General features: G+C 67.7%; 40 protein-coding genes and 3 pseudogenes. 27 read left to right on the forward strand and 16 right to left on the reverse strand.

Annotation, left to right across the window (positions count from 1 at the left end):
* Positions 1-216 precede the first annotated feature (216 nt).
* Positions 217-564: an arsenate reductase (glutaredoxin) gene (gene arsC, locus AC1D1G_RS16520; protein WP_477952930.1), complete on the reverse strand. Its 348-nt coding sequence runs from the start codon at positions 562-564 to the stop codon at positions 217-219.
* 95 nt (positions 565-659) lie between these two features.
* On the opposite strand from arsC, the gene AC1D1G_RS16525 reads away from it, so the two are divergent.
* From AC1D1G_RS16525 to AC1D1G_RS16540, 4 genes are all read left to right on the forward strand, one after another.
* A complete protein-coding gene (locus tag AC1D1G_RS16525; RefSeq protein ID WP_477952931.1) occupies positions 660-1,343 on the forward strand; it encodes an NAD(P)H-binding protein in 684 nt (227 codons plus the stop codon).
* A gap of 63 nt (positions 1,344-1,406) precedes the next feature.
* Positions 1,407-1,769, forward strand: a complete 363-nt coding sequence (locus AC1D1G_RS16530; RefSeq protein WP_009478913.1) for a GntR family transcriptional regulator — start codon at positions 1,407-1,409, stop codon at positions 1,767-1,769.
* 50 nt (positions 1,770-1,819) lie between these two features.
* Positions 1,820-2,251, forward strand: a complete 432-nt coding sequence (locus AC1D1G_RS16535; RefSeq protein ID WP_280781372.1) for a DoxX family protein — start codon at positions 1,820-1,822, stop codon at positions 2,249-2,251.
* 90 nt (positions 2,252-2,341) lie between these two features.
* Positions 2,342-3,973, forward strand: coding sequence for a BCCT family transporter (locus AC1D1G_RS16540; protein ID WP_411194575.1), 1,632 nt, complete (start codon positions 2,342-2,344; stop codon positions 3,971-3,973).
* Between the two features lie 89 nt (positions 3,974-4,062).
* Here AC1D1G_RS16540 and AC1D1G_RS16545 read toward each other — a convergent pair whose 3' ends face one another.
* Positions 4,063-5,571 carry a dolichyl-phosphate-mannose--protein mannosyltransferase gene (locus tag AC1D1G_RS16545; RefSeq protein ID WP_477952958.1) on the reverse strand — a complete coding sequence of 503 codons (1,509 nt, stop codon included), beginning with the start codon at positions 5,569-5,571 and terminating at the stop codon, positions 4,063-4,065.
* Positions 5,572-5,645: 74 nt separating this feature from the next.
* Between AC1D1G_RS16545 and rsmI the strand changes: the two genes are divergently transcribed.
* Positions 5,646-6,476 carry a 16S rRNA (cytidine(1402)-2'-O)-methyltransferase gene (gene rsmI, locus AC1D1G_RS16550; protein ID WP_477952933.1) on the forward strand — a complete coding sequence of 277 codons (831 nt, stop codon included), beginning with the start codon at positions 5,646-5,648 and terminating at the stop codon, positions 6,474-6,476.
* A 14-nt stretch (positions 6,477-6,490) separates the two neighbouring features.
* Here rsmI and AC1D1G_RS16555 read toward each other — a convergent pair whose 3' ends face one another.
* From AC1D1G_RS16555 to AC1D1G_RS16570, 4 genes are all read right to left on the reverse strand, one after another.
* Entirely contained in the window at positions 6,491-7,726 is a 1,236-nt protein-coding gene (locus AC1D1G_RS16555; RefSeq protein WP_477952934.1) for a DUF2786 domain-containing protein, read from the reverse strand.
* Complete coding sequence (locus tag AC1D1G_RS16560; protein ID WP_477952935.1) at positions 7,723-8,112, reverse strand: zinc ribbon domain-containing protein; 390 nt, start codon at positions 8,110-8,112, stop codon at positions 7,723-7,725. The genes AC1D1G_RS16555 and AC1D1G_RS16560 overlap by 4 nt, the downstream gene beginning before the upstream one ends.
* Positions 8,113-8,829: 717 nt before the next feature.
* Positions 8,830-10,389, reverse strand: a complete 1,560-nt coding sequence (metG, locus tag AC1D1G_RS16565; RefSeq protein ID WP_477952936.1) for a methionine--tRNA ligase — start codon at positions 10,387-10,389, stop codon at positions 8,830-8,832.
* A gap of 53 nt (positions 10,390-10,442) precedes the next feature.
* Positions 10,443-11,336: an SDR family oxidoreductase gene (locus AC1D1G_RS16570; protein WP_477952937.1), complete on the reverse strand. Its 894-nt coding sequence runs from the start codon at positions 11,334-11,336 to the stop codon at positions 10,443-10,445.
* A 35-nt stretch (positions 11,337-11,371) separates the two neighbouring features.
* Here AC1D1G_RS16570 and AC1D1G_RS16575 point away from each other — a divergent pair, with 35 nt between their 5' ends.
* Both AC1D1G_RS16575 and AC1D1G_RS16580 read left to right on the forward strand, forming a co-directional pair.
* Positions 11,372-12,214, forward strand: coding sequence for a TatD family hydrolase (locus AC1D1G_RS16575; protein ID WP_477952938.1), 843 nt, complete (start codon positions 11,372-11,374; stop codon positions 12,212-12,214).
* Between the two features lie 138 nt (positions 12,215-12,352).
* Positions 12,353-12,793: a DoxX family protein gene (locus AC1D1G_RS16580; protein ID WP_477952959.1), complete on the forward strand. Its 441-nt coding sequence runs from the start codon at positions 12,353-12,355 to the stop codon at positions 12,791-12,793.
* A 49-nt stretch (positions 12,794-12,842) separates the two neighbouring features.
* Here the strand turns inward: AC1D1G_RS16580 and AC1D1G_RS16585 are convergent, their stop codons facing one another.
* Both AC1D1G_RS16585 and AC1D1G_RS16590 read right to left on the reverse strand, forming a co-directional pair.
* Entirely contained in the window at positions 12,843-13,613 is a 771-nt protein-coding gene (locus AC1D1G_RS16585) for an amino acid ABC transporter ATP-binding protein (RefSeq protein ID WP_202714949.1), read from the reverse strand.
* Positions 13,610-15,079 carry an amino acid ABC transporter substrate-binding protein/permease gene (locus AC1D1G_RS16590; RefSeq protein WP_477952939.1) on the reverse strand — a complete coding sequence of 490 codons (1,470 nt, stop codon included), beginning with the start codon at positions 15,077-15,079 and terminating at the stop codon, positions 13,610-13,612. Before AC1D1G_RS16590 ends, AC1D1G_RS16585 begins: the two co-directional genes overlap by 4 nt.
* Positions 15,080-15,320: 241 nt before the next feature.
* Here AC1D1G_RS16590 and AC1D1G_RS16595 point away from each other — a divergent pair, with 241 nt between their 5' ends.
* The 4 genes from AC1D1G_RS16595 (at position 15,321) to AC1D1G_RS16610 (ending at position 19,176) form a co-directional block, all read left to right on the forward strand.
* Positions 15,321-16,436: a resuscitation-promoting factor gene (locus AC1D1G_RS16595; RefSeq protein WP_280781379.1), complete on the forward strand. Its 1,116-nt coding sequence runs from the start codon at positions 15,321-15,323 to the stop codon at positions 16,434-16,436.
* 22 nt (positions 16,437-16,458) lie between these two features.
* Entirely contained in the window at positions 16,459-17,586 is a 1,128-nt protein-coding gene (locus AC1D1G_RS16600) for a resuscitation-promoting factor (protein WP_283354016.1), read from the forward strand.
* 10 nt (positions 17,587-17,596) lie between these two features.
* Positions 17,597-18,487 (forward strand): 16S rRNA (adenine(1518)-N(6)/adenine(1519)-N(6))-dimethyltransferase RsmA, encoded by an 891-nt coding sequence (gene rsmA / locus AC1D1G_RS16605; protein ID WP_283354017.1) that lies wholly within the window; start codon positions 17,597-17,599, stop codon positions 18,485-18,487.
* A gap of 485 nt (positions 18,488-18,972) precedes the next feature.
* Complete coding sequence (locus AC1D1G_RS16610; protein ID WP_477952941.1) at positions 18,973-19,176, forward strand: cold-shock protein; 204 nt, start codon at positions 18,973-18,975, stop codon at positions 19,174-19,176.
* Positions 19,177-19,265: 89 nt separating this feature from the next.
* Here the strand turns inward: AC1D1G_RS16610 and AC1D1G_RS16615 are convergent, their stop codons facing one another.
* Together AC1D1G_RS16615 and AC1D1G_RS16620 are read right to left on the reverse strand one after the other, a co-directional pair.
* Positions 19,266-19,700, reverse strand: a complete 435-nt coding sequence (locus tag AC1D1G_RS16615) for a hypothetical protein (protein WP_164059208.1) — start codon at positions 19,698-19,700, stop codon at positions 19,266-19,268.
* Positions 19,701-19,806: 106 nt separating this feature from the next.
* Positions 19,807-20,775 carry a helix-turn-helix transcriptional regulator gene (locus AC1D1G_RS16620; protein ID WP_283331602.1) on the reverse strand — a complete coding sequence of 323 codons (969 nt, stop codon included), beginning with the start codon at positions 20,773-20,775 and terminating at the stop codon, positions 19,807-19,809.
* Between the two features lie 227 nt (positions 20,776-21,002).
* Here AC1D1G_RS16620 and AC1D1G_RS16625 point away from each other — a divergent pair, with 227 nt between their 5' ends.
* Positions 21,003-21,845: a YdcF family protein gene (locus AC1D1G_RS16625; RefSeq protein ID WP_477952961.1), complete on the forward strand. Its 843-nt coding sequence runs from the start codon at positions 21,003-21,005 to the stop codon at positions 21,843-21,845.
* Here AC1D1G_RS16625 and AC1D1G_RS16630 read toward each other — a convergent pair.
* Positions 21,839-23,221, reverse strand: a complete 1,383-nt coding sequence (locus AC1D1G_RS16630; RefSeq protein WP_477952942.1) for a cation:dicarboxylate symporter family transporter — start codon at positions 23,219-23,221, stop codon at positions 21,839-21,841. The two genes, AC1D1G_RS16625 and AC1D1G_RS16630, sit on opposite strands and share 7 nt — an antisense overlap.
* Before the next feature lie 138 nt (positions 23,222-23,359).
* Between AC1D1G_RS16630 and AC1D1G_RS16635 the strand changes: the two genes are divergently transcribed.
* From AC1D1G_RS16635 to AC1D1G_RS16670, 8 genes are all read left to right on the forward strand, one after another.
* Positions 23,360-23,662 (forward strand): urease subunit gamma, encoded by a 303-nt coding sequence (locus tag AC1D1G_RS16635; RefSeq protein WP_005238744.1) that lies wholly within the window; start codon positions 23,360-23,362, stop codon positions 23,660-23,662.
* A gap of 8 nt (positions 23,663-23,670) precedes the next feature.
* On the forward strand, positions 23,671-23,985 hold the full coding sequence (locus tag AC1D1G_RS16640; RefSeq protein ID WP_477952943.1) for an urease subunit beta: 315 nt from the start codon (positions 23,671-23,673) through the stop codon (positions 23,983-23,985).
* The gene (locus tag AC1D1G_RS16645; RefSeq protein ID WP_477952945.1) at positions 23,982-25,703 is read left to right on the forward strand and encodes an urease subunit alpha; all 1,722 of its coding nucleotides are present in this window, start codon (positions 23,982-23,984) and stop codon (positions 25,701-25,703) included. The genes AC1D1G_RS16640 and AC1D1G_RS16645 overlap by 4 nt, the downstream gene beginning before the upstream one ends.
* Entirely contained in the window at positions 25,703-26,335 is a 633-nt protein-coding gene (locus AC1D1G_RS16650; protein ID WP_283354022.1) for an urease accessory protein UreF, read from the forward strand. The genes AC1D1G_RS16645 and AC1D1G_RS16650 overlap by 1 nt, the downstream gene beginning before the upstream one ends.
* Before the next feature lie 34 nt (positions 26,336-26,369).
* Complete coding sequence (gene ureG / locus AC1D1G_RS16655; protein WP_280781386.1) at positions 26,370-27,059, forward strand: urease accessory protein UreG; 690 nt, start codon at positions 26,370-26,372, stop codon at positions 27,057-27,059.
* A complete protein-coding gene (locus AC1D1G_RS16660) occupies positions 27,059-27,712 on the forward strand; it encodes an urease accessory protein UreD (protein WP_477952947.1) in 654 nt (217 codons plus the stop codon). Before ureG ends, AC1D1G_RS16660 begins: the two co-directional genes overlap by 1 nt.
* A gap of 72 nt (positions 27,713-27,784) precedes the next feature.
* Complete coding sequence (locus AC1D1G_RS16665) at positions 27,785-28,720, forward strand: 4-(cytidine 5'-diphospho)-2-C-methyl-D-erythritol kinase (RefSeq protein ID WP_105413301.1); 936 nt, start codon at positions 27,785-27,787, stop codon at positions 28,718-28,720.
* Entirely contained in the window at positions 28,720-30,504 is a 1,785-nt protein-coding gene (locus AC1D1G_RS16670; protein ID WP_054247602.1) for an ABC-F family ATP-binding cassette domain-containing protein, read from the forward strand. The genes AC1D1G_RS16665 and AC1D1G_RS16670 overlap by 1 nt, the downstream gene beginning before the upstream one ends.
* 13 nt (positions 30,505-30,517) lie before the next feature.
* On the opposite strand, the gene AC1D1G_RS16675 is transcribed toward AC1D1G_RS16670, so the two are convergent.
* Positions 30,518-32,014, reverse strand: a complete 1,497-nt coding sequence (locus AC1D1G_RS16675; RefSeq protein WP_477952949.1) for an acetyl-CoA acetyltransferase — start codon at positions 32,012-32,014, stop codon at positions 30,518-30,520.
* Positions 32,015-32,399: 385 nt separating this feature from the next.
* On the opposite strand from AC1D1G_RS16675, the gene AC1D1G_RS16680 reads away from it, so the two are divergent.
* The 3 genes from AC1D1G_RS16680 to AC1D1G_RS16690 are packed head-to-tail and all read left to right on the forward strand — an operon-like array spanning position 32,400 to position 34,042.
* Positions 32,400-32,876: a nuclear transport factor 2 family protein gene (locus AC1D1G_RS16680; RefSeq protein WP_378464070.1), complete on the forward strand. Its 477-nt coding sequence runs from the start codon at positions 32,400-32,402 to the stop codon at positions 32,874-32,876.
* Positions 32,877-32,922: 46 nt separating this feature from the next.
* Complete coding sequence (locus tag AC1D1G_RS16685) at positions 32,923-33,336, forward strand: VOC family protein (protein WP_477952950.1); 414 nt, start codon at positions 32,923-32,925, stop codon at positions 33,334-33,336.
* A gap of 28 nt (positions 33,337-33,364) precedes the next feature.
* On the forward strand, positions 33,365-34,042 hold the full coding sequence (locus AC1D1G_RS16690) for a pyridoxine/pyridoxamine 5'-phosphate oxidase (RefSeq protein ID WP_105413298.1): 678 nt from the start codon (positions 33,365-33,367) through the stop codon (positions 34,040-34,042).
* Between the two features lie 19 nt (positions 34,043-34,061).
* Here AC1D1G_RS16690 and AC1D1G_RS16695 read toward each other — a convergent pair whose 3' ends face one another.
* Together AC1D1G_RS16695 and AC1D1G_RS16700 are read right to left on the reverse strand one after the other, a co-directional pair.
* Positions 34,062-34,574, reverse strand: coding sequence for a metal-sensitive transcriptional regulator (locus AC1D1G_RS16695; protein ID WP_477952951.1), 513 nt, complete (start codon positions 34,572-34,574; stop codon positions 34,062-34,064).
* Between the two features lie 181 nt (positions 34,575-34,755).
* A pseudogene (locus AC1D1G_RS16700) lies at positions 34,756-35,258 on the reverse strand (IS110 family transposase); the annotation flags it as partial.
* A 421-nt stretch (positions 35,259-35,679) separates the two neighbouring features.
* On the opposite strand from AC1D1G_RS16700, the gene AC1D1G_RS16705 reads away from it, so the two are divergent.
* The 3 genes and pseudogenes from AC1D1G_RS16705 to AC1D1G_RS16715 form a co-directional block, all read left to right on the forward strand.
* On the forward strand, positions 35,680-36,279 hold the full coding sequence (locus AC1D1G_RS16705; protein WP_477952953.1) for a hypothetical protein: 600 nt from the start codon (positions 35,680-35,682) through the stop codon (positions 36,277-36,279).
* The gene (locus AC1D1G_RS16710; RefSeq protein WP_477952955.1) at positions 36,276-38,081 is read left to right on the forward strand and encodes a zinc ribbon domain-containing protein; all 1,806 of its coding nucleotides are present in this window, start codon (positions 36,276-36,278) and stop codon (positions 38,079-38,081) included. Before AC1D1G_RS16705 ends, AC1D1G_RS16710 begins: the two co-directional genes overlap by 4 nt.
* Positions 38,082-38,118: 37 nt before the next feature.
* Positions 38,119-38,685 (forward strand): annotated as a pseudogene (locus AC1D1G_RS16715) (dihydrodipicolinate synthase family protein); the annotation flags it as partial.
* A gap of 76 nt (positions 38,686-38,761) precedes the next feature.
* Here AC1D1G_RS16715 and AC1D1G_RS16720 read toward each other — a convergent pair.
* Positions 38,762-40,495, reverse strand: coding sequence for a peptide chain release factor 3 (locus AC1D1G_RS16720; RefSeq protein ID WP_317568146.1), 1,734 nt, complete (start codon positions 40,493-40,495; stop codon positions 38,762-38,764).
* Between the two features lie 212 nt (positions 40,496-40,707).
* On the opposite strand from AC1D1G_RS16720, the gene AC1D1G_RS16725 reads away from it, so the two are divergent.
* A complete protein-coding gene (locus AC1D1G_RS16725; protein ID WP_477952957.1) occupies positions 40,708-42,339 on the forward strand; it encodes a fatty acyl-AMP ligase in 1,632 nt (543 codons plus the stop codon).
* A 66-nt stretch (positions 42,340-42,405) separates the two neighbouring features.
* On the opposite strand, the pseudogene AC1D1G_RS16730 reads toward AC1D1G_RS16725, so the two are convergent.
* Positions 42,406-42,481 (reverse strand): annotated as a pseudogene (locus AC1D1G_RS16730) (aminoacyl-tRNA hydrolase); the annotation flags it as partial.

Consider the following 42,481-nt stretch of genomic DNA (forward strand, 5'->3'; position numbering starts at 1 on the left):
CGATCACCGTCTTTTCGACACCCAACACCTGACGCCATATCCTGGCTTCGCGCACGCCGTTCTCCACACATGTAGCCGACTGACCCTAGACAAGCCAGAACGCTACTGGGAGAACGGCGTGCGCCCTCAGCAGGACCGGTATTCACCCACGCTCACAGCAGTAGAGCCCCTTTTTGGTTGCTCCTACTACCAGAAAGGCGCACGAGCGCGCAGCGCCTAGAGGACCTCGCGGACCTTCTCGGCCGGGCGGGCGAGGACGGTGCCCTTGTCCGTCACTACGATGGGCCGCTCGATGAGGATGGGGTTGTCCACCATCGCCTCCAGCAGTTGGTCCTCCGACGCCTCGGCGAGCCCGAGTTCCTTGAAGGCGGTCTCCTTCTTGCGGACCGCCTCACTCGGCTTCAGCCCGGCGTCGTCGAGTAGTTTGCGCAACCCGTCCCGAGAGGGCGGGGTCTCGAGGTACTTCACGACGGTCGGTTCGATGCCCGCGTCCCGGATCAGTCCGAGGACGGTGCGGGACGTGTTGCATCGCTGGTTGTGGTAGATGGTCGCGGTGTTCGCCATACCCGACATTCTGCACCGGGGAACAAACCTGCCCGCAGGGAGCGCTGAACCAGGGTAGTAACTCGTGAATAGTCGACGAAAGAGGGAGATCGATCATGGCCGAGCACAGGGACGCGACTCCGCGGCGCATCGTCATCGCGGGTGGGCACGGGAAGATCGCCCGTCACCTCATCAAGATTCTCACCGCGCGCGGTGACCGCGCGGTCGCGCTGATCCGCAACCCCGATCACGAGCATGAGGTGGCGGCGCTCGGCGCCGAACCGGTGGTGATCGATCTGGAGACGGCGAACGCGGACGACGTCGCGAAGACGCTCGTCGGTGCGGACGCCGCGGTCTTCGCCGCGGGCGCAGGCCCGGGCAGCGGCATCGCCCGCAAGGACACCGTCGATCGCGGGGCCGCGGTTCTCCTCGCGGACGCCGCCGAGAAGGCGGGAACGCGGCGATTCGTCCAGATCAGTTCGTTCGGGGCGGGGGAGCCGATCCCCGAGGGCACCGACGAGGTGTTCGCGGCCTACCTCGTCGCGAAGACGGCCGCCGAGGAAGACCTGCGCGCCCGCACCCACCTCGATTGGACGATTCTCCGCCCGGGCGGTCTGCTCGACGACGACCCGACGGGTCACGTCACGCTCACTGCGCCTCCCCTCGAGCGCGGCACCGTCCCGCGCGCCGACGTCGCCGCAGTGGTCGCGGCGCTCCTCGACCATCCGAACACTGCGAAGAAGACGCTGATGCTGACATCCGGCCCGACACCGATCGAGGAGGCCGTCGCCGCGGTGTAAGCATTGCGGCGCCGCAACCGCGCAACTACGGTCTGATACAACGCGTGGAACAACGGAGGTGGCGTGGACATCGACATCGATCCGGATTCGTCGACCGCCCCGTTCGATCAGTTGCGATTGCAGATCATCGAGCAGGTGCGCAGTGGGCAACTGATCGCGGGAACGAAGATTCCCACGGTCCGCGCGCTCGCCGTCGAGGTGGGTCTGGCCCCGAACACGGTGGCCAAGGCGTACCGGGAACTCGGCGAGCAGGGTGTCATCGAAACCCGGGGCAAGCAGGGCACGTTCATCGCGAGCGGCGGTGACCCCATTCGCGCCGGGGCCGAGAAGGCCGCAACACGGTATGTGCAGGACCTGCGGAAGCTGGGGGTGTCCGACGAGGAGATCCTCGGCTTCGTGCAGTCCGCTCTCCGCGGCGCCGAATGAGGACGGCGCCGCATCCAGAAGGTGTGACCCCAGAAAGGTAGACGCTCGGTATGGCTTCCGCACTCTTCCGCGACCTCGCATTACTGATTGCCCGTATCGGACTCGGCGTCGTCTTCGTCGCGCACGGCTGGCAGAAGTTCTTCGACTACGGAGTGAAGGCCACACAGGCGTCGTTCGCCGACATGGGCGTCCCGCTTCCCGACATTTCGGCTGTTGCGGCCGCCACTATCGAACTCGCGGGTGGATTTGCTCTCATCGTGGGGGTGGCCACACCGATCGCCGGAATCCTGCTGTTTCTCAACATGCTCGGAGCGCTGATTCTGGTACACGCGGACAAGGGCGTCTTCGTCGCGAACGGCGGGTACGAACTCGTCGTCGCACTCGGCGTCGGGTCGCTGCTTCTCGCTGTGATCGGTGCCGGACGCCTCAGCATCGACGGGCTTCTCGGAAGAGGCTCGGGATGGGGAAAAACCGCAGCGTAACGATGCCGTAGGCTGGGTCTCGATTCGGTGTGAAGCGATGGGCTAGCTTGCTTTTACCATCAAAAATGACCAACGTAGTTGTTCATGGCAATGAATACTGATCTGCCTGATCAAGGTTCCGAGACCGCCGACGCGAGCGTCGGCGGAGGGCTCAAACGGGTCGGTGTTCGCACCGACCGCGTCGTGTTCTCCGCCGCTGCCGCCGCGGTCTCGGCAATCGTCGTCTGGGGGCTCGTGGCCCCCGACAATCTCGACTCCACGACCGGCAAGGCACTCGGCTGGCTGGTTACCGACATGGGCTGGTTGTTCGTCCTGTCGGCGTCCGGATTCGTCCTCTTCTCACTGTGGCTCGCGTTCAGCAAGTTCGGTCACATCCCGCTCGGCAAGGACGGCGAGAAGCCCGAGTTCCGGACGGTCAGCTGGATCGCGATGATGTTCAGCGCCGGCATGGGCATCGGACTGATGTTCTTCGGTGTCGCCGAACCGCTCGCGCACTACGTGACACCCCCTCCGGGTTCAAGCGGGGGCATCGGAACTGCGATGGCCACCACCATGTTCCACTGGAGCCTGCACCCCTGGGCGATGTACGCGGTTGTCGGACTGTCGATCGCGTACGGCTCGTATCGCAAGGGTCGCAAGCAGCTGTTCAGCTCCGCCTTCATCCCGCTGCTCGGCCGCCGCGCGGAGGGGCCGATCGGGAAGTTCATCGACGTCCTCGCGATCTTCGCGACGCTGTTCGGCACCGCCGCTTCGCTGGGCCTCGGCGCACTGCAGATCGGGTCCGGTTTCCAGGTCGTCGGGTGGATGTCGGAGGTCAGCACGTTCCTGCTGGTCGCCATTGTCGCCCTGCTGACCCTCGCGTTCGTGGCGTCCGCCGTGTCGGGTGTCGCCAAGGGCATCCAGTGGCTCTCCAACACCAACATGGTGCTCGCCGTCATCTTGGCCCTGTTCGTGTTCGTCGTGGGACCGACGGTCCTGATCCTCAACCTGCTGCCCACGACGATCGGCGCCTACGCCGCGCAGCTTGCGCAGATGTCGGCCCGCACGGGAGCGTCGTCCGATCCGGCGACCGGCGAATGGTTGTCCTCGTGGACCATCTTCTACTGGGCGTGGTGGATCTCCTGGACCCCGTTCGTCGGCATGTTCCTGGCACGCATCAGCCGCGGCCGGACCATCCGCCAGTTCGTGGTCGGCGTGATCGTGGTGCCGAGCGCCGTGAGCCTCGTGTGGTTCGCGATCTTCGGTGGTGCCGGGATCAGCGAGCAGCGTGACGGAATCGACCTCGCAGGGCAGGACACCCAGGAGGGGCAGCTGTTCGGCATGCTCGACCACCTGCCGCTCACCGGCATCACGACCGTCTTGGTGATGATCCTCGTCGGGATCTTCTTCGTCTCCGGCGCCGACGCCGCATCGATGGTGATGGGCACCCTGTCGCAGCGCGGTTCGCTGGAACCGCAGCGCTGGGTGGTCGTGTTCTGGGGTGTGCTCACCGGTGGCGTGGCCGCGCTCATTCTGTGGACCGGCGGCGACACCGCGCTGGACGGACTGCAGACGATGACGATCATCGCCGCGGCGCCGTTCGTCCTCGTGATGATCGGGTTGTGTTTCTCGCTCTACAAGGATCTGTCCCGCGACCAGATGATCGTCGACGGCCGGGAAATGCGGAGAGAGATGCGGAGAGTGGCGGCCAAACGTCGTCGCGACCGGATCTCGTCCCGCTAGAGAAACAGTCTGCGAGCCGCTCGGTGTCCCACGGGACCCGGGCGGCTCGACTCATTCCGGGGTCAGCGCCGGCTGGGATAATTCCGGGGTCAGCGCCAGCTGGGGAGCCACAGTTGGTGCTGCCACGTGTCCGGGGTGATCGGGACGGCCGTGAGGATCGGCCACAACCAGATGAAGTTGGCGACCACGAGCCCCACATAGAGGCAGACGGCGAGCAGGCCCGTGGTGCGCCGTTCGAGCGACGCCTTCGCGCTTCCCAGGATGTCGCCCAGGACCAGCGCGATACCCATCACCATGAACGGCGCCAGCGCCACCGCATAGAAGTAGTACATCTGGCGGTCCAGGGTGGTCAGCCACGGCAGGAACGCGGCGCCGTAGGCGGTGAGGACGGTGGCGTACCGCCAGTCCTTCCGCGCCACGGTCTGCCACAGCGCCCACGCGAGCATCGGCAGTGCCAGCCACCACATCGCGGGCGTCCCGATGAGCATGACGGCCTTGACGCAACTCGACGCGCCGCAGCCGGTGACGTGATCACCTTCGGCGAAGTAGTACAGCATCGGGCGCAGACCCATCGGCCACGTCCACGGCTTCGACTCCCACGGGTGATGATTGCCCGCCGAATTGGTGAGGCCTTCGTGGAACTGCAGGACGTTGCCGCTGTAGTACCACAGCGACCGGAGCGCGCCCGGCACGAACGACCAGGTGCCGCCCGTCCCGATCTCGTTGCCCACGGCATGCCGGTCCACACCCGTCTCGCTGGCGAACCACGCCCAGTAGCTGGCGAGGTACACGAACAGCGGCACGACGACCAGCGCATACAGCGCCGGGCCCACGTCGCGGACGCCGGCACCGAACCACGGTCGCCGCACCCCGTAGGCGCGCCGGGCCGACACGTCGAATGCGACGCTCAGAAGTCCGAAGAACACGATGAAGTAGATGCCCGACCATTTGGTGCCGCACGCCAGACCCAGCATGATCCCCGCGCCGAACCGCCACCAGCGCACCCCGAGTCGCGGACCCCAGTCGCTGTCGCCGATCCGGCCCTCGTCGTACACGCGGGCCATCCGCTCGCGGACCTGGTCGCGGTCCACCACCAGGCAGCCCAGAGCGGCGACCGCGAACACCGCAAGGAAGATGTCGAGCATGCCGAGCCGGGACGAGACGAACGTGACGCCGTCCGCAACCAGCAGGATCCCGGCGAGGCCGCCGATCAGAGTCGATCGGGTGAGCCGGCGGACGATGCGGATCACCAGCAGGACCATGATCGTGCCGGCCACGGCGGAGGCGAAACGCCAGCCCCAGCCGTTGTAGCCGAAGATCGCCTCGCCCATCGCAATCAGCTGTTTGCCGATGGGCGGATGCACCACCAGTCCGTAGCCGGGGTTGTCCTCGAGCCAGCCGCCGGTGAGCACCTGCCAGCCCTGCGGCGCGTAATGCTTCTCGTCGAACACGGGAGTGCCCGCGTCGGTCGGGTAACCGAGCATCGTGAACCGGGTGATCGCCGCGATCGCCGTGACGAACAGAGTGACCACCCAGCCACGGGCGCGGTCGACGGGACCGAAGTCGGGGGGCGGCACGAGCGGCGCCGGTCCGACCATGGACGGCTGTCGTGCGGAGGGCGTCGGTCGCTCGTCCGTCAGCATCGTCACGCCGCAATCGTAGGCTGTGGGTCATGACTGGTCGCCTAGTGCTCGCCGCAACACCGATGGGGGACGTGGGTGACGCCTCGCCGAGGCTGCGTACGGCGCTCGGGACGGCCGACGTCGTCGCCGCCGAGGACACCCGCCGCACCAAAGCGCTCGCCTCCGCTCTCGACGTGACGATCACCGGCAAGGTCGTCAGCTTCTACGACCAGGTCGAGACGGCCCGGCTGCCCGCACTCGTCGCCGACGTCGCATCCGGCAAGACCGTTCTCCTAGTCACCGACGCCGGCATGCCCTCCGTCAGCGACCCCGGGTACCGGCTGGTGTCGGCGTGCGTGGCCGAGGACCTGGCGGTGACGTGCCTGCCCGGACCGTCGGCGGTGACGACGGCGCTCGCGCTGTCCGGGCTGCCCGTCGAACGATTCTGCTTCGACGGCTTCCCGCCCCGGAAGCAGGGCCAGCGCAAGACGTGGTTGCAGGCCCTGATCGCCGAGCAACGCGCGTGCGTGTTCTTCGAGGCACCGCATCGGCTCGCCGACTGCCTGGCGGACGCGGTCGAGGTGCTCGGCGGAACCCGCCGCGCCGCCGTCTGCCGGGAACTGACCAAGACGTACGAGGAGGTCCGCCGCGGCACCCTCGCCGAACTCGCCGAGTGGGCCGCCGACGGTGTCCGCGGCGAGATCACGGTGGTGGTGGAGGGAGCCACCCTCGTCGCGTCCGACCCCGCCGACCTCGTCGACGAGGTGGAGCGACTCGTCGCGGACGGCACCCGGCTCAAGGATGCGTGCGCGCTCGTCGCCACCACCGGCGTGTCGAAGCGGGAACTCTACGAAACGGTGCTGGCCTCCCGGAAGGACTAGGCGGCCTGCGAGCGCTACCGCCGAAGGGCACGCTCCCCGGGAGCCAGCGACGCGTCGTCGGCGGCGGCCTGTCCGGCGTACCAGCCGTTGGCGTCGACGGCCCTGCCCCGTGCCTTTTTGGTACGCGGAAACAGGCGGTCGAACTCGGCGTCGACGGCCTCGGATTTGGTGGCCAGAATCGGCAGCAGATCGTCGACCGGGATCGACGCCTCGTCGGCGGCCTCGGCCGTGGCCCGGCTGTCGGCATCGCGCAACCGCTGCCCGATGCGGCTGGCGAAGCCCGCGAGGAAACCCTTCCGGAACGACGTGGTGCGTGAACCACTGCGACTGTCGGCGTCCGCGAATTGCATTGCGCGCGTCGCCTGCACGAGCAGCGAGGTAAACAGCATGTCGACCTGTTGCAGGTCGAAGGGGGTTCCGACCACGGTTGCGATGGCGAGGGAGCTGAACCACACGGTGCGTACCCGGTTGGAGTCACCGATCTCGGTGAGGAGGTGCACCTTCTCCTTGACGTACGGATTCTCCAGGTGGATGCGGCGACTGTGTACCGCCGTATTGCCCACCCCGTTCTGGGTGTGGAGGAGAGCGGCGTTGATCGCGTAGCGCGTCATCAATTCCTGCGCCTTCGCGGTGAAGATCTCCGCCTCCTCCGCGAACTCGGTGGCCTCGGCCTTCGCGAGCAGCCCGCGGATCCTGTTGAGCACCTTCGCGTCGGCCTCGGTCTCACCCGGCACGGCCACGGCCGGGTCGGCGACCCGCACGACGGGCCACGTCGACGGCGGGGGAGCGAGCACCGTCCAGCCGGGCAGATTCGTCCACGTCAGCGACAGGTCGGTGAGCTGGTAGACGGAGTGGTACGGGTCTTCGAACAGCAGCCCGGCCGCCAGCGCCCGAACGTCGGGACCGTCGACCGGCACCCGCCCCGCCAGGTGCGAGGCGCCCGGGTACTGCTCGCCGATGGTGCGGAGTTGCTCCACCCAGTCCCGCGGCGCCCGGTGCGCGGCCCGCGTGCGCTCCGCCTCGTGCAGCACCAGGGCCGCCGCCAGCGCCGCGTCGGACGGCTCCTTCGATCTCCGCGCCAGATGCACGACGTCGGCCGGCTGCCACCCACGCTCGTACGCGGCCGACAACTCACCCATCAGGGTGTGGACTGCCGTGGCGGCCTGGGGGCTCACTTCGTCGTCGAACACGCGCGCTCCGTTCCCGAATCCACCGTGAGGAGATCGAATGTATGTTCTATTCGGCGTCATGGGGAGAGTGTGCATGCGGGGTCCGACAACAACGGACCGTTCATGCTGAGTGTCGTTGTAGTGCACTCGGCATGAGTGTCCGGGTTACCCCGGCCACGTTCACCTCTGTGTGGTGTTCCCGCAGCGATACCGTCTGCCCGCCGGGCGGCGGGTCTTATGGCTGGTTTCTGTCGGGCGTCTTTTACGTCTCGTCCGCAACTCGCCGAAGACGCACCATCGTCAACAGCCGCTGCGAGTGCAGCGAGGTTGAGGGCGGCGTTGTGATCACGATCCGCGCGGAATCCGCACGCATCGTAGGTGAACACCCGAACCTTCAGGGGCAGTTTGGCTTTCACTGCCTGACAGTTCGAGCAGGTCTTACTCGACGGATACCAACGGTCCGCCACGTGCAGTCCGGTGGTCGACAGTCTCGTCCACCGTCGGGGCAGTGACGGGGGCAACCGGATTGACGAGCGCAGCGGTCGGCGTCACACCAGGACCGCCGCAGCAGCGGGACCGCGGCGTGCACCACGCCGCCCAGGTGCGGTCGACACTTCGGTCATATCGCGCACCACATCACCAAGCCCCCCGTCGTCGGTCAACATGAGCAGGGTACGACAAGGTGCCGACACGAACCCGAACCCGGACCGGACCTGGCGAGGCGGTCCCGATCCGCGACGGGCGATCGTCGACACCCACGGATCAGCCAGCAGCCCGCGAAGTCTCTGGTGCGTTCACGCCGGAAGCGATCGCGGTGAACGTCCTCGACATACACCCCCAGACCACGCTGTCCGCATCCGGTCACCACACGCTTCACCCGCCGTTCCAGATCGGCTACCGGTCAGAGGACGACACCGGCAATACACCACCACCGCACCCACAGAAACCCACCGACGCGGTGCCGACCGCCCGGAACCCGCCAGAATCGTGCCCGACGGCAACTGCCGAGCCTGGACCGGCAACGCCCCCGCGTGGAACCACACCAACGCGGCCCGATACCTCACGCCGCTCGCCGCCACCCAACCCTTCAACAATCACGGCACTAAATAACAATCACGGCACTAAAGAACACTGAACAACATCAAACGGCCAGGTCTCGCGAACTCTACGTAACCCCGCACGGATCAGTCCTCCACGTATCGCGGGAACACGCCCGACGGCGCCGGCAACGGGGTGCCCGCCACGATGCGCGTCGAAAGGTCGCTGAACTGCCGCGCATCGGCCTTCTGGCCCAGTAGGTCGAGGATCTTCTCCGCGGCGTGCGGCATCACCGGCTGCACGAGGATGCCGACGATCCGCACCACTTCGAGCGTCACGTACAACACCGTCGCCATCCGCTCCGGATCCGTCTTCCGCAGAACCCAGGGCTCCTGCTTGGAGAAGTACCGGTTGGTCTCGCCGAGAACCGACCAGATCCCCTCCAGCGCGAGATGCAGTGCCTGGACGTCGTATTCGGCGCGAACCCGCTCGAGCAGCGCATCCGCCTGCGCGAGCATCGCCGTGTCGTCCTCGGTCAGCTCGCCGGGGGTCGGGACCTGGGCGTCGCAGTTCTTCGCGACCATCGACAGCGACCGCTGCGCGAGGTTGCCGAGCTCGTTCGCCAGGTCGGCGTTGATCCGGGTGACGATGGCCTCGTGGCTGTAGCTGCCGTCCTGGCCGTAGGAGATCTCGCGGAGCAGGAAGAAGCGCACGGCGTCGAGGCCGTACTGCTCCACCATGGCGACGGGGTCGACGACGTTGCCGACCGACTTCGACATCTTCTCGCCCTTGTTGTAGAGGAATCCGTGCACGAAGACACGCTTCGGCAATTCGATTCCCGCCGACATCAGGAAGGCCGGCCAGTACACGGTGTGGAACCGGGTGATGTCCTTGCCGATGATGTGCAGGTTCGCCGGCCAGAACTTGCCGAACTGCTCGGAGTCGGTGTCCGGGTATCCGGCGCCGGTCAGGTAGTTGGTGAGCGCGTCCACCCACACGTACATCACGTGCTCGGGATGGTCGGGGACCGGAACGCCCCAGTCGAACGTCGTGCGGGAGATCGACAGGTCCTTCAGTCCGCCCTTGACGAAGCTGACGATCTCGTTGCGCCGCGTCGCGGGCGCGATGAAGTCGGGGTTCTCCTCGTACAGCCGGAGCAGCTTGTCCTGGTACTCGGACAGCTTGAAGAAGTACGTGGACTCCTCCGTCCACTCGACCGGGGTGCCCGTCTCGGTGGACAGGCGTGAACCGTCGTCCTGCAGGGTGGTCTCGGCCTCGGTGTAGAACGCCTCGTCGCGGACCGAGTACCAGCCCGAGTACGTGTCGAGGTAGATGTCGCCGTTGTCGAGCATCCTCCGCCAGATCGCCTTGCTGGCTTCTTCGTGATCGGCATCCGTGGTGCGGATGAACCGGTCGAAGGAGATGTTCAACGTCTTGTCCATGGCCTCGAACACGTCCGAGTTCCGCGCGGCGAGCTCACGGACGTCGATGCCTTCCTTGGCCGCCGTCTGCTGCATCTTCAGGCCGTGCTCGTCGGTTCCCGTCATGAAGTAGACGTCGAACCCGTCCAGACGCTTGAAGCGTGCGAGGGCGTCGGAGGAGATGTACTCGTAGGCGTGGCCGATGTGCGGAACGCCGTTCGGGTACGCGATCGCCGTCGTCAGATAGAAAGGTGGCCGCGAGGCGGTGGAATCAGCAGCATTCATGGTGCGACCACTCTATCTGCGCGCCGCCGTTTCGTGACGCGCAGATTCGGGTTCTAGGCCGGTCCGGCGCCGTCCTCGTCGATGACGGTGCGTGACTCGTACGCCGCGCGGGCCGACTTGTTCGTGGACCTGACCTGGTCGGGGACCATCCGGCGGATCGCGAAGTCGCGGGCGAACTGCGGAAAGACGGTGACGAGGCGCGCCAGCGGACCGACGTATCGGGGGATGGTGACCTCGAACCGGGGGCGGTGGATCACCGCGACGACGGCCTTCGCGACGTCGGCCGGTGTCAGCAGTTCTGCTGCGCCCGTCGCGGTGCCGGCCGCGAGTTCGGTGTCGACGACACCGGGCATGATCACCGAGATCTGCACGCCCGACCCGCGGAGCTCCTCGCGGACACCGGTCAGGTAGCCGAGCACGCCGTGTTTCGTCGCGGCATACGTCGACTCGCCGGGTGGTGCGACCTTCGACGCCAGCGACGCCACCGTGACGATCTGGCCGCGGCCGCGCGCACGCATGGCCGGCGCCGCCAGTCTCACCCCGCGGATGACGCCGTGCAGGTTCACGGCGAGCTGCCGATCCGTCGCGGACTCGGGTTCCTCGTCGAACCTCCCGACCCACATCACGCCCGCGTTGTTGACGAGTACGTCGATCGGGCCCCAGTGATCCTCGACGGCCGTGAGGAATGCCGCGAACGACGCGGTGTCGGTGACGTCCAGTTCGAGACCCTCCACCGTCCCGCCCGCCCGGCCGAGTTCGTCCGCCGTCCTTCGGGCGGCGGCGCCGTCGACGTCGCCGATCGCGACCCGGGCGCCGGCCAGCGCCAGCTGTCGGGCGATCTCCCGCCCGATTCCCCTCGCACCGCCGGTCACCGCGATCACGCGGCCGTTCATCGAGCTCGAAGTCATGGACACGGCTCCCTCCCCGTCGGGGAGAAAGTACCGCATGTGACACGTGCGGCGGCGGCGTCGACAATGTCCGCATGAGCAAAGACCGTCCCGCCCCGGAAGCCCCTGCGCCGCTGTTCCCGCTCGTCGACTCGCACACCCACCTCGACGCGTGTGGTGCCTCGGACGCAACGAGCGTCACGGCGATCGTCGACCGGGCCGCCGCGGTCGGGGTGGAGCGGGTGGTCACGGTGGCCGACGACCTGGCGGCCGCGCAGTTCGCCGTCGACGCGGCGCACTGGGATCCTCGCGTCTACGCGGCCGTGGCCATCCACCCGACCCGGGCGAACGTGCTCGACGACGCGACCCGGGCGGAGATCGAGCGACTGGCCGGTGATCCCCGGGTGGTCGCGGTGGGGGAGACGGGACTCGACTTCTACTGGCCCGGGAAACTCGACGGCTGCGCCACGGTCCCCGAACAGACCGAGGGCTTCCGCTGGCACATCGACCTCGCGAAGCGGCTCGGCAAGACGCTGATGATCCACAACCGGGAGGCCGACCAGGCGCTGCTGCAGGTGCTGCGCGAGGAGGGCGCGCCGGAGACGGTGATCTTCCACTGCTTCTCCTCGGACGCCGAGATGGCGCGCGAGTGCGTCGACGCCGGTTACGTCCTCAGCTTCTCCGGCACCGTCAGCTTCAAGAACGCGAAGGCCTTGCGGGAGGCGGCCCCACTGGTGCCGTCGGATCAGCTGATCGTCGAGACGGATGCGCCGTTCCTCACCCCGCACCCGTTCCGGGGCGCTCCCAACGAGCCGTACTGCCTCCCGTACACGGTCCGGGCGCTCGCCGAGATCCGTGGCGAGGATCCGGACGACCTGGCGAAGGCGTCCACCGCGACCGCCGAGCGCGTGTAYGGCCTCCGGCCCGTGAGTGGTTAGCGAGTCCCTGGAATCGTCGAGCGCGCACGGGGCCGAAGGCCCTATGTTGAAGTTTCAAGTTAGACAATTTAGGATCGTTGCTTGTTCAACTAACGGTCGTCCCGGTCGCGCGGGGACACCACGATGAAAGGCACATCCATGAACAACCCCGCAGTTCGAAGCCTGGGAATCCTCGTCGCCCGCGTGGGCATCGGCATCATCTTCCTCGCCCACGGCTGGCAGAAGGCCTTCACCAACGGACTCGACGCCACGACCGCCGGCTTCGAGGCCATGGGAGTTCCGCTTCCCGGCATCTCGGCGTTCCTCGCGACGTGGATCGAGCTGATCGGCGGAATCGCACTCATCGTCGGGGCGGCCGTCCCGATCTTCGGCATCCTGCTCTTCCTCGACATGGTCGGCGCCTTCTTCCTCGTGCACGTCGACAAGGGAATCTTCGCCAGCGAGGGCGGCTACGAGCTGGTGCTGGCGCTCGGCGTCGGCTCGCTGCTGCTCGCCGTCGTCGGATCGGGCCGGTTCGGCGTCGACGGACTGCTCGGCCACAAGGTGCCGTGGGCGGCGAAGGAACGCGCCACCGTCTGACCCCATGTGAGTGGCGAAGCGTCCCCCGGCACGCTTCGCCACTCACGTGTCAGAGGACCTTGTTCAGGAAGTCCTGCGTACGGGACTGCTGCGGGTCGCCGAAGATCTGCTCCGGAGTTCCCTCCTCCACCACGTAGCCGTCGGCCATGAAGATCACCCGGTCGGACACCTCGCGGGCGAAGCCCATCTCGTGCGTGACCACGACCATCGTCATGCCGCCCTTCGCGAGGTCGCGCAGAACCTGCAGTACCTCGCCCACCATCTCGGGGTCCAGCGCGCTGGTGGCCTCGTCGAACAGCATGATGTCCGGGTTCATCGCCAGGGCCCGCGCGATCGCGACGCGCTGCTTCTGCCCACCGGACAGGTTCGCCGGTTTCGCGTCCGCCTTCTCCGCCAACCCGACCTGCTCGAGCAGCCGGACCGCCGTCGCCCGCGCCTCGTCCTTGGAGGCCCGCTTGGTCTGCACGGGCGCGAGCATCACGTTCTCGATCGCGGTCATGTGCGGGAACAGGTTGAAGTGCTGGAAGACCATACCGATGTGCTGACGCACCCGGTCGATGTCGATCTTCTTGTCGCTCACGTCGAACCCGTCGACCACGACCTTGCCGTCCGTGATGTCCTCGAGCCGGTTGAGGCAGCGCAGGAACGTGCTCTTGCCGGAGCCCGACGGCCCGATCACGCAGACCACTTCACCGCTCGCGATGTCGACGTCGAGGCCCTTGAGGACCTCGTTGTCGCCGAACGACTTCTTCAGGCCCTTCACCCGGATCTTCGGGTCGGCGGTCTCGGCCTTGTTCTCTGTCACCGGTGTCTCGGTCACTTGTTGATCCTCTTCTCGAGCCGGTTCGACAGCTTCGTCAACGCCATGATGATGATGAAATACATCACGCCGATGATCAGCCACATGTTGAAGGACTGGAAGTTGCGGGCGATGATGATCCGCCCGGTCTGAGTGAGCTCGGCGAGCCCGATCACGGACAGGATCGACGTGTCCTTCAGCGTGATCACGAACTGGTTGATGTACGAGGGGATCATCGTCCGCACGGCCTGCGGCATCACGACCTTCTGCATCGACTTCAGGTAGCTGATGCCGAGGCTCCGCGACGCTTCCATCTGGCCCTTGTCGACGGACAGGATGCCGCCGCGCACGATCTCGGCCATGTACGCGCCTGCGTTGAGGCTCAGCGTGATGATGCCCGCCGTGAACGCCGACATCTGGAAGTCCAGCGCCGCCGGGATGCCGAAGTAGATGAAGAACGCCTGCACCAGCAGCGGGGTGCCGCGGAACACGTCGACGTAGGTGGTGCCGATGCCGCGCAGGACGATGTTGGTCGACACCCGGAACAATCCGAAGATCGCGCCGAGGACGAGCGCGATGGCGATCGAGACCAYGGTCAGGACGATCGTGAGCCACAGGCCCTCGAGCAGCAGCGGGTAGGTGCTCTTGATCAGGCCCAGGATCGAGTTGTCGTCGTCGGATGCGTCCGAGTTGAGGTAGGTGTCGAGAATCTCGTCGTACTGGCCGCTGGCCTTCAGGTTGGCGAGCCCGGTGTTGAACTCTTGCAGGAGCTGAGCGTTCTGGCCCTTCGCGACGGCGAACCCGTAGCTGGCGCCGGGGACCTTGTCGGTGACCGTCTTGAAGCCGTTGCCCTGCTTGATGCCGTAGGCGAGGACGGGGTAGTCCTCGAACACGGCCGCCGAGTTACCCGTGCGGACCTCGTCGAACATGCTCGACGAGTCGGCGAAGTACTTGGTGGTGAAGCCGTACTGGTCCTTGATGGACTCCGCGTACGTGGCGCCCTCGGTGCCGTTCTTGACCGCGACGGACTTGCCGCGCAGGTCCTCGTACGAGGTGACCGAGTCGTTGCTCTCGAGCACGCCCATCTGCACGCCCGACTCGAAGTACGGATCGGAGAAGTCGAACGTCGCCTTGCGGGCGTCGGTGATCGACATGCCGGCGATCATGCCGTTGGCTTGACCGCCGGTGACCGCCTGGAGTGCGGCGTCGAATCCGACGGGGTTGACCTGGTAGGTGAACCCCTGGTCCTCGGCGATTGCGGCGAGAAGGTCCATGTCGATCCCGACGAGCTTGCCGCTCTCGTCCTGGAACTCGAACGGGGCGAACGTGATGTCGGTGGCGATCGTGTAGTTGTTGCCCGGTGCGGGCTCTTGTGCGCCGGCGAGGCCGGGCGCGACGAGTGTGACGAGCAGCGTCAGCGCGGCGATCACCGCGGGCACTCTCGGACGTCTGACGAGTCTCAGAAGTCGATCGGATCTGCTGCGCACGGAACCCCAGCTTTCTCAGTCAGTAGTGCCCGGTCGCTTCCGGGCTTCTTGGTGCATGTCGCAAGATACTGCGTTTCGCGCGTGGTCCGGACCAGAAGCAATCCTTCGCAGTGAAGTGAAAACTGTCCCCGATCTCAACCTTTTCGTGATCTCGCACGCAGGTCGTAGCGGCAAAGTTGCCAGACCATCGCCGATTCGTTACCGTACCGTGATCAAACCTTCGCCAGCCTTGGGATTTCATGTGTCGCCTTTAGCCAGAATCAACAACGCCAAATCGCCCCTTCTCTACGTAGTCGTCGCGGCACTGCTCGCGACGCTCGTCGTGGGCGGTGCGCTGGCAGTGGCGCGGCACAAGACCGTCACGCTCGACGTCGACGGCGAGACCATCTCGCTCGGCACGATGGCCTCCGACGTCGGCGGCGCGCTCGACGACGCCGGATACACCGTCAGCGAGCGTGACGCGGTCGCCCCCGCGGCCGACGCGTCGCTCTCCGACGGCGACACCGTGGTGCTGCGACGTGCCCGCGAGATCGACCTCACGGTCGACGGGCAGCCGAAGACCGTGTGGACCACCGCCCTCACCGTCGACGACGCACTGAAGCAGTTCGAACTCGCCGACGACGTCCACGTCTCGGCGTCCCGCTCCGAGCGCCTGCCGCTGGAAGGCACCGCGCTCGAGGTCGTCAACGCCAAGCTCGTCAAGGTCGCCGACGGCGGCGCACCGCTCACGGACGTCCGACTGGCAGCCCCCACCGTGGGTGAGCTCCTCGCGGCCAACGGCGCCCCGCTCGAGCAGGCCGACACCGTCGTTCCGCCCGCCGACGCCCCCGTCGTCGAAGGCGCCGAGATCCACGTGACCCGCGACCGCACCGAGACCCGCACCGAGACGCTGCCCATCGCGCCGCCCGAGAACCGCGTCGAGGATCCCGCGCTCGACAAGGGCAAGACCGTTGTCGAGAACCCCGGGGTCCCCGGCGAGCGCACCGTCACCGCATCCGTGAAGACCGTCAACGGTGTCGAGGCCGGACGCCAGGAGCTCAGCTCTCAGGTGCTCCGCGAGCCCGCGCCGGCATTGGTCAAGGTCGGTGTGAAGGAACTCGCCATCTCCAACGCTTCCACCTGGGATTCGATCGCGCACTGCGAGGCCACCGGCAACTGGGCCATCAACACCGGCAACGGATTCTTCGGCGGACTGCAGTTCACCCAGAGCACCTGGGAGGCGTTCGGCGGAAGCCAGTACGCCGCCCGCGCCGACCTCGCATCCCGCGAACAGCAGATCTCCGTCGCCGAGAAGGTCCAGGCGGCACAGGGCTGGGGCGCATGGCCCTCCTGCACCAGCAAGCTCGGACTCCGCTGACGGTCTGAAGTAAAGGAACACGATGTCGCCCTTCGCGAAGATCAACTCGGCTCGCTCGCCGCTGCTCTACACCGTGGTGGCCCTGCTTCTCGCCACACTGATCGCAGGCGGAGTGATGGCCGTGGTCCGGCACAAGACCGTCACCCTCGACGTGGACGGCGAGAAGATCTCGCTGAGCACCATGACCACGAACGTCGACGCCGCCCTGTCCGACGCCGGGTACTCGATCAGCGACCGCGACGTCGTGGCACCGGAACGCGACGCGAGCCTGTCCGACGGGGACACCGTGGTGCTGCGCCGCGCGCGTGAAGTGTCCCTGACGGTGGACGGTCAGCCCAAGACGGTGTGGACCACCGCGCTCACCGTCGAGGACGCGCTGAAGCAGTTCGAACTCGGCGAGGACGTGCACGTCTCCGCGTCCCGTTCGCAGCGACTTCCGCTCGACGGTGCAGCGCTCGATGTGCTCAATCCGCTCGTCGTCACGCTCGCCGACGGCGCGCTGCCGGTCACCGACGTGCGCATGGCCGCACCGACGGTCGGGGAGTTCCTCGCCGCACACGGCGCGCCCCTCGAGCAGGCCGACACCGTCGTCCCGGCCGCGGACACTCCGCTGACCGACGGCATGGCCGTGACCGTCACCCGTGACCGCACCGAGACGAAGGTCGAGACGTTGCCGCTGGCTCCGGAGGAGCAGCGCATCGAGGACCCGACGATGAACCAGAGTCGCACCGTGCTCGAGAACCCGGGAGTGCCCGGCCTCCAGGACGTCACGTTCGCGGTCAACACCGTCAACGGCAGGGAAGTCGGACGCAACCAGGTGTCCGCGACGGTCACGACGCCGGCGCAGCCGAAGGTGATCCGCGTCGGCGCGAAGCCGGGCACCGAGGTGCCGCCAGTCGAGAACGGTTCGGTCTGGGACGCGCTCGCGCAGTGCGAGGCCACCGGCAACTGGGCCATCAACACCGGCAACGGATTCTTCGGCGGCGTCCAGTTCGACCAGAACACGTGGGAGCGCCAAGGCGGCCTCAAGTACGCGCCGCGCGCCGACCTCGCCACCCGCGAGGAGCAGATCGCCGTCGCGTCGCAGACGCAGAAGACACAGGGCTGGGGAGCGTGGCCGTCGTGCTCGGGCAGGCTCGGCGTGCGTTAAAGTTCGGCTGGTGTCCGAAGCCGAAGTACCCCCCGTCGCTCGAGGTCAGGCCGCACTGCTCGGCCCCGCCGAGGTGCGTGCGTTAGCCGAGGAGTTCGGCGTGCGCCCCACCAAGCAGCTGGGGCAGAACTTCGTGCACGACGCCAACACGGTGCGCCGCATCGTCGCCACCGCGGGCGTGGGACGCGAGGACACGGTCCTCGAGGTCGGCCCCGGGCTCGGCTCGCTCACGTTGGCGCTGCTCGATGTCGTCGACAAGGTGATCGCCGTCGAGATCGACCCCAACCTCGCGGCGCGACTCCCGGTCACCGTCGCCGACCGGGCTCCGGAACTCGCGGACCGGCTGACCGTGGTCGGCGCGGACGCGATGCGGGTCAAGCCGTCCGAGATCCCCGGTGAGCCCACGGCTCTCGTCGCGAATCTGCCGTACAACGTTGCGGTGCCGGTGCTGCTGCACCTGTTCTCCGAAATTCCCAGTCTCCGAACCGCTCTGGTGATGGTGCAGGCCGAGGTGGCCGACCGGTTGGCGGCGTCCCCGGGCAGCAAGATCTACGGTGTGCCGAGCGTGAAGGCCAATTTCTTCGGCGCCGTGCGACGCGCGGGCGCCGTCGGGCGCGCGGTGTTCTGGCCCGTGCCGAAGGTCGAGTCGGGTCTCGTGCGCATCGACCGGTACGCCGAACCGCCGTGGCCCGTCGACGACGCACACCGCCGCCGTGTGTTCGCCGTCATCGATGCGGCGTTCGCTCAGCGCCGCAAGACTTTACGAGCCGCGCTCAGCGGTTGGGCCGGTTCGCCCGCGGAGGCGGAGCGGCGACTGCGCGAGGCCGGCATCGCACCGTCCGCCCGCGGTGAGACCCTCGACGCGGCGGCCTTCGTGCGTCTCGCCGCCACCCAGCCGTGAGTACTTGTTAACCGCGGGACGTTAATAAGTACTCACAGGGGGAATCCCACGGTCATCGGCATCCCGCCGTTCTCGACGGTGCAGGGTCAGGCGTGGCCGGTTCCGGGACGACCGGGGATGGCGCTCGTCCGCTCGAATGCCACCGGCAGCGGGACCGTCGTGGTGTCGGTGACGGGGGCGTCACCGTCCTGCCCGGTCAGGGTGCGCCGTGGGCCCCGGACGGGATCGTGGCGCCCGTTGCTCCCGGTGTGTACGCCAATTTCATCCCCTGACCTGCGCGAGTTCGGCCCGGGGGAGACAACCGACCGGATATGTGGTTCACTATTGGAGGTCGTAAGTTTTGTGTTTGTGTTTCCCACGCTCGCAAATCGATGGTTGCGAGCGTTTGGACGTCCTCCACAGGAATTGTCATAGACGGTCGTGTTCAATGACCCAGGTAACCGAGCCGGTTGCTTGAAGAAGTTACTGTGTTAGAGGAGATTTACATGGCAGAGGGCATCGTGAAGTGGTTCAACTCCGAGAAGGGGTTCGGCTTCATCGCCCCCGAGGATGGCAGCGCTGACGTGTTCGTCCATTACTCGGAGATCCAGAGCGGCGGCTTCCGCACGCTCGAGGAGAATCAGCGCGTTTCGTTCGAGATCGGCYAGGGCAACAAGGGCCCGCAGGCCACCGGCGTCACCCTGATCTGAGAACGGCCATGACTTCCCGGTTCGCCGGGACATGACGTTCGAGCAAGGCCCCACTCGTCAGAGTGGGGCCTTGACTCGTTTCGGTCCGGCTACGCCGACCGCAGGTGAGCGGCCTGATACCCGAGATTCATGGCGCAGACGAGCCAGAGTTGCAGCGCGGAATTCTCCGACGGACCGAACAGCCCGATCACCGCAGCGGCTCCGAGTGCAGCGGCGACGAAGAACGTGGCCGTGCCGAGCGCCCGCCGGGGCCTCGACGAGAAGATCACCACACCCGTGACGAAGAGCGCCCACAGTGTGGTGGCGAGGATGGTCGTGGCGACGAACCAGGCCGTCGAATACCTGCTCGGCCACGTCCACGGCTGGGTTCCGTTGTCGAGGGTGCACACGAACGCCAATGAGAACGCCATGATCACCACCGTCGCGCCCCCGAGCGCCAGATGGCCCCCGACGAGCACCTTCCCGACTGTTCCCGTCCCCGCAGGCGCCCGCGCGCGCCCCTCCTCGACAATCGTGTGCTGCATCCCCGACTACCCCGACCTTTCCTTGTCGTCACCTGGTTGGACGCCGCGCAGGACCGTTCGGTTCCACGGATTTTCGGTCCGCGGTGACGGCTGAACGGCGTCTCGGTCAGGCGTTACCGTAGCGGTCGGCGAAGAGGCGGTGACGCTCACCCACCCGTCGGCACTCTTCGCGCAGCTCAGGAGGGTCGAGGACGGTGAAGTCGACGCCGAATGCGCTGAGCCAGTTGGCTATCGACGGCACGGAGTCGCCGCCGAGCGCCACTGCGCATCGTCCGTCGGGCATTTCTTCGAGTGTTCCCCAGTCTTCGTGGACCAGGGCCGCCATCTCGTCGATCGACGCGTGCAGCAGTACCCGTGCGCGGATCCGGGTGACGGCGCGGTTGATGCCGCGTGCGACGAATTCGGCGGCGCCGCCGGGCGGTAGTTCGCGGGGTGCGAACCGCGGTCCCGTCGGGATCTTGGGTGTCAGGCGGTCCATGCGGAACGACCGCCAGTCGGCGCGCGTGAGGTCCCAGGCGACGAGGTACCAGCGCAGACCGGATCGGACGAGACGGTACGGCTCCACTTCCCGTCGGCTCTCGGTGCCGTCGTGGGTGCTGTAGTCGAATCGGAGTCGTTCGTGGTTGTGGCACACGGAGGCGACGGCCGACAGGACCTGCGCGTCGACGGCGCTCTTTGCGGGCTCGCGGTGGACCACGTCGACCTGCAGCGCCTCGAGACGGTGTCGCAGCCGGGACGGCATCACCTGCCGGAGTTTGGTGAGCGCTCGCATCGACGCCTCCCCGATGCCCACCACGGACCCGGTCGCGCCGGATTGCAGGCCGAGTGCGACGGCCAGGACTTCTTCGTCGTCGAGGAGCAGGGGCGGCATTTCCGCGCCCGCGCCGAGTTGGTAGCCACCGCCCACCCCGACGGTCGCGTCGACGGGGTACCCGAGGTCGCGGAGTTTCTCCACGTCTCGCCGGACCGTGCGTGGGGTGATGCCGAGTCGGTCGGCGAGTTCTGCCCCGGACCAGTCCTTTCGGGTCTGGAGCAGCGACAGCAGCCGGAGGAGTCGTGCCGAAGTTTCCCGCATGCGTCCCAGAATGCCATCGATAGAGGACATCTTCGGTCCTCTATCGACTGTGGGTAACGGTAGGTAACGATTTTCCCACCAGCCCCACGAGTGTCACTACACTGGCGCCGACGCTCCACGGACCATCGCATGTGTACTTCGTGAAAATCCGACGGAAAGGTCTCAGCGTGACGCAGTTTCGTGTTCGGCCCATTTCTTCAGCAGTCAGGGCGCTGCTCGCCACCGTCATGACCACTGCCTTCTGCCTGGCTCTGGCGGTTTCGACCACCGCGACGGCATCCGCCTCGGCCGCCGACCTCTTCAACAGCGCGCAGGGCAGATTCGCCGCAGGTGACACCCGTGGCGCCCTCGCGGACATCGGTGGCGCCGTCGCCGGCGAACCCGGCGACACCAATGCGCTGGCGTTGCAGGCCATCTACGCCGACGCCGCGGGCGACCTGATCACCCGCGAGACCGCGCTCGCCCGGCTCGGCGCGATGGACGGTGGGATGCGCGCCGGCGTCGACGGGATGCTGAACGCGATCAGAATTGCGTCGTTCACGCCCCCGAACCCCTTTCCGGCCATCCAGGGTCCGTCCACCGCGATCATCGTCCTCGGCTTCGGACTGCTCCCCGACGGCGCGATGCGACCGGAATTGATCAACCGCCTGCAGGCCGCGCTCGTCCAGTCGTGGGCCTCGCCGATGTCGCCGATCATCGTCACCGGCGGCAACCCGCAGAACGGCATCACCGAGGCGGCCGCGATGCAGGGGTGGTTGCAGTCGCACGGTGTCCCGGCGCAACGCATCCACCCCGAGCATCGTGCCGGATCGACGGTGGGCAACGCGCTCAACTCCGTTCCGCTCGCGCGCTCGCTCGGTGCGGGCGGCGCGGTCATCGTGACGTCGGCCAACCACATCCGCAGGGCAACGGTCGATTTCAACGTCGCCGGACTGCCGGTGGTCGGGGCGATGAGCGCGATCACCAGTGCTGGTCAGCTGATCGCCGAAGTCATGCCGCTGACCAAGGACCAGCAGCTCGGGATGTACCGCGACGCGATCAGGGTGTTCGGCATTCCCGCCGGCTACTGACGCGACTCGTACTCGGCCACGACCGGCGGCTGCGCGACGGGATCCGCGCCGCCGGGGCTGAGCCTTCCGTGGACGGCGTCCTGCATCTTCTGCTTGTCCAGCTGGCCTTCCCAGTTCGAGACGACGAACGTGGCGACACAGTTGCCGAGGAGGTTCTCGAACACCCGCATCTTGTCCATGATCCGGTCGGCGCCGAGCAGCACCGCGACCGCCGCGACGGGGAAGATTCCGAGCGCGGTCGCGGTCGCCGACAGCGCGAGGAACGACGACCCGGGTACGCCCGCCATGCCTTTCGACGTGAGGAGCAGGATGAACAGCGCGCCGAGCTGGTCGGCGACGGACAGGTCGTGGCCGGTGGCCTGGGCGAGGAACAGCGTCGAGATGGACAGGTAGATCGCGGCCCCGTCGAGGTTGAACGAGTATCCGGTCGGCACCACGAGCCCGGTCGCGGCCTGTGAGTTCCCGGCGCCGACGAGCTTGGTCATGATGCGGGGAAGCACTGCCTCGGACGATGCGGTTCCCAGCGCGAGACCGAACTCCTCCTTGGTGTAGCGGATGAACGTGAAGATGTTCAGTCCCACGGCGACCTTCGCGATCAGCGCGAGGACGAGGACGAACAGCGCTCCGGCGAGGTAGCAGCAGGCGATGAGCTTGGCGAAGCTGCCGAGTGTCGAGATTCCGTACTGGCCGATGATGAACGCCATCGCGCCGAACGCGCCGATCGGGGCGAGCCGCATGATCCAGCCGATGATCATGAAGATGATGTGGCTGAGGTGGTCGACGAATTCGAGGACCAGCGGGGGACCGTGCTCGCCGTACTTGGCCAGCGCGATGCCGAAGAGCACCGCGAAGAAGAGGACCTGCAGAAGTATGTTGTCGGCGAATGCGCCCACCACACTGGTGGGGACGATGTCCATGACGAATTCGACGGCGCCGGGAAGTTCGCCACCGCCGGTCTTCTCCGCGATCTGCTCGGTACCGTCGGCGAGAGTGGCCGGGTCGATGTCGAATCCGGCGCCGGGCTTGACGATGTTGCCCATGACCAGTCCGAAGAGCAGCGCGAACCCGGTGACGGCGGTGAAGTAGATCAGTGCCTTCACGCCGATGCGTCCGACGGCCTTGATGTCGCCCACCTTGGCGATTCCCGTGACGACCACCGTGAAGATCAACGGCGCGATGAGCATCTTGATCAGCTTGACGAACGTGTCGCCGATCGGTTTGAGCTCCGACCCCACCGTCGGCCACAACCAGCCGAGGGTGATGCCGCCGACGATTCCGAGGAGAAGCTGGACGAACAGGTTGGTGTACCAGGGCGATCGCGTCCCGGTCGGCGACACGTCGCCGGGTGGGGGATGGGCGTCAGTGGAGATGGCCATGGGGGAACGCTAGGAAGGTGCTGTGACGGGTTCGTGTCACGAATGTTTCCGCGGTGAGAACGGCGGCCGTTCCGAGCGTGGGCGGTGCCACACTGCAGTTCGTGGCAGTATTGCGACGCACCGACCGCAGGAGGACACATGCGCTTGTCGCCCCACGAGCAGGAGCGTCTGCTCCTGAGCTACGCCGCGGAACTCGCGCGTAGGCGCCGGCAACGCGGCCTCGTGTTGAACCATCCGGAGGCGGTGGCCCTCATCACGGATCACATCCTGGAGGGGGCCCGCGACGGCCGGTCGGTGGCGGAGTTGATGGTGTCCGGTCGTGAGGTGCTCACCCGGTCCGACGTGATGGAAGGTGTTCCGGAGATGCTGCACGACGTGCAGGTGGAGGCCACGTTCCCGGACGGAACCAAGCTCGTCACCGTCCACGATCCGATTGCATAGGGGTGACCGTGATTCCAGGTGAAGTCGTGTGCGCCGAGGGCGTGATCGAGCTCAACGAAGGTTCTCCCCGCACCGAACTCGAGGTGGTCAACACCGGTGACCGCCCGGTCCAGGTCGGGAGCCACGTTCATTTTCCGCAGGCCAATCACGCACTGCAGTTCGACCGTTCCGCCGCCCACGGGCTGCGGCTCGACATTCCCGCCGGCACCGCGGTGCGCTTCGAACCGGGTATCGCGCAGACGATTTCACTCGTCCCCTTGCGCGGGACCCGTGAAGTGCACGGGCTGAGCCTCGCTCCTCCCGGAAAGCTGGACGCGTCATGACCGAACTCAGCCGCGCACGCTACGCCGAGCTGTTCGGTCCCACGACCGGTGACCGCATCCGGCTCGCCGACACCGACCTTCTGATCGAGATCACCGAGGACCGCAGCGGTGGGCCGGGGCTGGCCGGCGACGAGGCGGTGTTCGGTGGTGGAAAAGTGTTGCGCGAGTCCATGGGGCAGGGTCGCGCGACCCGCGCCGAGGGCGCCCCCGACACGGTGATCACCGGCGTGGTGGTCGTTGACCATTGGGGAATCATCAAGGCGGACGTCGGTATTCGGGACGGACGCATCGTCGCGCTCGGCAAGGCAGGCAACCCCGACACGATGTCGGGGGTCCACCCCGATCTGGTGGTGGGTCCGTCCACCGAGATCATCGCCGGGAACGGCAAGATCCTCACGGCCGGCGGTATCGACTGCCACGTGCACTTCATCTGCCCGCAGATCATGGACGAGGCGCTGGGCGGCGGCATCACGACGATGATCGGCGGCGGCACCGGCCCCGCCGAGGGCAGCAAGGCCACCACCGTCACCCCCGGTTCGTGGCACACCGCCCGGATGCTGGAGGCACTCGACGGCTGGCCGATGAACATCGCGCTGCTCGGCAAGGGCAACACGGTCAGCTCCGAGTCGATGTGGGAGCAGTTGCGCGGCGGCGTCTCCGGTTTCAAGCTGCACGAGGACTGGGGTTCGACTCCGGCCGCCATCGACGCGTGCCTCACCGTCGCGGACGCCGCGGGAGTGCAGGTGGCCCTCCACTCGGACACGTTGAACGAGGCCGGCTTCGTCGAGGACACTCTCGCGGCCATCGCCGGACGCGCGATCCACGCCTATCACACGGAGGGGGCGGGCGGCGGCCACGCACCGGACATCATCACGGTGGCCGCGCACGCGAACGTCCTGCCGAGTTCGACCAACCCGACCCGGCCGCACACGGTCAACACCCTCGACGAGCATCTCGACATGCTCATGGTGTGCCACCACCTGAGCCCGAAGATCCCGGAGGACCTGGCGTTCGCGGAGAGCCGCATCCGGCCGTCCACCATCGCGGCGGAGGATCTGCTCCACGACCTCGGCGCCATCTCCATGATCGGCAGCGACTCGCAGGCGATGGGACGCATCGGGGAGGTCGTGTTGCGCACGTGGCAGACGGCGCACGTGATGAAACGCAGACGGGGTTTCCTGCCCGGCGACAACGGCGCCGACAATCAGCGCGTCCAGCGGTACGTGGCGAAGTACACGATCTGCCCCGCCGTCGCGCACGGGTTGGAAGCCGAGATCGGATCGGTCGAGGTCGGCAAGCTCGCCGACCTGGTGCTGTGGGATCCGGCGTTCTTCGGTGTCCGGCCGCACGCGGTGATCAAGGGCGGGATGATCGCGTGGGCCGCAATGGGCGATGCCAACGCGTCCATACCGACTCCGCAACCGGTGCTTCCGCGTCCGATGTTCGGGGCGGCGCCCAAGGCGGCGGCCGCCACGTCCGTGCACTTCGTCGCTCCACACGCCCTCGAGGACGGACTGGCCGATCGGCTGGACCTGAGCCGTCGACTGGTGCCGGTCGCGAACGTGCGGTCGCGGGGCAAGTCCGACATGCCCCGCAACGACGCGCAGCCGCGGATCGAGGTGGACCCGGACACGTTCACGGTCCGCATCGACGGCGACGTGTGGGAAGAGCAACCGGCGGCGGAACTGCCGATGGCCCAGCGATACTTCCTGTTCTGATGCGCCTCGCTCACCTGATGTCCCTCGCCGACTCGCGGCTGCCCACGGGCGGTCACGTGCATTCGGGCGGCATCGAGGAGGCCGTCGCCAGCGGGGTCGTCCGCGACGTCGCCACGATGGAGGCGTTCCTGCGTCGCCGGATACGGACCGCCGGGCTCGTCGGGGGATCGATCACTGCGGCGGTGTGCGCCGGCCGGCTCACCGCCGAACACGCCGACGCCGAAATGGATGCGCGAACCCCGTCCCCGGCGGCGCGGTCGTCGTCGCGGGCGCAGGGGAGAGGTCTGCTGCGGCTGGCCCGCACCACGTGGCCCGAGCACGACTGGTCGCCGCTCGGGACACGTCCGCACCTGCCCGTGGTGTCGGGGATGGTCGGATCCGTCACCGCGGTCGAACCGCGGGAGGCGGCGCTGGTCGTCGTGTACACCACCATGACCGGGTCCGCGATCGCCGCGCAGCGTCTGCTCGCTCTCGATCCCGCGCAGGTCGCCGCGTGCACGTTCGCGCTGTCCGACCTGTGCGACGACACCGCCGGCCAGTGCGTGACCGGACTGTCCAGCGTGTCCGACCCCTTCATGGATGTCGTCGCCGAGCGGCACGTTCTGCGGGACCGCCCCCTGTTCGTGTCGTGACACTCAGCTGTATCCCAGTAAGGAGAGATCAACCATGCCACCGCATTTCATCGATGGTGAACCCCACGACCACCAGCACGACCGTCCCCGGCGGGTCCGGGTGGCGGGGGAGCCGGTCCGGATCGGGATCGGCGGGCCCGTCGGATCGGGCAAGACGGCGCTCGTCGCCGCGCTGTGCAGGCAACTGCGCGAGGAGTTGTCGCTGGCCGTGCTCACCAACGACATCTACACCACCGAGGACGCGGACTTCTTGCGCCGCCACGCCGTGCTGCCGGACGAGCGCATCGCCGCCGTGCAGACCGGTGGGTGCCCCCACACGGCGATCCGCGACGACATCACCGCCAACCTCGACGCCATCGACGACCTGATCGCGGCCAACCCGCCGCTCGATCTGATCCTGGTGGAGTCCGGCGGCGACAACCTCACCGCGACGTTCTCCTCGGGCCTGATCGACGTGCAGATCTTCGTCGTCGACGTCGCCGGTGGTGACAAGGTTCCCCGCAAGGGTGGTCCCGGTGTGACGTTCTCGGATCTCCTCGTGATCAACAAGACGGACCTCGCGCCCATGGTCGGAGCCGATCTCGGGGTGATGCGCCGCGACGCCGAGAAGGTCCGCGAGGGCAGGCCCACGGCGCTGATCTCGTTGACGGAGGATCCGTCGTCCGGGCCGGCGCTGGAGTGGGTGCGCGAGCAGGTGCGCACCCTCGCCGACGTGCACCAGTAGTGCGCACCGAACTGACGATCGTCGCGTCCCCCGACCGCAGTCCGCGGATCTCCGCGGTCGGGGGACTGGCGGCGCGGATCACCGGCCGCGACACGGTCCACGTGATCGGCACCGCCGCGACCCCGCTCGGCGGCGATCACTGGGACGTCACGGTCCGGGTGCTGTCGGGTGCCCGACTGACGCTGCGCAGCGTCGCGGCGTCCCTTGCCTTGCCCGGCCGGGGTCGTGTGCTGTCCACGGCGCAGTGGTCGGTGGAGGTCGAGGACGACGCCGTGCTCGACTGCGCGCTCGAACCCACGGTGATCGCGGGCGGCGCGGAGCATCGCGTCGAGACGACGGTGTCCCTCACCGAGTCGTCGACGGTGCTGCTGCGTGAGCGGGTGCAGATCGGCCGGGCGGGGGAGAGCGCGGGACGCTGGGTCGGGGTCACCAACGCCGATCTCGGCGCCCTGCCGCTGCTCCGGCACCAGCTGGAACTTGGCGTCGGCACCGTGTCGCACGACGTTCTGGACGGCCCGGCGGCCGTCACGAGTGAATTGCGGTACCCGGACGACCGGCCCGCGGACGTCACCGGCGACATCCGGTCGGCGCGGACCCGTCTGCCCCTCGCCCGCGGCGGCAGCCTCACCACCCGGATCGGCCCGCACCTGTGACGCGGTGAGTGGCAAAGTGCGTGATGGTGCGCATTTCCGCACCCGTACCGGGAGCGCCTAAGCTCTACCCTTGTGCTTTCCGTCGTTCCTCGCCCCGTCGTAGTCAGGGCCCCGTCCAAGGTCAATCTGCATCTGGCCGTCGGGGACTTGCGTGACGACGGCTATCACGAGCTGAACACGGTGTTCCAAGCGCTCTCGCTCAGCGACACGGTGTCGGTGGTCCCCGCGGAGACGCTGTCGGTGACGGTCCGCGGTGAGGACGCCCGCGTCGTGCCCACCGACAGCAGCAACCTCGTGTGGCAGGCCGCCGAGCTGCTCGCGGCCGAGTCGGGGCGGCGCCCGGACGTCGAGATCGCTATCGACAAGGGCATCCCGGTGGCCGGGGGCATGGCCGGCGGCAGCGCGGACGCCGCGGCGACGCTGGTCGGGCTGAACGCGCTGTGGCAACTCGACCTGTCGCGGGAGGAACTCGACGGGTTCGCCGCGAAGCTCGGCAGCGACGTTCCGTTCTCCCTCCACGGTGGCACCGCGGTCGGCACGGGACGCGGCGAGCGACTTCTGCCGGTGCTCTCCCGCAGCACGTTCCACTGGGTGCTCGCGCTCGCGAAGGGCGGCTTGAGCACACCGACCGTGTTCCGGGAGCTGGACCGGTTGCGTGCCGACGGGAATCCGCCGCGACTCGGCGGACCCGAAGACCTGATGCACGCGCTCACGACGGGCGACGCCGCGACGCTGGCCCCGTTGCTGGGCAACGACTTGCAGTCGGCCGCGCTGTCGCTGAATCCGGGCCTGCGGCGGACGCTGCGAGCCGGGGTCGCGGCGGGCGCACTGGCCGGCATCGTCTCCGGGTCCGGTCCGACCTGTGCCTTTCTTTGTGCTGAAGCGGATGCCGCGGTCCGGGTCAGCGCAGAACTCGCAGGTGCGGGGGTGTGTCGCACGGTGCGGGTCGCCAGCGGACCCGTACCGGGCGCCCGAATAATCAACGACGCGGCGGAGGGATCGCACTGATGGCGAATCTGATCAATCTCGAGCAGGTATCGAAGTCCTTCGGCATCAAGCCGCTGCTCGATTCGGTATCCCTCGGAGTGCAGGAGGGCGAACGCATCGGCGTCGTCGGCCTCAACGGCGGTGGCAAGACCACCATGCTCGAGGTGCTGGCCGGCGTGGAGGCGCCCGATTCCGGACGAGTCAGCCGGGTCGGCGGCCTGCGCATGGCAGTGGTGACCCAGCGCGGCGTCCTGCCGCCCGGTTCGAGCGTGGGCGACGTGGTGCTCGGACCGCTCGGGGTGGCCGACCACGAGTGGGCGGGCGACGCCCGCATCCGGTCGATCCTGGCCGGCATCGGCATCGACAACCTGGGGCTCGAGGTGTCGGTGGACGGGCTGTCCGGTGGTGAGCGGCGACGCGTCGCACTGGCCGCCGCGCTCGTCCAGGACCTCGACCTGCTGGTGCTCGACGAGCCGACCAACCACCTCGACGTCGAGGGTGTGCAGTGGCTGGCGGAACATCTCGTCAGTCGTCGCAGCGCGCTGGTGGTCGTGACTCACGACCGGTGGTTCCTCGACACCGTCGCCAACCGCACGTGGGAAGTGGTGGGCGGCAAGGTCGAAAGCTACGAGGGCGGCTACAACGACTGGATCTTCGCCCGCGCGGAGCGCTCCCGGCAGGCCGACGCGTCCGAGGAACGTCGCCGCAACCTCGCTCGCAAGGAATTGGCCTGGCTGCGGCGCGGTGCCCCCGCCCGCACGTCCAAGCCGAAGTACCGGATCGAGGCCGCGGAGGCGTTGATCGCGGACGTCCCACCGCCCCGCGACAACGTGGCGCTGGCGTCGTTCGCGCAGCGCCGGCTCGGCAAGGTCGTCATCGAACTCGAGGATGCGCGCCTGGAGACGCCGGACGGCCGGGTGCTCGTCGACGACCTCACGTGGCGGTTGGCGCCGGGGGAGCGGGTCGGCCTGGTCGGCGTCAACGGCTCCGGCAAGACGACGCTCCTGCGCACGCTCGCCGGGGAGATCTCGCCGGCGTCGGGCAAGCGCATCCAGGGGCAGACGGTGCACATCGGCTGGCTCCGTCAGGAACTCGACGATCTGCCGACGAACATGCGGGTCCTCGAGGCCGTCAAGGACGTCGCCGAGCGGATCACGTTGGGCGACAAAGAGGTATCGGCCGGGCAGCTCGCCGAACGGCTGGGCTTCACGCCTGCGCGGCAGCGGACACCGGTCGGTGACCTGTCCGGTGGCGAGCGTCGCCGGCTGCAGCTGACCCGTGTGCTGATGTCGGAGCCGAACGTACTGTTGCTCGACGAGCCGACCAACGACCTCGACATCGACACGCTGCAGCAGCTCGAGGACATTCTCGACGGCTGGGCGGGCACGATGGTCGTCATCAGCCACGACCGGTACCTGATCGAACGCATCTGTGACTCCACGTGGGCGTTGTTCGGCGACGGCAAGCTGACCAACCTGCCCGGTGGGATCGAGGACTACCTGCGTCGCCGGGCGAAGATGGTCGACACCGGCGCGCCGTCGGTGGCGTCGACGGCAACCGGTGCGTCGGCCCCCAAACAGGTGCGGGACGGGGCTGCCGAACGCGCCGCGCGCAAGGAACTGTCGCGTCTCGAGCGGGCCGTGGCGAAATTGGACGACCGCGAACGGAAGCTGCACGAGAAGCTGGCGGAGGCGGCCACCGATCCGGACAAGCTGCAGAAGCTCGACACCGAGCTCAAGCAGGTCGTCGCGGAGAAGGAAGCCACCGAGGAACAGTGGATGGAGCTGGCCGCCGAGCTGGATTAGTGTCCCCGGCCCGTCAGAACCGCACCGACAGGATGCCGTCGCGGTCCGTGACGTGAACGGTCCGCCCGATCACCGACCGCGCCGGGGTCTGTGCGAACGCGGACAGTGCGAGCGCCTCCTCGGAGCCGGTATGCCCGGCCAGGCGCCGGCCGTCGGGGGTGTGCGCAACGACGAAGCCGGTCGCCGGGGCGCCGTCCCGCCCGTACTCCACCGTCGATGTGACGATGTCGGCTCGTCCTTCATAGCTGGTGACGAGTTCCGGCGCCTCCGACCGGAGCTGCACCGGCGCCGGATCGCCGACGTATCCACCCGGGTGCGGGGCGCCCGCCAGCAACACCACGTGCTGGTACGTCAGATAGCCGCCGTTGCCGTGGACCAGGGCCGGTCCCGCGCCTTCCCGCAGTCGGCGGGTGACCTCGGCGATCGAGTGCAGCGTGTAACTGTTGAGGGGACCGCCGAAGAAGGAGTGGCCGCCCGTCACGCTCGGCACGATGCTTTCGGGCAGGCCGAGCGCGCGGGTGAGTAGCTTCGGCACCACTGGGAAGCAGCTGTACGCGTCGACGATGTCGAGTGCCGAGGCGTCGATCGAGGCCCGCGACAGTGCCCGGTGAACTGCATCCGTCATGGCCGTGGACGTGCCGAAACCGTTGCGGCTCAGGACATCCACGGGATCGGTGGTTCCCGCGCCGCCCCACAGGTACACCGTGCGGTCCTCCGGAACGCCGTGTTCGCGCGCAACGGCCAGGGAGCACACCAGCGTCGCGGCGGCCTGATCGACGAACGGCATGGCGTTGAGCATCAACGGGTACGGCTCGCACACCATCCGGTTGCCTGGACCCACCGTGGCGATCTCCTCCGCGGAATACACCTCGGACGTCCACGACGCCGGGTTCTTCGCCGCCAGTTCGGAGAACGCCGAATACATCCGGGCCGACTCGGCCAGCGACTGATCGGGTCCGACACCCGACTCGTGCGCCACCCGGTTCTCGAACAACGGGTACACCCGGGTCGGAACGATCAGGCCGGCACGCTGCATCGCGGGGCTCCCGAGATCCGCCGGGTCGAAGGCGGGGGGACCGCCCGGCGCCGACGCCCAGCCCAGTGCCGCGGGATCGGTGCCCGACCTCCGGAGCGCCGTCATGGTCGCCTGCGCCTCACCGCCGACGAGGAGCGCTGCCGACGACCGGCCCGCGGCGATGTCGGCGCCGATGCGGTCGAGGAGCGCCGCGGGCCAGTGGCCGCCGATCGGGGACCTGCTCGACCGTCGTGACGGCAGATTCAACCGGGCGGCCAGCAGTCCGGGGAGATCGTCGTACGACCAGCTGACGGTCTTCACCGCATGGATTGCGTCGATCCGGGAGCCGAGGGTCGCGGAGCCGCTGTCGGCGAGAGCAGCACGCGCGGCGTCGGTGATCAGGTCGAGCGGTTCACGCGGGGCCGCCGGATCGCCTGCACGGCCGGAGCGGATGTCGCCGACTCCGACGATCACCGGTATGCGGGTCGGATCCATGGATTCCCCTCTCGTGTGACCACGTCAGCGCCACGATAGCGCCGGACGAGATACCTGTGGATTCGGGGTCACAGCAATCCCGACCGGATTTCGGAATGTTATGTGTAGCAACGGAATTAGAATGCTGATGCTCGAAGATGTGAAACCCTCGGGCCCGCGGGGGCCGGCGCGCCCGGGCCCTCGCCAAGTGAGGGTAGCCTAAGGTAGTGTGACTGGTGTGCGGGTGCCCAGGCCATGCAGTCATTTCGTAACCTTTTCGTGTCCCGGATCACGGCCTGAATATGCATGATCTGGGCAAAACGGGGGAAACCAAGGCGAACCTGCAGATAATCCGACTAATCTGCAGTCCAGGGCTTGCATGTTCGCTGCACAGGAGGCGGGGGTCATGGATCTCGAAGCAATCAAACAGATCGAGCAGCTCAAGCACCGTTATTCACGTGCTCTCGATACGAAGTCGTGGGTGGAGTTCGCCGACACGATGGTCCCGGACGTCACGGCGACGTACAGCGAATACCTCACGTTCGATTCCCGTGACTCATTCGTGTCCTTCCTCGAGAACACTCTCGGGACCCACGTCATCACCGAGCATCAGTGCGGCCAGCCCGAGATCACCGTCACCGGTGACACCGCGGTAGGGGTGTGGTTTCTCGCGGACACCACGCTGATTCCCGAGGACGGCATGCTGCTGCGCGGGTCTGCCTATTATCACGATCGTTATCTTCGGTGCTCCGACGGAAACTGGCGGATCACGCACACCGGCTACGAACGCACCTGGGAATCGGTTGCGGCGCTCTCCGATTTCCCGAGTTTCCGGCTCACGTCCAACAAGTGGGCGATGTTGCAACCTCCGGCGTCTGCCTGAGGGAGCACACTGGGACTCGACGCACCGCGGACACTGGGAGGTGACGATGGCTCCGGAAGTCCCCGTTCCCGGCGCGCTGCCGTATCTGACGGTGCGGCGGGGTGGCGAGGCCATCGAGTGGTATTCCAAGGTGTTCGGCGCCGAGGTGGTGGGTGAACCGATCGTCATGGAGGACGGCCGGGTCGGTCATGCGGAACTGCGGTTGCCGAGCGGCATGATCTATCTCGCCGAGGAGTTCCCAGAGATGGGTCTGACGGCGCCGGAATCGGGTTCGACGTCCGTGAGTCTGATGTTGTCCGTCGCCGACCCCGATGCCGTCCTGGCGGGTGCCCGCGACGCCGGCGGCAAGGTGGAACGGTGGATCTCGGAGGGCCACGGACACCGCAACGCGACACTCATCGATCCGTTCGGTCACCGTTGGATGCTGGTGGGGCCGACGGATCCGGCCGCGTCGGCCTGAAGACCCGGGCCGCGGCTACTGTCGGCACATGCCGACCACACCCGACCGTTCGTCGTTTCCGGACACCCGCGCATGGATTCGCGCCCTGCCCGCACTCGGCGGCGAGACACCCCCGCCCGTCGACACTCTTCCGGACGCGCCGACCACGCTGTTTCTCGACTGGATCACGCAGGCCGCAGCGGCCGGTGTTCCGGAACCGCACGCGGCTGCGCTGTCGACCGTCGATGCCGACGGCAATCCGGACGCACGTTTCCTGCTCCTCAAGGACGTCACCGAGCAGGGCTTCTGGTTCTCGGGTGACACTCGCTCGCCGAAGGGCCGTGAACTATCCGCGAATGCCATTGCAGCACTGTCGTTCTACTGGCGCGAACAGGGTCGGCAGGTGCGGGTGCGCGGTTCCGTCGTCGAAGGCGATCCGGCACTCTCCGCCCGCGACTTCCGCGAACGGTCGGTCACCGCGCGGGCCGTGGCAGCCGCCAGCCGTCAGAGCGAGGTCCTGGACGATCCCGCCGAATACGAACGCGCCGTCGCGGCGGCGGTGGCCCGCATCGAGGCCGACCCCGACTTCGTGTCGGGCACCTGGCGGGCGTGGTGCATCGTCCCCGACAGTGTCGAGTTCTGGCAGGCGGACGCCGGGCGCAGGCACGTGCGCCAGCTCTACCGCCGCGAGTCCGGCCGGTGGATCCGCGAGGTGCTGTGGCCCTGACCGCGCCCGGCGGCGGGGGTCAGCGTGCGGTCGCGGACGGYGAGCGCAGGTCGACGACGATCGACTGGCCGTTCAGCTTCGCGTGGATCTCGGGGCGCTCGAACCCGGCCGCGACGAGGTACTCGCCGAGCAGCGCCAGCAGTTCGTCGGCGTCCACCGTGGGATCGGCGGAGTGACTGCTCGCCGACGCGAGGTGCTCCTCTAGCAGTTCGGTGTGTGCAAGACGGCCCGCGACTCGCACGGCTGCCACTCCCATCGCGTTGCGTCGCATGACGGTGCGCCCACGAGATTCGAGCGACGCCGTCGTGTCGGAGACCTCGGCCGGCTCCTCGGAGCTGTGCGAACCCGAGCTGCGCGTCGGCAGCGGGAAGGTGAACGTCTCGGCGGAGCTGGCCGTGGACTTGCCGTTGCCGCTGCTGTTGCTGCCGGTCAGCCCGCCCGTGCTCGGTTCGGCGAAGGGGGACTCCGACGCCGAACTCTTGCCGGCGGAGCCGTTGCTGCCCGATCCGTTGGTGGAAATGCCGTTCTCCATCGTGTCGCTTCCTGCTCGTGGCCAAACGGGTACCGCGCAAAGCCCGTCAGTGTGCTCGATTCGACCTGAAAGCTACCAGGAGGGTCCTGCGGGCCGCACACCTCGACGGCCCGAAACACGTGCAACTATCCGCGCTCGAGCCCGCACGCCCTCCTGCGCACGCTCAAGGATCTGCGGTGAACGCATCGAGCCAGGCATAGATCGCGACCCGGCGCTTGACCATCGTGGAGCGCTGCTTGACCAGTCGTCGCAGCGAGTCGGCGGGCCCCTGGTGCGGTACGGCCCATTCTGGAACACAACCGACGGTCAGTCGGGGCGTTGACGGCGATGGAATCCCGGTCGCGGACGTTGAACGGAGTACTCCTGCAGGCCTTCGGGGTGCAGCAAGGTGGTGTGCTCGGAGTAGTACGTACGGAGGTCGGCCGAGTGAGTGGTCGGGACCATCACCACGCGTGCACCGTGGCGACGGAACCACTCCGCCAACACGATCCACCCGTTCCGGGTCGGCTCGACCACCACGGTCAGCTCGGCCGGATCGGGCAGGTCCAAGTCCGCCCACAACCGTTCCAGCTCGGCCAGCCGTGTCCAGAACTTCCGGCCACGCCATACCGTGGCACCATCGCGGGCGAGCGTTGCCTGATGCTCCGCCCGGACAGCCACGTCGATCCCCAACGTCCATGCCATCGTCATTGCTCCTTTCGGTCCACATCCCTCCCTGTTCACCAGGTGACTGACCATCGCGGCCACGGCCCAGACATTCTCCAAGCAGGAGTCCACGCCTACCGGCCGGCTCCAAGTTCCCGAACAAGGACACCGCTCGACCAGACACCGAGCCCGCAGACGACCACTCAGAAAGCCAGGGATCACCAGGTGTCCCGGTCGGACGTTCGGCCCGCCTGCGGACTCCCTCCGAGGCTAAATGTCAGAGGCAGACGTTACAGTCGAGGTCTTACGAGACAGGCGCGACAGATCGCTGGTGGGAGGGTTGATGGATGACGTCACGGCGGTGCCGGCATCGTTGTCCGGCCGGTCCTCTCGGCGCTGTGGTCGAAACAGAATCAACGACGGGGTCTCCACGACGCCGCCGACTGGTTGGAAAGGGCCGGTGAGCATCTCGAGCGATCGTGGGTCTTCTCGGAAAACGGAGGCGCTCGCTGATCGGGCATTATGCCCGGTCGCGGTRGCTAGAAAATTCGGCCTTGGTGTACGTAAAGTGGCTGCCGCGATGCGCGCCCACGATGTTGTTGGGCCGCTGGACATCAAGACGGCCCAACGCTGGCTCAGCCGTGCTGAACCCATGCCCGACTGGTTCGCTGGACTGCTCGCCCAGAATGCAGCGCGATCTGCGCGGCGTCACGCCAAGAGCGAGGCCAAGCAGGTGGAAGAGGAACATGCGGACCTGATCCGGAGCGAGCGAGTCTACCGGGTCCTCGAATCCGGAAAGCGCCGCCGCTTTACCGAATCAGAGATGCTAAAGGTCCGCGACGTCGCTTTACGTGCGGCGAAAGACCTTGCCCGAGGGGCGTCGGCGGACGATCTCTCCGGCGGAGAACTGTCGGCCCTGCGGGTCGTGGGAGTTGACCCTGGCAATCACAGCACCTGGCCGCTTCACACCTCGGGATGCGACGGCACCGGCGACTACTGCCATCAACTGGACGAGACCCGTTCAGTTCGGCTACGCCACGTTCCTGGTCGACTGGCATGACCGGGCTGGGAGCGATTGCACCGCGGCAGTTCGCCGTCACCACCCGCGCCTACATGGCGGTCGACGACGCTTCCGGTGAGCCGATCGGGCTCGACGACGTCGACACCCGGGTGGGGTGGTTGCTGGACCTGATTGCCGCGGCCGGTGGCGAGTTGGTGTCGCAGCTGTGGCATCCGGCGACGTTCGATGTGCTCGCGGCCGGCCTGGACCGCCAGGACCGCAGGCTGCCCACACAGGGGCATGTCGCCGCGGCCCGCCTCGGCTGGAACCCGATCTACCCGGACGGGGTCTATGTGCCGTCGCGGGTGAGCAGGGTGGTGACCGGTCAAGTGCTGGCGACCCTGCGGACCCTGGCCTATCGGGATACCGCGATCACGGCATTGTCGGCCCGATTCGACCCGGCCACCGGGGTTTTGGCGCCGCCGACCGAGTCGGGCGCCTTTGTGCCGTCGGGTTTCGTTCGGGGAGTGCGACGCCAGCTCATCGCCCGCGCCCGCCGCGGCCTCGGGGCACCGGCCGGCCGGTTGCGTATCACCGACGTCCAGGGTCCGCCGCAGATGAGCGCGATGGCCCAACTGTCGGCCGCCGATCGGCAGCTCGCGCAGCTTGCCGTCACGGGTGACGAGCTGGTATTGACAGTGAAGCTGCCCACCAGCCCAACACCGGGCGGGCGGGCGCAGTGGCGCAGTGCCCGGCTCAGCGCCGCCATCCCCGCACACCTGCACTGCAGGGCGATCATCGATTGGCATCTGCCGACCCTGGTCCTCGACCACCGGGGCCTGTTGTGGAGGTGCGCGGCCACCGAACTCGTCCCTGCGAACGACTTGGCCTCGGCCGCCGTCGCGGTCGGGGTGGACTGGTCCCCGCGCACCCTCGGTGCCGCCGCCATCACCGCCGACCACCCGGAGGGGCTGGTGTCGGACTACCGGGGCTGGACCTACGACGACCGCGGCCTCGGCGTCAAACTGGCGCGCCTGCAAACCGAAGGTCAACTGCTGCACGCCAAGGCGGCCCGGTTGACCCGGCTGGCCGCCACCGCCCCACCGGAGGTCCGCGCCCAGCTGGAGGCGAAGATCGCCGTCCTCGACGCCCACCGCGAGGCGGTGGGTGCCAAGCGAAGGAAGATCAACCGGGAACTGGCGTTCCACTTCGCCCGCCAGGCAACCGACTACGCCGTCGACGCCCAGGCGCAGCTGATTGCGGTGGAAGATCTCACCACCCTCGAGACCCGCGGGCACGGACGGGTCAACAACAACCGGGCCGCGCAGTCCGCCCGCCGCCAAGCGGTCGACGCCCTCGCGCACACCGCCGGCGAGGTCGGTATCGCGGTGGTTTCGGTGCCCGCCCGGGGATCGTCCGCGCAATGTCCGAGCTGCGACGAACCACTTGCGCGCCCCGGCGGCTACCACACCGCGTGGTGTGCATGCTGCCGGGTACGCGGCAACCGGGACCACATCGCCGGGGTGAACCTGGCCAAACGCGCGCTCCTCGGCAGAAACAAGGCCACCCGCCGGCGTGGGCAGATGCCCGCGATCCGGGTCGCCGAACATGCGCCGGTGCGCAAGTGTCGCGACAAGAACACTCCGACACCGAGCAGGCCGCGGCATCGCCGGGTCCGCCGCAGCCTGCCCACCCTGACACCGCGGTCGGGGGTGACTCCGAAACGGCATGTTCCTGCACCACAAGCGTCGGTGTGGGACACGGTCAAACCCGCACCGCCGCACGGTGATACGGGTAGCTGTGACACACGTTCATCTCCCACGCCCGCCACACCAGTGGCAGACAGTATGAGATCTCCGTAGACGCTGGTCCAGAAGAGGGAGGAGCGCGCGCGCCCAGGGCCTGGTGGAGTACGTGACGCAGGTGTCGGAGGCGAGCGACCTCCCGGTCATCGTGTACCACCGCGCGAACGGCCAGTTCACCGAGCAGAGTGCTCTCGCGGTCGCGCGACTGCCGAAGGTCGTCGGATTCAAGGACGGCGTCGGCGACCTCGACCTGACGTCGCGAATCGTGCGTACCCTGCGTGATTCTCTCGGCGACAAGGAATTCCAGTTCTTCAACGGCCTCCCGACCGCCGAGGTCTCGCAGCAGGCCTACCGGAGCATCGGCGTCACGCTCTATTCCTCCGCGACGTTCGCATTCGCACCCGATGTGTCTCTCGCCTACTACCGGGCGCTCGAGGAAGACGACACCGAGCTGGTCGACTCGCTGAACCGCGAGTTCTTCCATCCGCTGGTTCGGCTGCGCGACACCACCCCCGGGTACGCGGTCGCTCTGGTGGCGGGCGTGACGTTCACCGGCCTCGACGCCGGCTCGGTGCGCGCGCCGCTCGTCGACGCCAGCGCCCAGCACCGGTACGAATTGGAGCAGATCGTGGCGGCGGGGCGGAAAGTGCTGGCGCAGTAGTGTCTTCGATCCATCGGCGGGGTGCGTACCCCGTCGATGGATCGAGGCTTCGAACGTACGTCAGCGCCTCGGGACGCTAGTCGGCGGCGGCCACGAGCGGCTCGAGCGTGAGGTCGGGCAGCTCCTTCTGGATGTACTGCAGCCGCCACTTGTCGCTGACCAGAGCCAGCATCACCCCGTCCGAGCGGGTGAACACCTCGACGCCGCGCTGACGGTTCAGCTCGTCGGCCGACTCGGCGTCGGTGCGCCGCGCCAACGCGTAGCCCAGGGGTTCCATTCGGGCCTCGACGTTGAACTCGGCCTTCATCCGCGCCGCGACCACCTCGAACTGCATCGGGCCGACGGCCGCCATGACCGGGGAGGCGTCGCCACGCAGGTCGTTGCGGAGGATCTGCACGACACCCTCGGAATCGAGCTGATCCACGGCCCGCCGGAACTGCTTGTACTTGCCCGCGCTCTCGGCCCGCAGGATGGAGAAGTGCTCCGGCGCGAACGACGGGATCGGCGGGAACTCCACCTTCTTCTCGAAGAACAGGGTGTGGCCGGGGGCGAGCGCGGTGGCGTTGACCAGTCCCACCACGTCGCCGGGGTACGCCGACTCCACGGTCGAACGCTCGCGACCGAACACGGTCTGCGCGTACTTCGTCGTGAACGGCTTGCCGGTCTGGGCGTGGGTGACCACCATGCCGCGCTCGAACACACCCGACACGATGCGCATGAACGCCAGCCGGTCGCGGTGCGCGGTGTCCATGCCGGCCTGGACCTTGAAGACGACCGCGCTGAACGGGTCGGTGACCTCGCGAGGGGTGCCGGCGACGTCCTCCCGGGCGCGCGGCGGCGGCGCCAGCTCGACCAGCGTGTCGAGGATCTGGCGGACACCGAAGTTGAGCATCGCCGACGCGAAGATCACCGGCGACGTCTGGCCACCGAGGAACAGCTCCTGGTCATGGTCCTGACCGGTGGCCGACAGCAGCTCGCTCTCCTCCGCGGCGGTCTCCCATTCGGAGCCCTCCTTCGCGAGGGCGGCGTCGGCATCCATGACCTCTTCGGGGGCGATCTTCGCGCCACCCGCGGTCCGCGTGAACCGGATGTACTCCCGCGGGGCACCGTCCTCGCCGCGCCGCAGCAGGCCCCGGAAGTCGCCGGCGATCCCGACGGGCCAGTACAGGGGAGTGGGGGTGAGCCCGATGCGTTCCTGGATCTCGTCCAGAAGCTCGAGCGGCGTCTGGCCCGGTCGGTCCCATTTGTTGATGACGGTGATCACCGGGATTCCGCGGTGACGGCACACCTGGAACAGCTTCAGCGTCTGCGGTTCGAGGCCCTTCGCGGCGTCGATCAGCATGACGGCGGCGTCGACCGCGGTCAGAACGCGGTACGTGTCTTCCGAGAAGTCGGAGTGACCGGGAGTGTCCACCAGGTTGATCACGTTGTCGACGGGCTCGTCCACCGACGCCTCGGTGGAGCGGTAGTTGAACTGCAGGGCGGTGGAGCTGACCGAGATGCCGCGGGCCTTCTCCATCTCCATCCAGTCGGACACCGTCGACTTGCGGCCCGCCTTGCCGTGGACCGCGCCCGCTTCGGAGATGACCTTCGCGTGGAGCGCGAGAGCCTCCGTCAGCGTCGACTTACCGGCGTCGGGATGCGAGATCACGGCGAACGTGCGGCGACGCGACGCCTCCGCCCGGACACCCTTCTCGGATTTCCCCACCGGTGAGGCGGATGCCTCGGATTTCACTTCCGGTGAGCCGGATGTGGCGACAGGCGCCGCCTCGGCTGGAATGGTGTCGGCCGAGTCGGACGGGGTAGTCAACGAAGAACCTCTCGGGGGACGGGATGCGTGTAGGAAGGCCGTGTGGCCGCATACCAGGTTACTCGGGTGCCGAACACGAACGCGCAGCACAGTCACATCCAGGGAGGAGTAACGATCGGAGGCCGGTGAGGGATTTATATGGGTGAGTCGTCGGGGCGCTCCGGAGTTCACCGTTTCTGCGTTCGGACACCCGTATGTGCAGGAGGAAGACTGTGAGCAAGTTCACCGACGAGATGTACGCGACCGCGGCGAGCAGCACCCGTGGACTCAACACGGGTGAGCCCGACGCGCCGCTGCGGCAGCCGTGGGGCGAGATCCACAAGGCCGCGCGCCGCATGGCGGGCGCGCTCGCCGAAGCGGGTATCGGCCACGGCGACGCCATCGGCATCCTCGCCGGTCAGCCCGTCGACATCGCACCCTCCTGCCAGGGCACCTGGATGCGGGGCGCGTCCGTCACCATGTTGCATCAGCCGACGCCGCGCACCGACCTGGCCGTGTGGGCCAAGGACACCGAGACCGTCATCAACATGATTCAGGCGAAGGCCGTCATCCTCGGTGCGCCGTTCGACGCCGCCAAGCCGCTGTTGGAGGAGCGCGGCATCACCGTGGTGACGGTGGCCGAGCTGAACGCGGGCACGGAGATCGACCCTGTCGAGACGTTCGAGAGCGACATCGCACTGCAGCAGCTCACGTCCGGTTCCACCGGTTCGCCCAAGGCCGTGCAGATCACGCACGAGAACTTCTACACCAACGCCTACGCCATGATCGACCGCATCAAGTTCTCCATCGAGGACGACGTGATGATCAGCTGGCTGCCCCTGTTCCACGACATGGGGATGGTCGGGTTCCTCAGCGTGCCGATGCAGGTCGGCGCGGAGGTCGTGAGCATCACCCCGATGGACTTCCTCCGCACGCCGCTGCTGTGGGCGGAGCTGATGGGCAAGTACAAGGGCACCGTGACGGCCGCCCCCAACTTCGCGTACTCCTTGCTCGCCCGCCGCCTCAAGCAGGCGGAGGACGGCGCCGTCGACCTCAGCACCGTCCGGTACATGTGGAACGGTGCCGAGCCCGTCGACCCCGAGACGATGAACAAGCTCGCCGAGGCGGGCGCCCGCTTCGGCCTGAACCCGTCGGCACTCGCCCCCGTCTACGGCATGGCCGAGACCACCCTCGCCGTCTCCATCCCGGATCCGGATCAGGGCCAGGTCCTCGACCTCGTCGACCCGGATCTCCTCGAGGCCATGCAGCGCGCCGTCCCGTCGAGCAAGCCGAACGCGCGTGCCCTCGCCACCCTCGGAAAGATGGTGCCGAACCTCGAGGGACGCGTCGTCGACAGCGAGGGTGAGCTGCTCCCGACCCGCGGTGTCGGCATCATCGAAGTCCGCGGCAAGGCGGTCACCCCCGGATACATCACGGTCGACGGCCACAAGCCCGCCCAGGACGCGGACGGCTGGCTGAACACCGGCGACGTCGGCTACTTCACCGAAGAGGGCCTCGTCGTCGTGTGCGGTCGCGTCAAGGACGTCATCATCATGGGTGGCCGCAACATCTACCCGACGGACATCGAGCGGGCTGCGGGCACCGTCGCCGGCGTGCGTCCCGGCAACGCGGTGGCCGTCCGCCTCGACGCGGGGCAGAAGCGGGAAAGTTTCGCCGTCGCGGTGGAGACCAACGACTACCAGGACCCCGAAGTGGTCAAGCGCATCGAGCACGAGGTCGTGCACGCCGTGTTCTCCGAGGTCGGAGTACGACCCCGCACCGTCGCAGTGCTCGGCCCCGGCAGCATCCCCAAGACGTCGTCGGGCAAACTCCGCCGCGCCACGTCGGCGAATCTGGTCCACTAGGCGCTCCGCGCCCGTGCGCCTTTTTGGTAGCTGGGACAACCAGATTGGCGCACGGGCGCGAAGCGCCTAATGCAGGCGGTTCTGCGCTGCCTCGAGCCCGACGCGCAGGACCAGTTCGACGGCGTCGGCCGACTCTTCGCAG

The sequence above is a fragment of the Rhodococcus sp. P3_B8 genome (genome assembly GCF_056402775.1).

Coding starts and splice junctions, on each gene's coding strand:
- arsC (WP_477952930.1), bottom strand. CDS start 564: ATGGCGAACACCGCGACCATCTACCACAACCAGCGATGCAACACGTCC.
- AC1D1G_RS16525 (WP_477952931.1), top strand. CDS start 660: ATGGCCGAGCACAGGGACGCGACTCCGCGGCGCATCGTCATCGCGGGT.
- AC1D1G_RS16535 (WP_280781372.1), top strand. CDS start 1,820: ATGGCTTCCGCACTCTTCCGCGACCTCGCATTACTGATTGCCCGTATC.
- AC1D1G_RS16540 (WP_411194575.1), top strand. CDS start 2,342: ATGAATACTGATCTGCCTGATCAAGGTTCCGAGACCGCCGACGCGAGC.
- AC1D1G_RS16545 (WP_477952958.1), bottom strand. CDS start 5,571: ATGGTCGGACCGGCGCCGCTCGTGCCGCCCCCCGACTTCGGTCCCGTC.
- rsmI (WP_477952933.1), top strand. CDS start 5,646: ATGACTGGTCGCCTAGTGCTCGCCGCAACACCGATGGGGGACGTGGGT.
- AC1D1G_RS16555 (WP_477952934.1), bottom strand. CDS start 7,726: ATGACGCCGAATAGAACATACATTCGATCTCCTCACGGTGGATTCGGG.
- metG (WP_477952936.1), bottom strand. CDS start 10,389: ATGAATGCTGCTGATTCCACCGCCTCGCGGCCACCTTTCTATCTGACG.
- AC1D1G_RS16570 (WP_477952937.1), bottom strand. CDS start 11,336: ATGCGGTACTTTCTCCCCGACGGGGAGGGAGCCGTGTCCATGACTTCG.
- AC1D1G_RS16580 (WP_477952959.1), top strand. CDS start 12,353: ATGAACAACCCCGCAGTTCGAAGCCTGGGAATCCTCGTCGCCCGCGTG.
- AC1D1G_RS16600 (WP_283354016.1), top strand. CDS start 16,459: ATGTCGCCCTTCGCGAAGATCAACTCGGCTCGCTCGCCGCTGCTCTAC.
- AC1D1G_RS16615 (WP_164059208.1), bottom strand. CDS start 19,700: ATGCAGCACACGATTGTCGAGGAGGGGCGCGCGCGGGCGCCTGCGGGG.
- AC1D1G_RS16620 (WP_283331602.1), bottom strand. CDS start 20,775: ATGCGGGAAACTTCGGCACGACTCCTCCGGCTGCTGTCGCTGCTCCAG.
- AC1D1G_RS16625 (WP_477952961.1), top strand. CDS start 21,003: ATGACCACTGCCTTCTGCCTGGCTCTGGCGGTTTCGACCACCGCGACG.
- AC1D1G_RS16630 (WP_477952942.1), bottom strand. CDS start 23,221: ATGGCCATCTCCACTGACGCCCATCCCCCACCCGGCGACGTGTCGCCG.
- AC1D1G_RS16635 (WP_005238744.1), top strand. CDS start 23,360: ATGCGCTTGTCGCCCCACGAGCAGGAGCGTCTGCTCCTGAGCTACGCC.
- AC1D1G_RS16645 (WP_477952945.1), top strand. CDS start 23,982: ATGACCGAACTCAGCCGCGCACGCTACGCCGAGCTGTTCGGTCCCACG.
- AC1D1G_RS16650 (WP_283354022.1), top strand. CDS start 25,703: ATGCGCCTCGCTCACCTGATGTCCCTCGCCGACTCGCGGCTGCCCACG.
- ureG (WP_280781386.1), top strand. CDS start 26,370: ATGCCACCGCATTTCATCGATGGTGAACCCCACGACCACCAGCACGAC.
- AC1D1G_RS16670 (WP_054247602.1), top strand. CDS start 28,720: ATGGCGAATCTGATCAATCTCGAGCAGGTATCGAAGTCCTTCGGCATC.
- AC1D1G_RS16675 (WP_477952949.1), bottom strand. CDS start 32,014: ATGGATCCGACCCGCATACCGGTGATCGTCGGAGTCGGCGACATCCGC.
- AC1D1G_RS16680 (WP_378464070.1), top strand. CDS start 32,400: ATGGATCTCGAAGCAATCAAACAGATCGAGCAGCTCAAGCACCGTTAT.
- AC1D1G_RS16685 (WP_477952950.1), top strand. CDS start 32,923: ATGGCTCCGGAAGTCCCCGTTCCCGGCGCGCTGCCGTATCTGACGGTG.
- AC1D1G_RS16690 (WP_105413298.1), top strand. CDS start 33,365: ATGCCGACCACACCCGACCGTTCGTCGTTTCCGGACACCCGCGCATGG.
- AC1D1G_RS16710 (WP_477952955.1), top strand. CDS start 36,276: ATGACCGGGCTGGGAGCGATTGCACCGCGGCAGTTCGCCGTCACCACC.